This is a genomic window from Ruminococcus sp., from assembly GCF_019417665.1.
Taxonomy (GTDB): domain Bacteria; phylum Bacillota; class Clostridia; order Oscillospirales; family Ruminococcaceae; genus Ruminococcus_C.
In genome coordinates this window covers 1-57,671 of the sequence record NZ_DXUU01000013.1, presented here as the reverse complement: position 1 = coordinate 57,671, position 57,671 = coordinate 1, and the positions used below count along the sequence as shown (strand labels likewise).

Here is a 57,671-nt window from a genome sequence, read left to right as displayed (position 1 = left end):
TAGAACCAGAACCGGAACTGCACGCACAGATCGCCGCTCACACGGGGCTTTCCCTGGAGGAAGAACCCCTTTCCGCCGCATTACAACATGCCCACGAAACAATTTCCGCCGAAGCCTTTGCTGACAAAGTCATTGCCGCCATTGTCACCCGAAGCGAAGCCATTGCTGCCGCTGTTGTCACTGCACCGGAAAACTCCAGCCAACGTGACCGCCGCATAGACCGCATTCTCACTGGACGGCTGGGATTTCCCATTATGCTGGTGCTTCTCGGACTGATCCTGTGGATCACCATCGTGGGAGCAAACTATCCCTCCGCTTGGCTTTCCGCCGGATTTGCCCAGCTGAAAGAGGGATTCTCCTGGCTGCTGGAAACCATACATACGCCGGGCTGGCTGTACAGTCTGCTCATCGACGGCATATATACCGTGCTGACCTGGGTCATCTCCGTCATGCTGCCGCCCATGGCGATTTTCTTTCCCCTGTTTACGCTGCTGGAGGATTTCGGCTATCTGCCCCGTGTGGCGTTCAATCTCGACAAACGATTTCAGCGTGCCTGCGCCTGTGGAAAGCAGAGTCTTACGATGTGCATGGGCTTCGGCTGCAATGCCGCCGGCGTCACTGGCTGCCGCATCATTGATTCCCCCAGGGAACGGCTCATTGCCATTCTGACCAACAATTTTGTGCCCTGCAACGGACGTTTCCCCACTATGATCACCTGTATCACGCTCTTTTTCGCTGTGGGCAGCGGCTTCGGAAAAACGCTTACTTCTGCCGCAATGCTGCTGGGCATGATCGTACTGGGCATTCTTGTCACCCTGGGCGTTTCCTGGATTCTCTCCCACACCATACTCCGGGGCGTGCCGTCCTCCTTTACTCTGGAATTGCCGCCCTATCGAAAGCCCCAGATCGGACGTGTGCTGGTACGCTCCATCCTGGATCGCACTCTGTTTGTTCTGGGCAGAGCCTGTATGGTAGCCGCGCCTGCCGGCGCCCTGCTGTGGATACTGGCAAACTGCCGTATCGGCGGCGATAATCTCCTGACCATTCTCTCCGGTTTTCTGGATACACCGGGAAAATGGCTGGGTATGGATGGGGTCATCCTTCTCGCCTTCCTGCTGGGATTTCCGGCAAATGAGATCGTCCTGCCCATTGCCCTCATGTGCTATACCTCCGGCACGACGCTCACCGAAACCAGCGATATGACCCAGCTGTACACCATTCTGACAGATCACGGCTGGACATGGCTCACAGCACTGTGCGTACTGCTGTTCATTCTGTTCCATTTTCCCTGTTCCACCACCTGCCTGACGATTTTAAAAGAAACCAAAAGTTGGAAATGGGCAGCGGCGGCGTTCTGTATTCCCACACTGGTGGGCATTCTGTTTTGTTTTCTGATCACACTGATCTCCCGTGTGCTGACCTGTATATTCTGACGGAATCCGGGCAAACTATGTGCAAGCGGCAAAATAACACCATGCCGCTCCGGTACCGGCATGAAACAAGCAGTCTCCGACCGCACACAGAGGCTGTTTCATGAGGTACTGCCATGTGCGGAGAAACGGAGACTATGATGTCTAACCAGAACAACCAGAACCAGAACAATCAGCAGAATCAGAACCGGAACAACCAGCAGAACCAGAACCGTCAGCAGCAGCAGAATCAGCAGAAGCAGAACCGCAACGATCAGAACTGCCGCAACAACGAAAACAGATAACATTTGCTGAATCAAGGCAATATCATGCAAAGCCGTTAGGCGTTCTTTGTGCGGTGTTGTCTTATGTAAAAACGCCCCTGCCGCTTCGTGCCTTAACACGAAATGACAGAGGCGTTTTTCATGCAAACGAACAACGCTTTCGAACCTGCTCCCCTGCACACCAGCAGCTGCATTCTGAGGGATTACAGGCCGCATCGCTGCATCCGGCGAGGTGCGGCGAAAAGAGCGTTTCCGCAACCCGATGTATGCAGCTGTGCCGTATATGCGCCCATAAGAATCGCTTTACCGGTGTTCAGTTGATCCAAACAAGTTCATAACCCGGCAGCCTGGCAAACGGCACATTCCAGACTGCCTTTTACCGCTGCATCGCTCGCAGTTAGTACTTATTTGTACTATAAAATACATTATATACCCAAATTGTGATAAAGTCAATAGTACCGAATAGTACTATTTTTATTTTTATGATTTATTACAAAAAAGGAGTTGGGAATTTGTGTATTTTCGACGGTTGCGTGATCTCCGGGAAGACCGGGATATGAATCAAACCAAAGTGGCAGCGCTTCTGCACACCAGCCAGACGGTATATTCCCGGTACGAACGAGGCTATCAGACGATCCCGGTGGAGCATTTGATCATCCTGGCAGATTTTTACGGCGTCTCAGTGGACTATATTCTGGATCGGACAAATGACAGAGAACTGCATAAATAATGCGAATCCGCAAAAACTTACGCATTCGTCTGCACAGCATCATACAATTCGCTTTTCCGGTATCCTGTTTCAGCGGCAACGATTTTACATGCCTGGGTCAGTTTCTGTCCGTCCTGCACCAATTGCTGTACCCGTGTCACTGCTTCTTCCAGAGAGACCGTCTCCGGTTTTGCCGGAGACGCACCAGCTACCACCAGAACGAATTCACCCCGGGGCGGTATCTGAGCATAATACGCCATGGCTTCTGCCAGGGTAGTACGCCGCACCTCCTCGTGAAGCTTTGTCAGTTCCCGACAGAGGGAGATTTCCCGGTCTTCTCCGAAATATTTCGCCATATCCGCCAATGTGCGGCACAGCTTATGGGGGGCTTCATAGAAAATCATCGTTCTGGTCTCCTGCCGCAGCTGCTCCAAATGTGCCCCACGCTGGTTCTGATTCACCGAGAGAAATCCCTCAAAAGTAAATCGTGCTGTATGCTGTCCAGAGATCGCCAGAGCGGCGATGGCTGCCGAAGGACCTGGGACGACTTCCATAGGAATGCCCTGCTCATGACAGAGCTTTACCAGCGGTTCCCCGGGGTCGGAAATACACGGCATTCCAGCATCTGTCACCACACCACAGGATTCTCCGGCGAGGATACGGTCTGCAATGCTCTGCGCCACTGACTGACCGCTGTGCTCGTGATAGCTGACTGCCGGCGTGTGAATGTCATAGTGAGACAGCAGTTTTCGGGTCACACGGGTGTCCTCTGCGGCAATGAAATCCACCTCTTTCAGCAGCCGGAGCTGGCGCATAGTAATATCTTCCAGATTCCCGATAGGCGTGCCAATAATATATAATGTACCGCTCATTTGCGAAATCTCCTTTCTTTTCATAAGAAAATGGTGTCGCCGTTCCTAGGGCTTGTTTGAAAAATAGCTATGTTCGAAAAAATGCACAGAAATTACTGTATGTTAGGAGAGAATACGCAGGCAGGCTGCCGCCTGACAAGGATTTTCGACGACACAGACAGTGATTTATGGGCGTTTTGACGAATGTACGGATTTTTCAAACAAGACCTAGAGAAACACTGATTCATTTCGTTTCCTCTGCCAGATTACTGATCCATACACCCTTGCGGATAAGCACATAGCCCACCAGTACCTTCACCAGATCTGCCGCCTGCACAATGGCATACACAGCAAAAATGGGTAAAGGTGTCAGATAGCAAAGCGCCAGCGCCGCCGGCACAGGCAAAAGCCAGGTGTACACGCTGTCAAAGAGGAACGTGATCAGGGTCTTTCCGCCAGAACGCAGCGTGAAATACAAGGCATTCAAAAATCCCTGCACGGGGAAAAACAGAGCGGTGATAATAATGAACCACTGCCCGTACCACCGGACCTGATCTGTGGTCTCATACAGCTTTGGAAATACGCCAGAAACGGCAATGAGAATCACAGTCAGCCCCAGAGAGACCGCACCGGTAAACCACATGAGACTGAACGAATCCTTTTTCGCCTTTTCATACTGGGATGCGCCCAAAGTCTGCCCGATGAGAATGCCCACGGCGGAGCCCAATGCCACAAATACCACGTTCAGCAGATTGCAGATGGCATTGGAAATATTCAGCCCTGCCACGATCTCCAGTCCCCGGATGGAATAGCATTGGGTCAATGCCGCAATGCCCCCAGCCCACAGAAACTCATTGAAGAAGATGGGCAAACTTTTCCGGATCATTTTCCCGGCAAGCGCCTTCGGAATCAAAAGGGTACGGTAAGCGCCCTGCAAAAAGACGTGTTTTTTTCGGGAAAGCTGCGCCCAGATGATCACAATGCACATTTCCACGACACGTGCCAGCACTGTTGCAATCGCCGCACCACGAACGCCAAGCTTCGGCATACCACAGTTGCCGTAAATCAACAAATAGTTGAACACCACGTCCACTACGACGGACACAATGCCCGCTGTCATGGGCTTTACGCTGTTACCAGTTTCCCGAAGGCTGCTGGCATAGATCTGAGTGAACACAAAAGGCAACAGCCCCAGAAGCATGATGTGCAAATATTCCTTAGCATACTTCATGGTCAGCACCGGGTCGATGGATGCGCTCTCTCCATGGAGATACAGCCCGACGAGACTTTCTCCGCCCAGGAGAAATATCCCCAGTCCGACAGCAAGGCAAAAACCACAGATCCAGTGTTTGATACGGAAGGTGTTCTGAAACCCCTCCAGGTTTTTCTGTCCGTAAAACTGTGCGCCATAAATGCCCGGTCCGGACAAGCCGCCGAAAATGGCGAGATTAAATACAAAAATCAACTGTCCCACAATAGAAACAGCTGTCATGGCTTCTGTGCCCAGACTTCCCACCATGACATTGTCCACAAGGCTCACCATATTTGTGATGCCATTCTGGATCATCATGGGAACTGCCAACGCCAGCGCACGTTTATAGATAGGATTTTTCATTACGTTATCCTCCTCTTGTTGTCACTGTATTGCCGTCTCCTATAATGCGCAGAGGCAGCACATTCAAAAAAGGTTTTCCACCACTTCTGCCCTCCAAAAGAAAGAGCCACGGCGCAGATTCCGGAGATTTCGCCACAAATTGCAGACGTTTCGGTTCAATGCCGCTGCGCCGCATGGCATCTATGACATCTGCAAGGCGTTCCGGACGGTTGCAAATGCAGAGCTTTCCGCCAAATCTCAGAAGTTTTTTTGCCGCTGCACACACATCATAGATATTGCACAGGATCTCATGGCGTGCGATCTTCTGCGCTGTCAACTGACTTTCCAGCCCTGCCTGATACGCCTTATAGGGCGGATTGCAGGTCACCAGATCCAACTGCCCCAGAGGTGCGTCCTCCCAGAGTTGTTTCAGATCGGCACAGATGGGATGTATTTGCGACTGCACAGCCGTGCTTGCGGCAATGCCCTGACGCATTTGCGCAATGGCTTCCGGCTGGATATCCACGGCGAAGATCTCCTGGGGCGGTTCTTTTCGCTGCATGAGCATGGGAATAATGCCACAGCCTGTCCCCAGGTCGCAGACACGATCTTTCCGACGATAGCCGGAGAATTCTGCCAGCAATACAGCATCTGTGCCGAAACGATGCAGCTGGCTGGTGCAGACAGTCAGCCCGTCAGAAATTTGTTCGAGGGATTGGGGTGGCATGGGATTCACTGACATAACGTATCCTTTCCATCCAGCCACAACGCCGGATTGCTGTCAATATATGTCCAGATCTGCTGATATTCGTGTTCATTACAGATGATGTGATCGTAGAAAGATTTTTGCCAGACCGGATATCCGATTTGTTTGGACACCCATCGTTTCATTTGACCGACCACCGTTGAAATTGTAGGGGCGGATATTATCCGCCCGAACTCATCTGGCATCATTAAAATGATCATATGTACATGATTGGGCATAACGCAATATTTATCAATTTCAACATTCGAATAATAATGTGGGATATTCCTGATTGCATCATTGACAAAATTACCATATACCGATAATTGCACCGTATTTTGCGGGCGGATAATATCCGCCCCTACATTATCTGCCCAAAACATACATGTATGTCCTGCGGTACATATAGTAATAAAATACGCCCCACATGTGGCATAATCATATCCCACCAGACGGTTTGGCTTTCGTTTCGCCAATTCCATTGCGTTTCCCCCATCTTACCGGAAAATATCCTGCATTTCCAGCAGATCTGTCACTGTTACCGTTGCCGTGGCACGCATTGCCTGCCAGTCGCTGTCACTCACCGGGTCATATACGCCCACAGTGAAAAACCCGGCGGCTTTGGCAGTTTCCACACAGTGGAGAGAATCCTCTGCCACGGCGATCTGCCGCCTGCCCAGGTGCAGCCGCCCGGCGGCTTCCCGGAAGATCTGGGGCTGTGTCTTTGGTGCGCCCACTTCCTGCTCAGTCAGCAAAAATTGGATACGTTCCCATAATCCCAGCCGTTTCAGCGCCGCCTGTGCCAGTTCCCCATAGGTTGCCGTTGCTACGCCGTAAACGATACCCTTTTTATCCAGCCAGTCCAGCAGTTCCGGCACATGAGGCTTCAGCTGCAAGCGCTGGTAATATTCCTCTTCCACCATATCCGAAACCTGCTGTGCCAGCTGCTCTGGTGTACAAGACAAGGAAAAGCGTTCCACAAAATAGTGAGAAGATTCTTCAATGGACATCCTTCGCACCACCTGGGTAATATCCGGCGGCACTTCCCGGTCATAATGCTCCAGGATCTGACGGTCCACCTGTGACCACACGCCAGTGGAATCCAACAGCGTGCCGTCCAGATCAAAGATCACGCCTTGAATGGTGTTATGTTCCATAAGGGAGTCCTTTCTTTTGAAATTAGGTCTGAATAAGCAACAGCGGTCGGCGAATCACGCCCACCGCTGCTTTGTATCCAAGGCAACACCGCACAAAGACCGCCTGACGGCTTTGCACGGTATTGCCCTATGAAAACGTTCACTTATACCATAGTAAATCTCGGCTGATTGTCACGTGCTGTGCCGGTGAAGATAGACTTCGGCATTGCCCAAACGCTGCCGTCTGCTTCCTTGCGGTAAACGACCAGTTCTTCCTGTGTCTCCGCATGGCAAACAGAGGTCTGGAGCAGTACGCAAATAGAACCATCCAGCAAATCACGATAGCGTGCACCCTCTTCCAGACGGGTCGGCTCCGGAATAGAGATCGCCTCTTCCACTGTCTCAATGTTGTTGACAATGTCATCCTCTACCAGGATCATCTGGGAGAACGGTGCCAGACGAATATAAGCGCCGCCATTCTGTACTTCCACCGGTTGACCGCTGATAACATCCACCAGAGACGGCACATTGGTGCCAAAACGGAACTCGCTGGGGTTCTCATCCAGGTTCAATGCCACGTAGACAGTTCTGCCGTCCTGTTCCTTGGCAAAGAGCAGCTGCTGGTTGCGTACTTCCACTGTCCGGTATGCACCGGTTCGCAGTGCCGGATATGCCCGGTAAATTCTACCCAGCTTCACCAGATGGCGGTACAGATCCAGATTACCGCTGCGGTTCAGCTCGTCCAGTTCCAGACATGGACGCAGACCATCATCGGAATTGTTCTCGTGACGGCCCATAACACCGTATTCGCTGCCGTAGTAAATGGATGGAATGCCCGGCATACCATACAACAGCGTATAGCACAAAGGCAAATAACGCTGATCCACCAGGGTGCTGGCAAGACGGTTCACATCGTGGTTGTCCACAAAGTTATACAGTGCTGTACCCTGATAGATGCCGCCGTTGCCGAACTGACGATTGATGCTATAGTTGATCTCAAAATAGTTTTTATCGTTATGAGAAGAATAGATTCCCTTGTAGCACTCATAGTTGGTCACGCTGTCCAGCATTTCCGGGTTTGCCCAACGCTTGTAGTCGCCATGAATGATCTCACCCATGAGCCAGAATTCCGGATTGCGCTCCTTACAGAATTTATGTATCCGGCGGAAGAAATCGAAGTCCACACAGTCTGCCGCATCAAAGCGAATGCCGTCAATGTGAAACTCGTCCATCCACATACCCACAGCATCGATGAGATAATCGCACACGTGCCAATTTTTCAGGTTCAGCTTTACCAGATTGTAATAGCCGTTCCAGCCCTCATACCAGAAGGGATCGCCGCAAGGACTCTGACCGCCGAAGTTCAGACCTGCGAACCAATCGCAGTACTCCGAAGCCTGTCCCTTTTCCTGAACATCCTTGAATGCCCAGAAATCCCGTCCCACGTGGTTGAACACCCCGTCCAGGATGATGCGGATGCCATTCTTGTGCAGCTCGTCACAAATATGTGCAAACATCTCATTGGTGCCCAGTCTGCGGTCAATGATACGATAGTCTGTGGTGTCATAGCCATGCTCTACAGATTCGAACACCGGACCGAAATAGAGCGCATCTACGCCCAGTTCTTTCAGATGCGAGATCCAGTCCAGCACCTTTTCCAGCCGGTTCACCGGCTCGCCGCCCTCGTTGTGCTTCGGCGCACCACAGAAGCCCAGGGGATAGATGTGATACATCACAGCATTTTCATACCAACTCATTGTTTTTTCCTCCAACCGTTCTTAATTTGATCCTTCTAAATAATACGATGCCTCCATATCAGCGACGCTCACGGCCAATGCCAGGGGGAACATTTCCAGCGCTCTTCCCACACTGTTCTTGTCCTCATTTCCGGAAAAGCCCATGTGATAGCGGATAGCAAACGCCTCCTCCCGGGTCAGCCGCATAAAGCCCTGGATCATGTACACGGATTTTTCTCCGTGCCCATAGGGCAGTGTATCCCGGATGGTATAATAGGGCACACGTTCCCAGACACCCTGTTCGTTTTTGGCGTTGCGATAATCCACCGCATAAAAATTCACCTTGCAGATGTCATGCAGCAGTGCCGTCACCGCAATGGTCTCCGACGTATAATCCATACCATACAATTCCCGTGTTCGGGGACGTGCCAGATAATCTTTCAGGCACTCGTACACATTCAGGCTATGTTCCACCAGGCCGCCCTCATAGGCGCCGTGAAAGCGTGTACTGGATGGTGCTGTGAAAAAGTCACTGGCATCAGAATCCAGCCACTCCAGCAGCCGGCCTGCGCCCCGACGTGTAATGTTTTCCTGATAAACGGCAATGAATTCTTCCCGTTTGGTCATACTGCGCACCTCCTCTGCCGTATCATTATATCATATTTTCACAGAATTGGCAAGTATGCTTCGATAAAAGTTTGTAAACAAAGGGGATCGGGGGTTATTTCCGGAGCATTTGCCCGTAACGCCTCTGTGAACATTCAGCAGGTGAACAAAGTTCGCCCCTACTACATTGTGACGCTTAAAACTTTACTTTTTATTTGGAAATCAGAAGCGTAGGGCGGAGGCTTGCTCCCTCCGGATTTATCTGAAACCTTCAATTATGAAAAACGCAGCGAAAATTTCCACATCAAAAAATCATCCCAGAATTATTTCCACACTTCTCCCAAACTTTCCACCGTGTTTTCCACAACTTGTGGAAAACAAAAAGTGCCCTTTTCTCGTATATTCCACCAATAAAGTAACAATCATTGCACATTTTGCAATTTTTTAATGACAAAATAATTGCTGACAGTGCTTTTTGTGTAACCGTTTTGTCACTACTTATCCCGGAATTGTGGAAAACTCTGTTGAAATGTTGGGGAAATACTGCGGAAGAATTTGACGATATTTGTAAAACGCCCGAAAATCCGCATATTATAGCACCGTGGAAATGTGGAAAGGGAATAATTTTAGAAATGTTGGAAAGACTAAGGAAGCAGAACTTCTGCAAACCAGCATGCGAGGTGAATACAATGAAAAGAACCTATCGATATCTGGCACTGCCCGCAGCATTGCTGCTGACGGCTGCCATGCTGACCGGCTGCGGCGGCACAAACAATGATTCCAACGGAAACAATACCACAAGTACTGTCACTGAGGAAAACAAAAACAACACGCATACCGAAACCAACATCGTCGACAATAATACTGACAACAACGGCAACGGTGTTGTCGGCGATGTTGTCACCGATGTAGAAAACGGCGCACGTGACATCGTGACAGGCGCTGGCAATGTGGTCAAAGATGCCGGTGACGCTGCCGGTGACGTAGTCAAGGATGCCGGCGATGCCGTAGGCGATGTTCTCGGCGGCGAAGAACACTCCAAAACTGAGACTACCACACACACCGAGAAAAAAAATCAGAACAACAGATAACAACACGATGCTTTGGCAGGTTCCCTCCTGCCCTACGTGAAAAAACCTACCGGATACCATATGGTATGAGGTAGGTTTTTTGTTTATGCAGTTTGTGTGAATTATTGCTGGTCAAACTTACGCTTGAGCTTTTCGAAGAAATTCTGGCGCTTCACCTGGTTTTTTTCCTCCAGGGAATCATCAAATTCCTTCAGCAATTCTTTCTGGTGCTTTGTCAGTTTTTTGGGCACTTCTACCACAACAGTCACATATTGATCGCCGTAGGATTCTCTGCCCAGATACTTCACGCCCTCGCCACGGAGACGGAACTTCGTACCGCTCTGAGTGCCCTCAGGAATGTCGTATTCCACTTTGCCCTTGATAGTAGGTACTGTGACCTTGTCACCCAGAACTGCCTGAGCGTAGGTAATAGGGATCTCGCAGTAAATATCATTGCCGTTCCGGGTGAACAACTCGTGTGCACGCACGGTAACAGAAACGTTCAGATCACCGCAGCTGCCGCCATTGACACCTGCATCGCCCTGTCCGCTGACACGGAGCACCTGCCCGTTGTCAATGCCTGCAGGGACTTTCAACTCAATATCTGTCGTGGTACGGAATCGTCCGCTGCCCCGGCATTTGCTGCACGGATTGGTAACGATCTTGCCCTTACCGCCGCAGCGAGAGCAGACCTTTGTGGTGGAGATCACGCCAAAGGGTGTCCGTTGGTTCACACGGACAGAACCCTGACCGTTACATTCCGAACATGTGGTGGTCGTCGTATTGGCATCCGAACCGGAACCGCCGCACTGGTCGCATTTCACCATATGGGTGACACGCATTTTTTTCTTGACACCCTTACATGCCTCCATGAAGTCAATGGTAACGCTGCTATTCACATCGCCGCCACGTCTGGGTGCATTGGCATTGGACGCAGCACTTCTGCTGCTGCCGCCAAAACCGCCAAAGCCGCCAAAAATACTGTCGAAAATATCGCCTACATCGCCGAAACCGCCGAAGCCGCCGCCACCGTAGCCGGCACTGCCGCCGTAGTTGGGGTCTACGCCGGCATGACCGAACTGATCATACCGTGCACGCTTTTCTGAATCAGAAAGCACCTCATATGCTTCGTTGATCTCCTTGAATTTATCTGCGGCCTCCTGATCGTCCGGATGCAAATCGGGATGATACTTTCTCGCCATTGTCTTGAACGCCTTTTTGATCTCATCCTCGGACGCACCTTTTTTCAGCCCCAGCACCTCGTAATAATCCCGTTTTTCTGCCATGATATGCCGGCTCCTTTCGTATATACAACGATGCCGGGACAAGCCGAAACCTGCCCCGTCACCGCATCCTTATTTCACGGCGTTTCAGCCGGTTACATTAAACTTCCTTAAAATCAGCGTCAACAACACCATCATCATTTGCGCCGCCGTTATTGCCGCCAGCTGCACCGCCGAAGTCAGCGCCGCCCATATTCGGGTCTGCACCCGGCTGGCCGCCCGTCTGCTGATACATCTTTGAGGACAGTGCATAGAATGCCTGCTGGAGCGCATCGGATTTTTCCTTGATCGCTGCGTTATCGCTGCCGCCCAGTGCGGTTTTCAGATCTGCGATCTTAGCTTCGATATCGGACTTATCTGCCGCATCCACCTTGTCACCAAATTCCTTCAATGCGTTCTCGCACTGGAAGCAAAGGCTCTCTGCGTTGTTCTTGGTGTCCACTTCCTCACGGCGCTTCTTATCCTCTTCGGCATACTGCTCAGCTTCCTTCACAGCCTTGTCGATATCGTCCTTGGACATGTTAGTAGAAGCAGTGATCTTGATATCCTGTTCCTTGCCAGTGCCCAGATCCTTTGCAGTTACGTGTACGATACCGTTCTGGTCGATATCGAAGGTAACTTCGATCTGAGGTACGCCTCTCGGAGCCGGAGCGATGCCGTCCAGACGGAAGGTGCCCAGCTGCTTGTTATCCCGTGCGAACTCACGTTCACCCTGGAGTACATTGATATCTACAGCAGACTGATTATCCGCAGCAGTGGAGAAGATCTGGCTCTTCTTGGTCGGGATCGTGGTATTTCTCTCAATGATCTTGGTGCAGACACCGCCCATGGTCTCCAGACCCAGGGACAGCGGCGTAACATCCAGCAGCAGCAGACCATCCTTGACGTCGCCGCCGAGAACGCCGCCCTGATATGCAGCACCCAGTGCAACACACTCATCCGGGTTGATGCCCTTGAACGGTTCCTTGCCCAGCTTAGAGCGTACCGCTTCCTGTACAGCCGGAATTCTGGAAGAACCGCCGACCATGAGTACCTTGTTCAGATCCGACGGGGACAGACCGCTGTCGGACAGTGCCTGCTGTACCGGACCCATCGTAGCATCCACCAGGTCACGGGTCAGCTCGTTAAACTTCGCCACAGTCAGGTTCATATCCAGATGCTTTGCACCGCTTGCATCTGCTGTAATAAACGGAATATTAATGTTGGTAGTGGTAGTAGAGGACAGCTCGATCTTTGCCTTTTCTGCGGCATCCTTCAAACGCTGTACTGCCATCTTATCATTGGACAAGTCAATGCCCTCAGTCTTCTTGAATTCCTCAACCATCCAGTTGATGATTCTCTGGTCGAAGTCGTCGCCGCCCAAGCGGTTGTTACCAGCTGTTGCCAGTACCTGCTGTACGCCGTCGCCCATTTCAATAATGGAAACATCGAACGTACCGCCGCCCAGGTCATAAACCATAACACGCTGATCATCTTCCTTATCAATGCCATAGGAAAGTGCAGCGGCAGTCGGCTCATTGATGATACGCTTTACTGTCAGACCTGCGATCTGTCCTGCATCCTTGGTTGCCTGACGCTGTGCATCAGTGAAGTATGCCGGAACGGTAATAACTGCTTCTGTCACCGTCTGACCCAGATAAGCTTCTGCATCGGTTTTCAGCTTTTGCAGGATCATAGCGGAAATTTCCTGCGGTGTATACTTCTTGCCGTCAATGTCTACCTTGTAGTCGCTGCCCATGTGACGCTTAATCGAGGAGATGGTGCGATCCGGATTTGCGATTGCCTGGCGCTTTGCCGTCTGACCTACCAGACGCTCACCGGTCTTGGAGAAACCCACAACAGACGGCGTCGTTCTTGCACCCTCTGCGTTAGGGATAACAACGGCATTGCCGCCCTCCATAACTGCGACGCAGGAGTTTGTCGTTCCCAAGTCAATACCAATAATTTTTCCCATAGTAATCTCTTCCTTTCTGTATTTCCCGTTTCAGACGGGGTCATATCAAAAATAGATTGAAATAATTTATATGAACTGTCCTTTCGGGCAGGAGTTTTTGTGCTTGCTATAAGCGGAGTTCTTCACGGAGAGACAGCAGTTCCTCTTCTGTATACGGTGTGATATTCCAGTCTGTATCCGAATGGGATGCTTCCAACGTATAAAGCGTATTGAAATCTCCGGTAATGCCTGCCAGAATACTTTGCATCTGACTAGTTCCATCTGGAAAGGTCATTTCTTCTTCATAAAAGCAGTAGCCAGGACTGGGAGCTGATGTCACGGTTTCGCCCAATTGTTCTATCATAGATGCTGCGCTTTCACAATTCTGATAAGCATACATCACCGTAATGGTAACAAGATCTGTCACTGAATACTCTTCGGCTTTGCAGAACTGATAGACATAGGAATTGTCATAAAGTATGATATACGAAGTTTCCCAGTCTTGTGCCCATGTCTTTGGCGGTGCATACATCGTCAATTCCGGATGATGCTCTGCCATATACGCAGCAAATTCATCGTAAGTGGAAAATTCAACCGATTCATCCGCTTCTACCGCTGATACTTCTGTGTCTGCCGTGGTTTCTGCAACGGTCTCCGCCGTGGTTTCCACTGCCGATTCCGCCGAAGAAGTATCCACCGCAGTCTGTTCCACCTTTCCAAAATCACACCCCGTCATCCATGCCACAGTCAGGAGCATTGCCGCTGTCATGAGCGACGCTGTATGTTTTTTCAAGAACACCCTCCTGACTAAACAGAAACGGCAACCATTGCCGGACGGATGAGCCGGTCGCCCAGCATGTAGCCCTTCTGGAACACCTCGCAGACCTTGTCGCTTTCATACTCGCTGTCGTCCACCTGCTTGATGGCATTGTGCACATTGGGATCAAATGTCTCGCCCAATGCGGCGATTTCCGTAACGCCCAGTTTTTCGAACGCTTTCTGGATCTGGGTGAAGGTCAGCTCCACACCTTTCTTATAATTCTCATCGGTGCAGGGTGCCTCCAGTGCACGCTCAAACGTGTCCATAACACCCAGCAGTTCCTTCACACAGTCCACCTTGGCATCGCCATAGATCTTTTTCTTTTCTTCCGTAGTGCGGTTCCGGTAGTTCTGATATTCTGCCATGAGCCGCAGGTACTGATCTTTCTGATCTGCCAGCTCTGCTTCTTTCTTTTCCAGGGCATCTTTCAGATCTTTTTTCTTCTTCTTTTTGTCATCCTTAGCCGGTTCTTCCTGACATTCCGCTGTTTTTTCAGCAGCCTCTGTTTCCGGTGCCGCTTCTGTTTCCGGTACAGTCTCCTCAGCAGTTTTTTCCTGTTTCAGATCGTCCTTTTCGTTTTCCATCAAAAGCACATCCTTTCCTATTGTTGCTCCGGCTGATCCGGCTTCTGTACGAGTCTGATCTCTTCTGGTTCTTCTTCCGAAATCAGATGCGAGATCTTCTCGGTGAAATATTCAATATATGGAATGATCTTGGCATAATTCAGCCGCATCGGACCAATGACGCCAAGCGAACCGGCAGTGTGATCGCCTTTCTGGTACTTGGATACGATCATGCTGGAATTCCCGATGACAAAATCGTTGCCCTCCTCGCCGAACATGACCTTGATCCCCTGGAAGGAATCATCCAGCAACCCGGACAAATTCTGCTTGTGCATCATAAACTGTGCCACTTCGGCTTTGTCCAACTCTTCACAGGAGAACAGATTCTGCTCACCTGTGACATACAACTCGTTCTTTTGCAGATCCCTGGACATTTCGCAGATACCCTGCACCAAGGGACTCAGGGTCATCATATAAGTGCCCATTGCAGTGACCATCTGCTCCATTTTTTCATCCGACAACTCAGAAACAGAAACACCCTCCAGGTTTTCCTCCATAAAGTGCTTGAAGAAATCCATGTGCTCATGGGTCAGATCAAACTGAAGCCGACAGGCACGATTCTTGATCTTGCCGTCAGATGTAATGAGAAGCACCACATACATCCGTTTTCCAGTCGGAATCACATCCACCTTTGTAATCACAGAATATTTTGGTGCAAAATTAGAAACCACTGTAGCGCATTGGGTGATCTGAGCGAGCGCCGTAGTCGCACTCTGTAAGATCAGATCTTCCGTGAGCTGGGATTCATCCCCCAGCATTTCGTCCAGCCGTTCCCGCTCTTCCTCAGGAAGCGTGCTGCTGACACCGATCTCTTCAATATACATGCGATAACCGCTGAATGTGGGCACACGCCCTGCCGACGTATGGGGCTGTTCCAAATAGCCCAATTCTTCCAGAACTGCCATATCATTGCGGACTGTCGCAGCCGACACGTAAATGTCCGGCAGCTGTGAAATGGTCTTAGAACCCACCGGCTCACCAGTACGAATATATAAATCAACTACCGCCGATAAAATCCGACGTTTCCGAGCATCCACACTGACCATCCTTTCTGGCAGATCCACTTTTCAAGTGTTAGCACTCATTCTATCTGAGTGCTAACACTAATTTACCACGATTTCAGCCAATTGTCAAGGGCGTTTTTTTATTTTCGTGATTTTTCACAATATACCAACAATACAAGAAGTTGCTTTTATCTATTTTTATCTATTTTCTGTCCCACGGGGAAATGTCAGTCAACCAAACAACCTGAAAAATATGGTTGACAAATAACTTGCACTGTGGTATAATCATATTTGTCAACCATTATCATCCTTTGCCGGGTGACAAAAACAAATGAGAAAAGGAGTTGTATCTTATGAAACAACAAACACAAGCCACAGTTCCAACGGAAACAGGCACGCCTGCCTCCCGGAATCAGCATCAAAAGATCGTTGCTATGGTGCAGATCGCACTTTTTGCCGCTATTATGGCAGTCTGCTCCTGGATCCAGATCCCCATGACCGTACCCTTTACATTGCAGACCTTTGCAGTTTTCTGTGCACTGGGTACACTGGGCGGAAAATCCGGCACTATTTCCGTACTGGTATATATTGTCCTGGGTGCAGTAGGCGTCCCCGTTTTTGCCGGTTTTTCCGGCGGTGTGGGCGTACTACTGGGCACTACAGGCGGTTACATTATAGGATTCCTGTTCACAGCGCTGTTATACTGGGCAATCACCCACTTTTTCGGCGAAAAGCTCCCAGTGATGATCATTGCCATGGTACTGGGGCTGCTTGTGTGCTATGCTTTCGGCACTGCATGGTTTATGATCGTCTATACCAATGCCAACGGTGCTGTAGGACTGATTGCCGCTTTGAGCTGGTGCGTATTTCCCTTTATTATTCCCGACCTGGTGAAGATCGCCCTTGCCATCCTCATTGCAAAGCGCATTCCGAAGCGCTTCATCCATCGTGTATAAGCTGCGTCCCCGCCACGGGCTATGCACAGCATTTTTCTGCGGGCACGGCTACAGCGAAGCATTCACAGCAAATATGGCGGAGAAAATCGACAGATTTATGCAGGAAGACCCCTTGATTTCCCTGACAGTGGGTGCTGACTGTATTTGCGAAGCCTGTCCCCATAATTTATCCCAGGAATGCGATGCTGCTGAAAAAGTCGCTGGATATGACCACGCTGTGCTGCGGCTGTGCGGACTGGCGGAGGGGGATGTGCTGCGTTGGAGTGACTTCCAGCAGCTGGTGGAAACATGTATACTCTCCCAGGGCAGACTGGCACAGATCTGCGGCGATTGCAGTTGGTTCTCCATTTGTGATACGAATCTCGAATGAAAATGATGCAATGATTTTATACAGAAAAATAACTAAAATAATAGCCGGGGGCTTTTTGCAAAAAGCGACCGGCTTTTTGCACATCTTATATATATATTTATGTAAAGTGCATAAAATTTGAAATTTAAATTGTTAAGAATAACGAATTTCAATGAAATATATTGACAAATGCTTTTAAATCAATTATAATGTAATTGGCAGGAACCAGTTGAAACATTATTTTTTATACAATCTAATTAAAAAAAGGTGCTTATTTTGAAATTCAAATTTATTGCAAAAGCCATTGTTTCTTGTTGTACGGGTGCAGCCATTTTTTTATCACCGCACATTCCGCTCCAAAGCCATAGTGCCGGGGGATTAAATATAACTGCTTATATGGATTCTACAGACACTGCAGTTTATGGTGTCTCAACCGCATTTCTTTACAGATTTCCTACAATTATATCCCGTACCGAAAATTATTATGCCAGCCAAAACATCAATGTAAATATTGCATTTACATCACAAAATATCTGTGCAACGCCTGCTAGGAACTGCGCAGATAATTCCTCAGATTTCTATAATATTGTACGTAACGGATGCAAATGTGTCACAAACACACAATGTGAAAATGGCAATCGTCATCACAGTAATGCAGAAACTTTTAAAAACTCTTTTGTTTCTCCGACCTCTAGCAATTCTGCCACATGGTTAATCACTGCTTCTTATATCTGTGGGCATAACGGCACCAGCGGCTCGCATCATGGATTAAATGGAGTTACTTGGAGTAGTCAACGAAAAATGGTTACATGTGATTATGATTTCAAAATGCAGGAACAACATCCTGATTATGACCCCTATGTTTTTGCGACAAAAACCGCAGTTCATGAAATTGGTCATTTATACGGAGTTACAGATCACTACACAGTTCTGCCTGATCAATATCCCAACTGCATTTGGGGACTTAACCATAACGTATACGATATTTCAAAAAAATTAACTACATGCACTCGGTGCAAAACAACTTTAAGCAATAACAAAAACAAATATTGAATTGTCAAAAGGAGATGACATTATGAAAAAAGTAACCGTTTGTTTTTTACTCGCTTTTTTATCCATCTGCGCAGGCTGTGGTAACACAGATAGCCCCACATCCAGCACAGCAAAAACAGAACCTACCACCACAGAAATAATATATGAAGAACCTATCACTTATGTGGAATATAATAACTATGACGAATTTGCAGATGCCATGACAGCTGAGCATCCGGGTGTCTCTATATATTTGCCACCGCAGGACAGCATTGCCGGCTGGACATGGGACAATATTATTATGGATGCAGGTTATTATCAATACAATTTCCATGATTCAGAAAATAACCGCACTGTCATGATTCAGATCTGCTTCAACGAACAATATGACACCATTCAGGAACGAATTGACCAGCTAGCGCCTTATTCCTCAGTAGATTCTGAGGTTGTTATTCTGGAAAATGACTATGCCGTGGAGCATTATCCTGAAGATGGTGATTATGCACTGTATGGCTTAACCGGAACAAACAATGTGTTCTATACGCTTGTTGTCTGGAACGATGACGGCAATCTGGACACCAAAGACGATCTCCTTGCGCTCCGAGAGGCATTGGAATTGTAAAAGCAATAACAAAAACGGGTTTTAAAAGGAGATGAGCACATGAAAAAAACATGGGCATTACTATTTGTGTTCACCTGTATTCCAGCAGCTTTTTCCGGCTGTGGTGACACTGTACCGTCAGAATCTGATACAGCAGACAAAACTACCGCTACAGCAACCACAGAAGCTTACTTCGAAGACCCTGTCACCTATTCCACATTTGACAATTACGCCGATTTTTCTGCTGCTATGGCAGAACAGTACCCACACGTACCACTTTACACGCCCCCAGAAAATGCTGCGGCCTCCTGGACATGGGAGAATATGGTCATTGATACCACTTATTACAGTTACAGCTTCTATGACACAGAACGCCAGCGCAGTGTTTTTCTGGAGATCGGCACAACAACACAATACAATGACGTGCAGGAGCAGCTTGATGAACTCAGTCAATATACCATGGGAAACCCCTTCGATGTCATTGAACAGGAATCAGATTATTATATTGCCTGTTACCCCCAGGACGAACAGTACACATTATATGGTATCATGCCGGAATCCAAAACCGATTATACCCTTATGATCTGGAACGATGACGGCAGTCTGGACACCAAAGGCGATCTCCTTGCGCTCCGAGAGGCATTGGGATTATAAAATGAACGAAACCGTCGCTGTACAGTGCACACAGCGGCGGTTTTTATAATACTCCCTTGACATTGATACACAAATAAGCTACAATAAATGACAGAAATTACGATTGAAAAGGAGAGATATCCATGCGCCACCGGACCATTATCCTCTGGAGCATCCTCTATGCCGTTGTCATCATCATCCTCATTCTTGCCATTGTCCTGCCGGACACCCCGGATCGGCGACTGATTTCCAAAGGGATTGTCACACTGGTGAGCCTGACCGCTGCACTGCTGTTCCAAAGACACCGCATCAAACGCCGCAGCGGTAACGGATTTCTGATTCTACAAACCTACCGAAAGGATTACCCAGAATTCCTGAACACGGCATATCAGAACAACCGCCGCAAAAAGGTTTTGGAACAAGCCGTTCTGGATATGCACTGCGACAAATACGAAAAGGCGATCCGCCGGCTGGATCAACTCGCTGCATACGGTGAAAATGCTGCGGATGACCTGATCACCGTGCTGTATTTCCGTGGACTCAGCCACCAGCTATCGGGAAACTATACAGCATGTGCAGCCGACTGGGAAGAGTTACTACGCCTTCGTGCTGCATCCCCCAGAGTATGGGATGAACTGGGAACGACCTACTTCCGGCTGGATCAGACAGATGATGCCATTCGCTGCTATGAATCCTGCCTCCTCTATGATGCAGAATATGTCTCCGCATACGGCAATCTCGCCACGGTATATTACCTGAAAAAACAGGATCCCCAGAAAGCGATCACATATGCAGAACGGGCAATGGAACTGAAACCAGATCTGTACGCCGTTGCCAGCACACTGGCACTTGCCTGGCGTTCTGTAGGCAATGCAGAGAAAAGCGCCTATTATCGTAACCTTTATGCAGCACACAAAACCGCCGAAGATACTGCCGGACTGGATGCCATGCTGGCAAAAATTCCGATGACAAACAATATTGTGTGAACCTACTGCTAGGGAAAACTGGTATTTCCGTGCTCGCCGCACAGAAAATACTTGACAATTCCCCCATTTTCCGGTACAATATAAAGGATATCATTTTTATATAAGGGAGAATGCAAAATGCTGACCAATGAACAGAAAAGCATGGATAAAATCGTAGACCTCTGCAAGTCCCGTGGTTTCGTATACCCCGGCTCGGAAATTTACGGCGGTCTGGCAAACTCGTGGGACTATGGTCCTCTGGGTGTGGAACTGAAAAACAACATCAAAAAGGCATGGTGGAAAAAATTCGTTCAGGAATCCCCCTACAACGTAGGTCTGGACGCTTCTATTCTCATGAATCCGGAAACATGGGTTGCCTCCGGTCACCTGGGCGGCTTCTCCGATCCCCTCATGGACTGTAAGTCCTGCAAGACCAGACACCGTGCGGATAACCTTATTGAAAACTTCGACGGCACCAATCCTGCCGGCTGGACAAACCAGCAGATGATGGATTATATCCGGGAAAAGGGTATCACCTGCCCCAACTGCGGCAAGGCTGATTTCACCGATATCCGTCAGTTTAACCTGATGTTCAAGACCTTCCAAGGCGTTACTGAGGATTCTAAGTCTGAGCTGTATCTCCGTCCGGAAACCGCACAGGGTATTTTCGTCAACTTCGCTAATATCCAGAGAACTACCCGGAAAAAGCTGCCCTTCGGCGTTGCACAGATCGGTAAGTCTTTCCGAAACGAGATCACACCGGGCAACTTTATTTTCCGTGTCCGTGAATTCGAGCAGATGGAACTGGAATTTTTCTGCAAGCCGGATACTGACCTGGAATGGTTCCAGTACTGGAGAGGCTACTGCAAGAACTTCCTGCTGTCCCTGGGCATCAAGGAAGAAAACCTGCGGCTCCGTGACCACGATCCGGAAGAACTGTGCTTCTACTCCAAGGCAACTACTGACTTTGAATACAAGTTCAGCTTCGGCTGGGGCGAACTGTGGGGCGTAGCAGACAGAACCAACTACGACCTGACACAGCACCAGGAACACAGCGGCAAGTCCCTGGAATACTTCGACCCGGAGACCAACACCAAGTACATCCCCTATGTTATCGAGCCGTCCCTGGGCGTAGAGCGTCTGTTCCTGTCCATTGTCACCGAGGCCTATGACGAGGAAGTGGTCGATGCTGAGAAGAACGATACCCGTGTGGTAATGCACTTCCATCCGGCACTGGCACCTTTCAAGGCTGCTGTTCTGCCTTTGTCCAAAAAGCTCAGCGAAAAGGCACAGGAAGTCTATGCACAGCTGGTAAAGCACTTCCCTGTAGATTACGATGAGACTGGTTCCATCGGCAAGCGCTACCGCCGTCAGGATGAGATCGGCACACCGTTCTGCATCACTGTAGACTTTGAGACTGTTGAAAATGACAACTGCGTTACTGTCCGTGATCGTGATACCATGGAACAGGTACGTATGCCCATTGATGAACTGGTAGACTACCTCAACGGCAAGATGGAATTCTAAGACAATTTTTGATATGACACTTTACAGACGTCCTTTGTGAAAGGGCGTCTGTTTTTTATTCCGACAAGAAAAAAGCACCGGGATTCCGGTGCAGAATACTGTCACAGCATTGACAAGCTTGTCACAATTTGCTATAATAAAAACGCAAAGAGAGCATATCCAAGCGGATACATAATACAAATTATGTATGTGTATAGGCGGTCAAATCCAGCTCCCAGCCGTTGTCACGGTTTTGGGAGGTGATGCTATATGACATTTCTGGAAGTATTAGAGCTTCTGAATTTCATTTGCAGAATCATTCAGATCATGCAGCATAGCGACAAACGGAAATAACCGCCCTCAGCGACCAACTTAGGAGCGGTTATTTCAAATCATCCTATTACTTGGAAGCGACCGCCGAAACGATACTGCTCTCTTTGTCTTTATTATATCAGATTTCCGATGTGTTGTCAAGCACGGAGAATTTCTCTTCACAACTTTAGCCTAAATTTTACAAATGCTTTAAGTTCACTCGATATGCTCTAAGCTTTGTTTCTTCAAATTGCATCAAAATCTGATCAATCTCATTTAACAAGTTTGCCTTGTCATGAGGCAGATCTCCATGCAATTTGAACATATTGGAATCACCCAACGCTGCAAAATGCGTCCGTATCTCAAGTGCTTCGATCAACATACGCATTTCTTTCAGTTTCTCTGTTTCACTCTCTTCATGCCAATTTCCTGACTGTATTTCCTGATATAATTCCGATGATGGGTAAATAGTCAACATAGATGCGCCGACAATTTTTGGATGCAGCTGATTGAAAATCTCAGCTGTTCTGGCCACCCCATCCATACTTTTTCCAGCACCATAAATACCGGTCAAATAAAAAAAGTTATATTCCATATTTGCCAGATCTAGCTTATGACATTGTTCTAAAATATCCCTTGACCTATATCCCTTTTGCATAAAATCAAGTGCTTCATCATCGCCTGTTTCAACACCAATAGTAATCCGATCATAGCCGAGCGTTCGTAAAGCTTTCAGTTCTTCCACACTCTTTCCTGTAATGTCGGTAATTCTTGCAAAACAACCAATGCTCCGAAGCCGCTGTAAATATTGTTTTGCAAGATTAGCTATAGTTTTGAGTTTATCTGTGTGTAGAACAAACGGATTTGCCCCCGTTAGAAAGAGTCGTGTGACATCCGGCATATACCGATATATTTCCTGCAAATCTGCTTCAATCTCTTCCATCGGCGACATGCGAAATTGAAAGGGCACATCCTCATAAAGTGTACAGAACTTACATTTATGATGTGTACAGCCCGCTGTGACCTGAATAAGTGCAGACCACGCCTCATATGGTGGCCGCCAGATTGTTCCTGTAAAGTGCATCATTAATTCCTCCTCACAAAAACAGTAAGCTTACCTGTTGTTTTGATTATAGCATTCTAAGTATAAAAATACAAGTACGATTATTTTATATATATACTTTTCTTTTTGATACATAGTATATTTTTCACTGTACATTGACAAAAATACAAATTCTATGTTATAATGTGCCCAGAATGGAGGGAATGTAAATGTCCGAAAATAAGCACTCCGACAAAAAACAAATTGCCCGATGCGAATCTATGAGCCGTTTACAAGCAGTGATCAGCGGCAAATGGAAAATTCTGATTATTTGGTACATAGCCGTATATCAAGTACAGCGTTTCAATGAACTGCAAAAACGGTTGGATGGCATTACGCAATCCACACTAACAAAACAGTTACGTGAATTGGAAGCAGATGGATTTATCCACCGCTGTGTTTATCCACAGGTACCGCCAAAAGTAGAGTATACTCTGACAGAAATGGGAAACAGATTTGTTCCAATTTTAATGCAGATGAAAGAGTGGAGCGATAACAACCTGCTTGAAACAGAGAACCCTATACAAAAAACAATTGCAAACACGTAATTTTTATAATTCATGTTGCAATTCCCGACAAAATACGCTATAATAAAACTAACCTATCAAAAGGAGCGATCTTATGGCACAATACGTCACTGTTACCAGCGATAAAAGCAAAATTGCTGCATTCATCCTCTGTCTCCTGGGCTTCTGCGGTATCGGCGGGCTGCACCGGTTCTATGTGGGAAAAATCGGCACAGGACTGCTCTGGCTGTTGACCGGCGGCTTCTTCGGTATCGGCACCATCGTGGATCTCATCTGCATTCTGCTGGGTTCCTTCCGAGACAACACGGGCACACCTCTGCGGAAATGAAGCGCCCCACTGCGATCGGCATCAGTCTGGCAGCGCCCCTTTGTATTCTCACCATCATACTCTGCCGGAATGGGATCACTGCACTGGCGGAATCCGCAAGCTTTCCCGACTGTACTTTTCACCGGCTGACAGGATATCTCTGTCCAGCATGCGGCAACACCCGTGCAGTCCTGGAGCTGCTTCACGGACACATTTTCCGTTCCCTTGGGTATAATCCCATGATCCTGACTCTGACGACAGTGCTGGCAGTACTTTATGCAGAGACCGTCTGTCTGGCACTAGAAAAACCAGTACGGCTTCTGCCGAGAAGCAACGCACTGTTATTCACCGTAGTGGGAACTGTTCTGGGATACGATATCATCCGGAATTTTTTCCCGTGGATGACCCTTTGTCTCTGATGCAAACACCTGATAGCTATCCCCATGAGATAAACCATACTATTTTTCAATGTTATTTTCAACTTTCTGCACTATACTGGTATCATGGATTATTTTGACCGATTTCTTTCAGAAAGGATGAATCTAATGTACAACCGAAAACTTTTTGCAATTGCTTGTGCTGCAATTCTGCTTGTCTGCAGCGGCTGCGGCAGCAATGACAGCGGTGAAACTGTCACAATGGATGCCGCCAACAGTTACAGTGATGACGCATCGTCTGCTTCCACAGACAAAGACGATTCCAGCACTGATAGCAAGGAAACCACCAAGACCACAACTACCAGTGATACAGATGACAGTTCTGCTACGACAAAATCCACCCAAACGACTGCCGGTACCACTACAAAAAATGCCATCACCACGATTGCGCCCATCTATCAGAACAACAGCCAGCAGAACAACGGCAATGCAGCGAAAGACAATTCCGGCAGCGGCGGCAATTCCTCATCCGGCGGAGCAGCTGCACCTAAAACAACAACTGCCCCGGTGGAAAATCAGACACCGGCTGCCACAACTGCTGCACCTGTGGAAACAGAACCACCGGAAGAAGTGGATGCTACCATTTACATTACCCTGAACGGTTCCGGTGCACAAGTCAGCGACTCGGCTGCGGTTTCCGTCAGCGGCAGTGTGATCACCATTCTCCAGGGCGGCAGATACGAAGTATCCGGCACGCTGAACGATGGACAGATCGTGGTCAATGCGCCCAAAACGGATAAAATTAATCTCCACTTCAACGGTGTAGGCATCACTTGCTCCACTTCTGCGCCCCTTTATATAATAAGTGCCGACACTTGCACTCTCCATCTGGACAGCGGTTCCACCAACTATGTGGAGGATACTGCCGCAAATGCCCTGTCCGCCTGCATTTCCAGCAAGGATGACCTGACCATTAAGGGCGACGGTCAGCTGACGGTTATCGGCAATAAAAAGCATGGCATCAAATCCAGCAATGACGTGAAGATCAAAAATGGCACACTGAATATTTCCGCAGCAGCCACTGGCATTTACGGCGAGGATAGTGTGCAGATCTCCGGCGGCAATACGGTGATCTCTGCCTGCAAGGACGGCATCAAAGCAAGCAATACCACCGAAGCTGAGAAGGGATTTGTGACTATTGAAGCCGGTTATGTGGATGTACAAAACGCCGCCGGGAACGGTATTGAAGCCATTAGCGGCGTCACCATCAGCGGCGGTGCAGTGAATATCCATTCGGTAAAACGATCTGTAAACTGTGATTATCAGTCCATTGCGGATGGATGTTTGTTTGAATATTGATGATTTCAGGGGCGAACGATGTTCGCTCCTTATTTTTTGAAAACATCCGACAGCGATTTTCCGCTATGAAATTCGTCACATTTCAACAGTGCCGCAGGCGGCAATGAAGTTTTTTGATCCAGCAATTTTTCAAAAATGCTGGCGAGGTCCAGGGCGAGAAGCCCTGGTCGCCGCCGCAGCGGCGAAACATCCTGCGCCGTTATTTTCGGCGTGCGGAGAAAAGGGGTGAGAAAAGCGACAGCTTTTCGAGGGGGGAAGCGAACAAGACCGCTTCCCCCTCTTTGTAAACCTTTTTCAGCATGCAAAATTTCAAAAACGTTCCGGTGGAACGTTTTTGACGCATTCAACTTTCGCCGTAGTAAAATACTTATAAAATACCTAAAAACTTGAAAAATATCCGTTGTAAACGTCCCACCGGGACGTTTACAAAATTATACTTGTTGAAATGTCTTTACAAGGAGGGGCGGTCTTGTTCGCCCCTCCTCGAAAAAGCTGCCGCTTTTTCTCACCACTCTCTCCGTAGCGCAAAAGAATGCGCCGGGGTGTTTCGCCGCCTGCGGGCGGCGACCAGGGCTTTCGCAGCCCTGGATCTGCGCCAGCTGGGCTCAGCTGAACCAGCTTGATGAGCAACTTTTTTCCGAACAGAAACAAAACTGCTCCTTTTTTCCTGTTAATACAACAAAAAACCGCCTTCCCACACCGGAAAAGCGGATTTTTTTATATTTCATGATTATGCCGTTTGGAGATCTTCAACCGGTTCATGGCACGGTTCAGTGCCGCTTGGGTATGATAATACTGCATAATACTCTGCCGGTGGAGCAGCCGTTCCTTGGCACGCTCCGCTGCCTCTGCGGCACGCTTGGCATCGATCTCTTCGGGCAGCTCAATCGCATCCCCCAAAATCAGCACATAATCCCGGCGGATCTCCACAAAGCCCTCACTAATGGCGGCATAATGCCACACACCGTCCACCTGATATTTCAGTTCTCCAGGACTGACCACCGTTACCATAGACACATGCCCCGGTAAAATGCCCACCAAGCCGTCCATGGTCGGGAATACCAGATGTTCAGACGGTCCTACATAGAACGGACGATCTGCCGCCAGGATCTCCAACATAAATGTATTTTCCATGATACATCCCTCACGATTCCTTCATGGTCTGTGCCTTCGCAATTGCCTCATCAATGGTTCCCACATTAAAGAACGCATTTTCCGGCAGTTCATCCATTGCACCTTCCACAATCATCTTGAATCCGCGGATGGTCTCCTTCAGCGGCACATATTTACCCGGCGTACCGGTAAATACCTCTGCCACATGGAAGGGCTGAGACAGGAACTTCTGAAGCTTACGGGCACGATAAACTGCAATCTTATCATCCTCATCCAGTTCTTCCATACCCAAAATGGCAATGATATCCTGCAATTCCTTGTACCGCTGCAATAGTTCCTGTACCTCTCGTGCCACACGGTAGTGCTCTTCGCCTACCACATCCGGCTCCAGAATACGGGAAGTGGACTCCAGCGGATCCACCGCGGGATAAATACCCTGCTCCACGATCTTACGGGACAGTACCGTAGTGGCATCCAGATGGGCAAATGTCGTTGCCGGTGCCGGGTCTGTCAGGTCATCTGCCGGCACGTAAACTGCCTGTACAGAAGTAATGGAACCGTTTCTGGTGGAAGTGATACGCTCCTGCAATTCGCCCACTTCGTTTGCCAAAGTCGGCTGATAACCAACGGCAGAGGGCATACGTCCCAGCAGCGCTGAAACCTCCGAACCTGCCTGTACATAACGGAAAATATTGTCAATGAACAGCAGCACATCCTGATGCTTTTCGTCACGGAAATATTCCGCCATGGTCAGACCAGTCTGCGCCACACGCATACGGGATCCGGGGGGCTCATTCATCTGACCGAATACCAGGGCAGTCTTTTCAATAACGCCGGATTCCTTCATTTCGTTCCACAGGTCGTTACCCTCACGGGAACGCTCACCTACACCGGTGAAAATCGAATAACCGCCATGCTCTGTGGCAACGTTGTGGATCAGTTCCTGGATCAGGACTGTTTTTCCCACACCTGCGCCGCCGAACAGACCGACCTTACCACCCTTTGCATACGGTGCCAGCAGGTCAATGACCTTGATGCCGGTTTCCAGAATTTCCACTACCGGGCTCTGATCCCGGAAGGAAGGTGCGGCACGGTGGATGGGCCAGTGATCCTGTGCATCTACCTCACCTGCCTCATCAATGGCTTCGCCCAGTACGTTGAACATTCTGCCCAGGGTCGCTGTGCCCACGGGAACGGTAATGCACGAACCGGTGGCGGTAACTTCCATATCCTTGGCAAAGCCCTCCGTAGACGAAAGGCTGATACAGCGGACAATCCCGTTGCCCATATGCTGCGCCACTTCCATGACACAGGTTTTTCCGCCGTTATCTACAGTGAGCGCATCCTTGATCATGGGAAGCTTTCCCGGAAAAGCCACATCAATAACCGGCCCTAAAACCTGTACGATCTTTCCTTTTTCCATACAATTGTCCTTTCTAGCGGCGGCTTCGCCCTCTAAAAATTTTTGCTTTCTTGTATGCTGATAAATGAATATTTGCCTAATCAATCGGGACATTTGTAGGGGCGGATATCATCCACTCGCAGATTTGACATTTGCAAACGGAATCACAGACGAACAATGTTCGCCCCTACAGTCTGCCTTACAGTTCCGCAGAACCTGCGCCGCTGACAACTTCGGTGATCTCCTGTGTGATCTCCGCCTGACGTGCCCGATTATACTGAAGCGACAGCGCCTGAAGCATATCCTTTGCACTGGTGGTAGCGGAATCCATAGCGGACATTCTCGCCTGCTGTTCGCTGCAGAAGGATTCTACCATAGCACCATAGATCAGACCCTTCATAAAGTTGGGGGTCAGATGTTCCATTACAATATTGGGGGTGGGAAGAAATTCTGCCTCGTGGTGCCGTACTACCTCGCCCTCTGTCTGCACAAAATGTTCGGCATCCAGGGGCAGCAATTGTAAGATCTTTGGCTCATAGGCAATGGAGGAAACCATATCTGTAAAGATAATATACAGATCATCCAACTTTTCCTCGTCAAAGGCTTTCAGCATCTGCTCCGCAATACGGCGGGCACGGTACAGAGTCGGATTCTGGGGCGTATACACAAATTCCGGATCTACATCCAACTCTCCGGCACGTGCTTTCCGCTGGAAGTACATGCGTCCCACATTGCCCATAATATACAGGCTGCTGTGCTTGCTGGACGCCATCCGTTCCTCAGTCATCTTAATGATATTGTGATTATAGGAACCGCACATGCCCTTATCTGCGGTAATGACAATATAACCCACCTTGCGGTCTTCTGGTGCGATATGCTCACGCCGATCGAAATAACGCATGTCAATATCTTCCGGTGCACGGGACAAAATACTTCGCATGGCATAAACCAGTTTGTTGAAATAGGGCTGGGTCGCTGCCAGGTCTTTCTTTGCCTTCTTGAGCTTTGAAGAAGAGATCAGATACATGGCGTTGGTGATCTTCATGATATCATTGATGCTCTTGATCCGATCCCGGATTTCACGCATGTTGCCCATATCAGTTCACCTGCTTCTTATAGGTGCGAACCAGATCCAGCAGCTGTTCCAGATGTGCATCGGACAGCTGTCCTGTCTTTTTGAGTGCGGATACCACATCTGCGCCGTTTGCCTCCACATAGTTGGTGAGACCCTCACGGAATCCGCGGAGATCGCTCAGTGCCACATCATCCAGCAGCTTGTGGGAAGCGGCTGCCAGGATAACAACTTCCCTCCACATGGCAAGGGGATGATAGAGAGGCTGCTTCAGCAGTGCCATCAGCACGTGACCATGATCCAGCATTGCCTGTGTAGCAGGATCCAGATCGGAACTGAACTGGGTAAATACTTCCATTTCCCGGAACTGTGCCAATTCCACACGCATCTGACCGGCAACCTTTTTCATTGCCTTTGTCTGTGCAGCGCCGCCGACACGAGATACCGACAGACCCACGTTTACTGCCGGACGCATACCAGCGTTGAACAATTCGCTCTCCAGGAAGATCTGTCCATCTGTGATAGAAATGACATTTGTCGGAATATAGGCAGAGATATCGCCTGCCTGGGTCTCAATAATGGGCAGGGCTGTGATAGAGCCGCCGCCGTGGGCATCGTCCAATCGGCAGGAACGCTCCAACAGACGGGAATGCAAATAGAATACATCTCCCGGATATGCCTCACGCCCCGGCGGACGGTGGAGCAGCAAGGACATGGCACGATATGCCACAGCATGCTTGGACAAATCATCATAGACAATGAGCACGTCCTTGCCCTGGCTCATGAAATACTCTGCAATTGCCGTGCCTGCATAGGGTGCGATATACTGCACCGGTGCAGGGTCGCTGGCAGAAGCGGACATCACAATGGTATATTCCATTGCGCCGTTCTTTTTCAGGGTAGAAACGATCTTTGCAACTGTCGAAGACTTCTGTCCGATGGCAACATAAATGCAAATCACGTCCTGTCCTTTTTGGTTTATGATCGTGTCTACAGCAATAGAAGTTTTACCCGTCTGGCGGTCGCCGATGATCAGCTCACGCTGTCCCCGTCCGATAGGGAACATGGCATCAATAGAGAGAATACCAGTCTGAAGGGGCACGGTAACAGATTTCCGCTGTGCCACACCTGGGGCTTCATGCTCAATGGGGAAATAGTCCTCTGCTGTCAGCGGTGCACCGCCATCAATAGGCGCTCCTAATGCATCCACGACTCTCCCAACCATCTGCTGACAAACGCCAATGCCGGCACGCTTTCCGGTACGAACTACAGAAGTACCCTCTGTGATGCCATAATCGCTGCCGAGCAAAACAACACCAATGGTCTTGGTTTCCAGATTCTGTACGATACCTCGTATGCCAGTCTCAAACTCTACCAGCTCTCCGTACATGGCATGCTGCATACCGAATACCGTGGCAATGCCGTCGCCCACACGGACAACTGTACCAGTCTCCTGTACGCCGGACTTCCGATCAAAGTCCTCGATCTCGCTTTTTAAAACAGATATAATCTCACTTGCATTTATGGTACTCATGTCTTACCCTCACCTCCGTATCAGGCTCTTCCGCATGGACTTCATGGAAGAACACACGCTTCTGTCATACGTTTCATCTCCCACATGCAAGACAAAGCCTCCCAGCAGTGCCGGATTCTGCCGCAGCTCCAGCTGCACCTCCGGCTTGCTGGTTTTTGCGCAGATCATCTGCTTCATCGCCGACAGCTGCGCATCCGTCAGCGGCGTCACATATTCCAGCACGGCATGGGCACACTGCCTCTGCCGGCGTTCCAGTGCTTCAAATTCCGAAAAAATATCCAACACGCTGTCGATCTGACCGTTGCGGCAGACCACCTTCAGAAATGTCCGCAGTGCTTCGGGAAACACCCGGTCGATGACCCCGAATTTTTCCGTCTCAAGGATCGTGGGGTTAGACAGAGCGTCCATCAGCTGAGGGCATCTTTCAAAAGCATTTCTGGCATCCGGCACCGTCTCCGATGCCGCCGGCAGAGTCAGCAGCACTGTGGCATAGGATGTCACTGCCTGTTTCATTCGCCTGCCCCTTCCTCAGAAAGAAACGCATTTACAAGCTCCCGGTTTGTCTCGTCGTCCAGCTGCTTTTCCATAAGCTTCGACGCCGCTGCCAGTGCCAGATCGGCGATCTCGCCCTGTACACCTTCCAGCGTGCGCTGGCGTTCCCGCTCGATCTCCTTCTGCGCCTCTTTCAGCATCGTATCTGCCTGCTGCTGTGCCTGGGCAGTGATCTCACCGCTCTGCACATGGGCATTCTGTTGTGCCGTCATAATGATCTCTTTTGCTTCCTGCTTGGCATTGCGCAGGGTCTCTTCATAATCGCCCTTGAGCTGTTCTGCCTCTGCGGCATTCTGCTTCGCCTGATCCAAATCTGCCTGCACCATTTGAGCACGTTTTTCCAGAATAGCGTTCACTCTGCCGAACAAGAACTTTTTCAGAAAGAAAAACAGCACCAGGATATTGATCACGGAAAACAATATGGTCCAAATATCAAAATCTAACATATCCACATTCACAGCCTTCTTGCAAGAAAGCCGTGCTCCTTTCTCCTGGATTTTCAGAAAATGCCGTTTCTTACTTCATAATGATCATCATCAGTGCAATGACAAAGCCATAAATTGCAGTAGCCTCTGCCAATGCACAACCCAGCAGCAGCGCCTTATTGATTGCACCTGCCGCCTCCGGCTGTCTGGCGATGGCTTCCGTAGCCTTTGCGGTTGCATGTCCAATCCCAAATCCAGCACCAATTCCGGTTAATACTGCAATAGCAGCTCCAATTGCGACACCCATTTTCTGTTCCTCCTCATACTTACTTCATGATAATCATCATGAGTGCAATAACAAAACCATAAATTGCGGTGGCTTCTGCCAGCGCACAGCCCAGCAGCAATGCCTTATTGATTGCACCTGCCGCCTCCGGCTGTCTGGCGATGGCCTCTGTTGCTTTTGCCGTTGCGTTGCCGATTCCAAATCCTGCACCGATACCAGTCAATACTGCGATAGCAGCTCCGATTGCTGTTCCCATGGTAATTTCCTCCTCATACCATCCAAAATAACTGTTTGAAACGCCGCTATACCTTTTGCGGCAAGGGAGTTTCTTCTTCTGTTTCTATGCCCTCTGCCATAAATAGCGAGGTCAGGAAAACAAAGACATACGCCTGGATCAAACCGTCAAAGACATCAAAATACATACTGAACACCATTGGGGCTATCAATCCACAGACATGTTCGATCAGCTTCATGACAACAAATGCACCCAACACATTGCCAAACAGTCGCATGCAGAGTGAAAGCGGACGAATGGCAAGTTCCATGATATTGATTGGCAGCATGATCGGCATTGGCTTAAGAAATGATTTGAAGAAACCACCCAACCCGCCTCTGGCACGAAATGTTGCCGCTTCGATCAATATGATGCTCATCACTGCAAGGGCTGCCGTCACATTGATGTCCTTTGTGGGCGGTTTGATACCAAACCCGAACATGCCGATCATGTTCGCAATGGCCAAATACAGGAACACCGTGCTCAGATATGGTACATACCGTCTGCCGGCTTTCCCCATATTGCCTTCAAAGAAATCGGTGACCCAGGTAACAGCAAATTCTACCAGTGCTTGTCCCTTTTTCGGGACGATCTCCATCTTTCGGGTCAGAACCAGTACCAGCACCATTACGACTGCCATGATGAACCAGGTGATCACCACAGATTCACTGATGTGAATGGGTCCCAGTAACGGCACGTCAAAGGGACTCGTCCACACAATATTGGTTTGCAGCTGTTCCTGCAGCTCTTCGCCCATTGTCATTTACAACCACCACCTTTTCTTCACGCCCGAAGGAAAATCCGCTGCAAAAAGCAGTTTTTCTCTCTGCTCCGGGACAGCGGCGTTCACGCCGTTGTTTCTATTATTATAAGCCCAGCAGGCAAAAAAGTCAATCCATTTTCCATATGATTTCTATTAGATTATTCTGTCGATTTTTTGTGCTTTTCACAAATTGTCATCACTCTTTTGAAAAATGTTAAGTATCCGACGGATAAATTTAATTTTCAAAAACGCATCTATGGTTGAAGCTTGAAAAGCAACGTTTTTTCGGATTACCTATCAATTTTCACAAGTTTCAAAGTGGGAAACACAGATTTTTTTACAACATAAAAATGCCGAACCTGTATCAACAAGTTCGACATTTTTATGCTTATCACAAAAGCAAAAATTTCAATTCAAAATTATTCAGCCGACGGAAGTGCATTTACCAGATGTACCAAGAACTTCAACAGAATGATCGCATCACTGTTATCCAGGTCACCGCTTGCATTTGTATCTGCATTCAGTCTCTGCTGATCATTCGGCTTCACCTGACCAGCTGCAATCTTATTCAGCAGTACAGCATCTGTGATATCTACTCTGCTATCCAGATTTACATCGCCGTAGAATGCATTGGGATCGCCGCTTACGGTTGTGCCAGTGGTGGTAGTAGTGGTTGTTTCAGAAGATGTTTCTGTTGTTGTCGTAGTAGTTGTTGTGGTCGTTGTTTCAGAAGTGGTTGTGGTTTCCGAGCTGGTAGTCGTTTCGATGTTTCCTCCAGGCAGACCAGAAACTGTAAACTGGATCTCCAGGATCTTTGTCAGTGAAACCTCAGAACCATCGATATCCTTTACAGACGGGTTAGTCCATGTGTTCAGGACATTCCGTCTCAGGCTGACACCGTCATTGCCATAGGTCAGAGAACCATCTGTCGGACCAGTATAAGGAATCTCTACGCCATCCAAAGAAACCTTGTCGATTTTAAATTCAACACCGCAATCCTTGACACGATCACTGCCGTCATAATCTTCCGGCAGGAACTGATATACGTTAATGTCAGAATCCAGGATCAAGCACTCAATAGAACCTGTACCATCGCCCTCCGGAAGCACATAAGATGCAGTATAGCTGCCATTACCAGTAATGGCTACTGGAATAACGCCATCAGAATCTTTATCCCAGAACTGATACGTACCAGCCTGACCAGCAGCCCATACCCAGCCGTAAGGTTCGATATCAATATGGGTAGTTGCAGTAGTTTCCGTTGTGGTTTTAGAAGAATCCGTGGTAGCAGTTGTACCAGAGGTAGTGGTATCTGTAGTGTCGCCGTCTACATAGAAGAAGTTATCAAAGATCAGTGTAACATCTACATAAGACCAATCTACAGTACCGCCGGACGGATCTGTCCAGTCATACCAATGACCGATCTTCAGATAGTCCATATCCATAGGACCTTCATACTTGTTGCCGTCCTCATCTTCTGCAACAGTGGTTGCCGGGATATCTACTGTCGTAACAGATTCGCCGACCACGAAGCTATACGGCTGATATGCCCAGTGATATTCGTCGTTTTCATCCACAATATTGTACTGTACTGCACCGCCGGTACCATAAGAGGACTTATTGCCGGAGATGGTGTAGTTGATTACAACGGAAGAAAGGTTAATGCCCAGATCCTTGTACGGTTTCAGGTCGATAAGCAGGTCACCGCTGGTGGATTCCGGATCTAGAATTTCAGACGCCTGGAAAGTCAAACGATCTGTCTTTTCCTTACCCGGATTGACAGGACCATCATTTGCGATCTTCGTAAAAATCGCCTGAATGTTGCTGTCGAACCAGCTGAGTGACTCACGGTTAAACAGCGTGATCGTTCCGGAATTCGAGTCATCCCATACAATCGGGCAGACACCATCCATATTATATGCTGTAGAAGCAACTGCTTCCAGGAACTTTTCAATGGATTCCTGATCCTTATTATACGGCGTCTTATTGATGCCGTATTTATCCGCATTGCAGACACCGTATTCGCCGATCACAACGCCTACGCCCTTGTCTGTAAACTTTGTTTTCAGCTTGTTGAAATCGTTTTCAAGAACCGTATAATCAGAAGATGTGCCCCATGTCTCACGATGCCCCCAGGAAGATGTGGTATCTGCTACACAGAACGTAGACGGTTCATAATAGTGTACCGATACTGCCAGCATATTGGAGGAATCTGTCGGCATAGAAAAGCTGTCGGACAATGCCTTTGCGGTATTGTTGCTGTCTGCGGTACAGATGAGCAAACGATCGGCATTATTACCGCCGGAAGCACGAACTGTATCCACGAACGCCTGGTTATAAGTCATGGCATCACTTGTGGAGAATCCGACTTCATTCATGCCTTCAAATACCAGATGTTCGTCATAATCCTTAAAATAATCTGCGATCTGAGCCCAGAGCTTCTTAAATTTGTTCAGCTGAGAGGTGTCCTTCTCCCACTCCTCATCATGATGTGTATTGATGATCGCATACATATCGTTATCAATACAATAATTCACAACCTCTTTTACTCTGGCAAGATATTCATCACCAACAGTTCCATCAAAGGCACTCATATTCGCAGTACCGGACTTGCCAGTCATGTCCCACCAGGTGACAGGAATGCGGACAGTGTTGAAACCGGCCTTCTTGATCTCCTTGATCATGGATTCCGTGGTGACCGGGTTGCCCCAGGCGGTCTCGATTTTTGATGGTGTCAGAGAGGAATCCCAGGTGTTGGTGCTGTCCAGAGCATTTCCCAGATTCCAGCCCAGTCCCATATCCTCTACCAGCTCAATGGCGTTCATATCTGCTGCTGTTGCAACAGATACACCAGCAGACAGTGCAGTGGTCATAGACACACCGATGGCTGCCGCAGTTACCGCGCTGAGCAGTTTCTTCATAAACTTCATGGGTATCGAACTCCTTACTTAAAATATTATCTTTATTGTACCACTTTTTGTGCACGCTGTCAATAGATTTTGCCTTCATTGGTTTATATTTTTTGGGGAAAATAGCAAACTGCACAAAATGCGATTTCCACATTTGTACACAATGTTGATAAAAGAGCTGTTACAGGAACAGCAGATTCCCGGTCTACACCGTTTCATCTGACACGAATCCTGCAACAGCTCTTTGCATATGTATCTCCGAATCAATCCTGCGCATTGCCCAGGAATGCCGCACCGATGATACCAGCATCATTGCCCAGTTCTGCAATGACGATCTCCGTATTCTTCTCGGAATTCCGGGTATAAACTTCACGCTTTACGATTTCCTTCATAGGAACCAACAGCGGATCGCCCTCATTGCACACACCGCCGCCGATGCAGAGTACATCCGGCTGGAAGATGTTGATGGTATTGGTGATGCCGGCTGCCAGATACTTGATGTAATCGTCCACAACCTGCTTTGCTGTCGCATCGCCGGCACGCATGTAGTTGAAAGCAGTTCGTGCGGAAATGTGCTCCTCGTTCTTCATAGCACTGTCAGGATTGGCTTCCAATGCCTCCTTGGTCATGCGCACCAGACCAGTTGCGGAAGAGAACACCTCAAAGCAGCCTTTTCTGCCGCAGGTACACTGAGGACCATCTACAGCGATCACAGTATGACCGATCTCTGCACCGCCGAAGTTGGAACCGCTGTAAATTTTGCCGTCGATGACGATACCGCCGCCTACGCCAGTGCCCAGTGTGATGCAGACTGCATTCTTTGCGCCCTTTGCTGCACCGGCAACATATTCGCCGTAAGCTGCTGCATTGGCATCATTTTCAATGAAAGTCGGCTTGCCCAACGCTGTTTCCAGATACTTCACCATAGGTGTATTGTGGAAGCCCAGGTTGTTGGAATACTCAATAATGCCCGTAGCGCTGTTTGCTACACCAGGTGTGCCAACGCCGATCCACTCGATCTGATCCATGGTCAGACCTGCCTTTTCCACAGCCTCCTGAGAGACCTTTGCCATATCTGCGGCGATCTCCTCCGCCGGACGGGGCAGATTGGTCTTGACGCTTGCCTTTGTGAGAATCTCATAGTTCTCGTTTACCACACCAGCAACAATATTCGTTCCGCCCAGATCAATTCCAATGTAATACTTCATAAGTCATATTCCTCCTATTTATTTCAAACGGACAGGCTTGTCCATTCTCGTCACAATAAACTGACAATTCCCGGTAACTTCATACTTCCCCAGTCCTGCCGGGAGCAGTACGCTGTCACCCTTGCTGATTTTCGCTGTACCAGCGGCAGTTTTCAGAACGCCTTCACCAGTCAGCACCAGCAGATGGTGGAATGTCTCTTCGCCTACGGAAAATGCCGTTGTTCCCGACACATTTACCACATCCGAGGCAAAATAATCGCATGCCTCCAGTTTCCGCACTGTACCGCCAGGGATATTCTGTGTCGGATACTGCACAGTCGGTGCCGTGGTGCGAAGATTCGTGACATCCAGCGCCTTTTCCACATGCAGCGGTCTCAGCTTGCCGTCTGCACCTCGTCTGCCGTAGTCATATACTCGATAGGTGGTATTAGAATTTTGCTGGATCTCCGCCAGAAGAATTCCTGCACCGATGGCATGAAGCGTGCCGGAGGGAATAAAATACAACTCCCCAGGCTTCACCTCCACCCGGTTGAGAATTTCCGTCAGGGACTGATTCTCAATACGCCGGGCAAATTCCTCTTTGGAAACCTCCCGGTTTACGCCATAATACAGCGCCGCACCTGGTGTACAGTCCACAATATACCACATTTCCGTCTTGCCCGGTTCACCCTCTGCCGCCATGGCATAGGCATCGTCCGGGTGCACCTGGATGGACAGATCCTGTTTGGCATCAATAAGCTTAATAAGTACCGGAACAGTCTCGCATCCGGCACAATTCGTACCCAAAAAAGCTGTGCCGTATCTGTCCACATATTCCTGTAGATCCAGTCCGGCGTCTGCACCGGAACGCAAAATGCTGCTGCCATCCTTGTGGCACGCCAGTTCCCAGCTTTCTGCAATTTTATCGGCATCACTCACCTTGCCAAACTCTTCCCGCAGACGGTTTCCGCCCCAGAGATAGTCCTTGCAAATGCCCTGTAAAAAAATCGGTTCGATCATATTTGTTGTCCTTTCTGTTGGAATCGTCACCCATCTATTGTCTCAGTCAAGTAATATTTGAGAACACAACTTTCCCATCTCCCAAAAGGCTGCCTGGCAAGCTGGTCCAGCTGAGCACAGCTGGCGCAGGTCCAGGGCTGCGGAAGCCCTGGCGGCGAAACACCCCGGCGCATCCTCTTGCGCCACGGAGAGGGTGGTGAGAAAAAGCGACAGCTTTTTCGAGGCGGGGCGAACAAGACCGCCCCGCCTTGTGAAACCCTTCCAGCAAGTAAAATTTTGAAAACGTCCCAGTGGGACATTTTCAACGAAATCCACTTCCATCTTCACATGCACTAACAAATACCACACACCATATCCAGACATTCCAAGTGTCAAAACGCCCTCAACCCGAACATTTCCCGGAATTCTTCCAGGCTGCCCCGATACACATTCAAATCAATATGCGTTTGATAGCCGTCATATCCCTCCAGCATCCCGGAATCCGTGTACTGCCAGAATGTCCAGTCAGAATACGGCTCATAATAATAGTTGCTGAGCCAGATGGGGTACTCATCAGCGAAATACTTCACATAATTACGGTATGTGTTTGGCGCTGCATAGAGAATGGGCTTCACGCCATAGTGCTCCTCCAGCAAGTCCAGCATTTCCTGCAAATTTTCCTGTGTGGTCTCTCTGTCCGGTTCTGTTTCCAGGGACGGATACAGCTCCACATCAATAACAGGTGGCAGGGTGTTTTCTGTCACCGGCACTGTGCGGATAAAATTTTCCGCCTGCGCCGCACCGCTGTCCTCAAACCGAAAAAAATGGTATGCGCCTACATAAATCGGTGCATCCTTTGCACTTTCCCAGTTCTGCAAAAACTGGGTATCACAGTGATCAACGCCCTCTGTTGCCTTCATAAACGCAAAGGTGATTCCTTGTGACACAAGGGCATCCCAATCCACATTGCCCTGATAATAGGATACATCCACACCACGCACCGGATAGGTCTCTTCATCCGGCACATCCGATGCCTGCCGCCCGGTGCTGGTAAGAAAAATGTGCAGCAGCCTGCCGCCGCCAATTACTGCCCCGGCAATGATGCACACCGCCAGGGTCAGTGTCACAATCCAGCGCAGAATATATTTTCCATAGCGTCTCGTTCTCACTGGACAATATCACCCATTACAATTCCACGTCCATCTGTGGCAAAATATACTCTGCCATAGACATTGCTGTCGCCAGTGATATACTTGGGATTCAGATTACCGAACAGATGCTGGTCATCATTGATGCGTACCCAGTTCTCCCCCTTGTCCTCGGATTTGTAAATACCATAGCCGTTTGTACCGTCATCGCCCTCTGCATAGATCACAGGATAGTTCTTCTCATTCTTCGCCTTGCCGAAGCCGATGCTGTCCACAGTGGACAGAGTCTTTACCGTCTGGAAACTCTCCCCGGCATCCTCAGTATACATAATCAAGGTGGTGCTGGTCAGCCATACATGACCTTCCTTGCCAAAAACAGTGACCGGCTCTGCGGAATCTGCCACCATCTGTCCTGTGGATTCAAAGGTCAGACCGCCGTCCTTGGATACATAAAATAGTCCGTCGCAGGCGGCATAATAAATCTTCGGATTCACACGATCCGCCGTGATCTTTGCGTTATAGCCCAAACCTTCTACGTAGTACCAGGTCTCGCCGAAATCTGTTGTAACATAAGGCGTTCCGGAAACACTGCTGGGCACCCAGATAAAGGAGCTGCCGTCTGCTGCCATTGCCACCTGACCGCCGGCTGCCGGGTCGGGCTTATGCTTCACCGACTCCCAGGTCTTTCCGCCGTCCTTGGTATAGGTTAGCGCAGTGGTCTTTTCCTCGCTGGCATATACTGCAATGTTCGGCTCTAGGAATGCACAGTCGAGGCCTGTGGGCTTACCGTTTTTCATAAAGTGGGCATCGTCCGGACACTTTGTCACATCCATATGGGCAAAACCTGTCAGGTCGCCCATAATGGAGTACAGCTGAGGTGAATCACCGCTTTCGTTTGCCGGCGGTGCGATCATCTTGAACACTGCCGTTTCCTCCAGCCCGTACGCATCAAAGGCGATGTTCACTGATTCTGTGCCGATCTTCGTCATATTGGTAGTGGAATAAATGGTCGCACCAGTACCATACATGACCTCATCAGAATTGAACGGGTTGATATTCACATCTGCAACCCACCAACCGGTCTTTGCCTGATTTTCACCCCGTCCCCAGTCCAGCCAGGATGCCTCAGAGGTGTCCATCTGATAGCCTGTTTCGCCGGTATTATTATGAAACAGACCGCTCCAGGTCTTACCGCCGTCGGTAGTGTAGTACAGGTTATCCCCGTTGTCCGACCACCAGCCCAGAGTGGAAACCACAACGGTATCAGGATTCTGCGCATCTACTGAAATACCGCCAAATCCACCCTGTCTCCCATCGTTCAGATCGGGAGTGATATCCGTAAAGCTGTCCGATGCCGGGTCATAGCAGTACACTGCCCCTGCTGTCGGGGACAGATTAGGGCCACAGTTGTCGGAATATGCCAGATAGAGCTTTCCGTTAGAGGAAAAGCCCGCATGGAGCGGATACATGCCCTTGGCATTTTCCGCCAGAGGTGTCCAGGTGCTGCCGCCGTCAGCGGTTTTATAGATGCACACACCGTCTGTCATGGCAACGCCCACATACATATCCTCAGAAGTGGGGTCGAATTCCACCCACATGATACCAATGCTGTTGCTCTCCTGCTTATAGTTGCCCTTCACCGGGAAAGAAGTCACTTCCTCCCAGTTCTTGCCGTAATCCTCAGTTTTCCAGAGACCGCTGTCCCGAGAACCGAACCATACTTCTTTATTGTTTTTGGGATTGACGCCCATACGCTCGCCGCAGCCTCGACCGGACTGATTGCCGCCGCAGCTGAAGGGTGCGTCAAACCGTGTCCATGTCTCGCCGTAGTCCTCCGATGCAAACAGTGCGCCCGGATCGTTCATATAAGTACCGCCAGCAAAATATACCCGATTGGGTTCCACCGGGTCGGTTGCCATGCTCTCAATGCCGATATAGCTCCACTCGTCAGAGCCGAGGAAATCCGTCAGAGGCACCCAGTTTCCATCCTTCTGACGGCGGTACAAACCGCCGATATCTGTTCTGGCATAGACCAGTCCCTCTTCCGTGGGATTATATTCCATGCCGGTGACATAACCGCCGCCGCCGATGGCGACATTGCCCCAGGTGTAGTCTGCGGATGTACTGTCTTTTCCACCGGTACTGCTGCACCCTGTGCCGCATAGCATGGCTGCGCTGAGCAGCAGCGCCCAGATCTGTGCGCCGAGATGTCCTCGTTTCTTCATATGGATTCCTCCTGTATTGGAATTGCAGGTCTTTTCCTGCAAAAATTCTCTTAATATAATCATACCCGAAAATCGGGAAATAGTCAATATGTGTTTGACAATTCTTTTGAAAAATATTGTGGTTTTGGACAGATCCTTTTTTGGATTCCAGTATACTCTGTATCTGGATATGATTTCTTAGAAATGATCCAGCCGGCGAACGCAGTTGCCCTTAGAGCCTGTTCAGCATCTTCTCGCACGCATCTTGCTTGCATCTTTTCTGGGAGATTTTGCGAAAATACTCGGAAATCCACAAAGGATTTCCTCCGTTTTTCACTTCATCTCCCAAAAAATCTGACTGCGCAATCTGCGCACGCCCAGATACTGAACAGACTCTTACAGTAGTACATATTCACAAATAAAATGTTCTATATTTATGATATTGCACAATTTATTTTTCTTTATATTGACAAATTATCATGTTTATTGTATTCTATAAATAGAAAAAATGTTCCGTTTTCCAGAAAGGAGGAGCTTCATGAAACGTAACAATCATATTCTCATTACTTCAACACTATGCCTATCTATTCTGTCCGGCTGTGCCGGTCAGGCATCATCCACTGAACAGCCTGCGAACGGAGTCATCATGACAATTCCCTCGCCGGAAGTAGAATTTGTAGATTCCGCAGATTCGCTGGATGAATTGATCGCTGCATCAGATCTGATCGCCGAGATCACCGTGGCAGAAACTGATTTCCGCATTTCTTCCACTTCAAAACAGATATACACCAAAATTACACCGGAAATAAAAAAGGTGTATAAAGGCAGCTTTGAAGACGCCGTACTGGAACTGACCGGCGGATATGCCGATTATACGACATATACAGATGCCGTTTCCTATGAACTGGATCCCGAACACACCGAAGATGAACGAAAATCCGCATTGGTTTATGCGGACTGGTGCAACACCTATATCCCCACAGTCGGCGACACCTTGCTCTTTTTCGGGAAATATACCAATGATGACACCTATACACTTACAAACGAATATCAGGGGATGTTCCGCCTGGAGGGAGACCGCTGGACAAATCAGGCATTGATTATCGATGACAAGGGCTGGCAGGAACCGCTGGCAACCGACTTGCTCTCGCTTCCCGGCGCAGAGGCAGCTGTACCAGACGACGCAGACACATTTACCTCTGATGGGATTACCTACAGCAAACCGCAGAGCACCTATGAAACCGTGGTTTCTGTGCCAAAAGAAACGCTGGCGGCATTGATTGATGAAACCTGCGCATAAGTCAACCACACGAAAAAATGAACCCCACAGGGCTGCCACTCTGTGGGGTTCTGCCGTAAATGAAGGCACTTGTATCTTTTCAATAAACTGTGATACTGTAGGGGCGAACTTTGTTCGCCCACTAATTTCCGGAATTACCCACCGGGCGAACGCAGTTCGCCCCTACATTGACACGATTCCATCGGATATCACAAAAAAAATTCACGTACCTGTACAAAAGCTCAGTTCTTCATCTCAAAATGCTCGCCCAACAATTCCTTATTGGCATCCAGAATGGGTTGAATGCACTCTGCTACGAATTCCTCTGTCTGCTGAGAACTGCGTCCGGTGAAGTTTTCCGGCTGCAAAATTGCGTCCAGTTCTTCCTTAGTAATCATAAAGTCGGGATCGTCGAGGATCATATCGCACAGATCGTTCTCCAGACCCTCTTCCTTTACGTGCTTTCCGGCGATCATGGAATATTCCCGGATCTTCTCATGGAGAGCCTGACGGTCGCCGCCCTTCTTAACTGCATCCATCATGATATTTTCCGTTGCCATAAAGGGCAATTCCCGCATAACACGCTGGCGGATCATCTTGGGATAAACCACCAGACCATCGGTGACATTCAGCATGATATTCAGGATCGCATCCACTGCAAGAAATGCTTCCGGCACGGAGACACGCTTGTTTGCGGAGTCATCCAGAGTACGCTCAAACCACTGCGTACCTGCGGTGAATGCCGGGTTCAGGCTGTCGATCATGACATAGCGTGACAGAGATGTGATACGCTCACAGCGCATGGGGTTACGCTTGTATGCCATGGCCGAAGAACCGATCTGGGTCTTTTCGAAGGGCTCTTCCATTTCCTTGAAGCTTTGGAGCAGACGCATATCGTTAGAGAACTTGCTGCAGGACTGAGCAATGCCGCTGAGGGTTGCCAGGATCTGGGAGTCGATCTTTCTGGAATAGGTCTGACCGGAAACCGGCACAACGCCGTCGAAGCCCATTTCCGCTGCGATCTTCTGTTCCAGCGTCTTGACCTTATGGGTATCTCCTTCGAACAGCTCCATAAAGGATGCCTGCGTACCAGTAGTACCCTTAGATCCCAGCAGCTTCAGGTTAGCGATCCGATATTCCAATTCCTGAAAGTCCATGAGCAGCTCGTTCATCCACAGGGTAGCACGCTTGCCCACTGTAGTCAGCTGTGCCGGCTGGAGATGGGTATATGCCAGCGCCGGCATGTCCTTGTATTCCAGGGCAAACTTCGACAGATTTGCCAGAACATTGATGAGTTTCCGGCGAACGATCTGCATGGCATCACGCATAATGATAATATCCGTATTATCACCCACATAGCAGGAGGTTGCCCCCAGGTGAATGATACCCTTTGCATTAGGGCAGACCTGACCATAGGCATATACATGAGACATTACGTCATGGCGGCGGCGTTTTTCCTCTGCTTCAGCAACGTCATAGTCGATGTTGTCAATATTGGCTTCCAGCTCATCCACCTGTGCCTGTGTCACCGGCAGACCCAGTTCCATTTCGGCACGTGCCAATGCCACCCAGAGACGGCGCCAGGTGGTAAATTTCTTATCTGCGGAGAAAACATGCTGCATTTCCTCACTGGCATAGCGAGTGCAGAACGGACTTTCATAGCTTGTGGTATTGCGCATAAACTTGTACCTCTTTCCGATTTTTTCGATTTGGTAAACCAGTGTATATTGGTATTATAACACATTTCGGCAGAGATGGCAAGGGTTTGTGCGTGAATTGGGACGGGTGCAGGGACATTGATCCATTCGTTCCTGCTTAAACCAGAAACGAATGGATCACTACAAGAATAGGTAATTATTTTTTGCTGGATATCAGGAAAGAATTGTATGCAGCAAAAGTGCAAAACCTACAAGGAATTCTCCAAACTGCAATAGTTCTGACCATGTAACATAGTTTTTCATGTCATCGTCTCCTTTCATTAAAATGTAACTGTAATTATATCATGCCATTATCATGAAATCAACGCCCCAGATTGTAAAATATTTTTTAATGTACATGAGAATAACAGGATGTACTATAATATAAATGTTTTCATGTTGCTTTTTCTCTGAAAAAATGCTATAATTGATTTGTCAGAGTGGCTTTACTCTGCGGATTGAAATATTAACATGTATCTGTGCGAAAGCAAAGTAGAGATACAAGCGTAAGCGGCAGTAAAGGATACCTTTACTGCCGCTTACGCTTGTATCTGAAATAAAATAGCTGTCTAAAAATCACATACAGATTTATTTTTCTTATTTTATCTGTCCCTGCATTCTACCGGAAATCAGCTTTTCACATTGGAAATGTTCCCTTCTGTCAGTTTCAAGAACGACAGTTCCAGCAGTTCTGCACCATTTGTATAAGAATCATGCCAATCATTCAATTTGCGTAAAATTCAACGCATCCCCTTGACAACTGCAAAACAATCCTATATAATATAAGTAACGAGAGCACACCGAAAGGCGGTCAGCTCCCATTTTAGAAATGCTATGAAAATAGCCGCCTAAGTTGGACGCTGGGGCGGCTATTTCCGTTTATTGCTATTTTGCAGAATTATGATAATCTGGCAAACGACACGATTCCTGTAGGGGCGAACATCGTTCGCCCGCAATCGTTGTATTTTCAACCGGGAACACGGGCGACCAATGGTCGCCCCTACATAACACAAAAGCAGTCAAAGCGCACCTGAAAATGCGCCATGACTGCTTTTTTATTTTGCATTACTGCATGGTATAACTCTCCAGATTATACTGTTCCTCCGTCGCCGCAAACAGACTGCCGTCCTCGTAAGCGATCCAGTTATCCCACACGGTAGCGGTATTATACCAGCCATCCAGCAGATACATGGGTCTGCCGCCGGGATTTTCCGCAATGTCCATGTACATCCGGTTGCCGTAGACCTGGGCGTCAAAGCCCCAGCCGTCCACCAGGACATGCATCTGTATCGCAGCCGTAATATTCCCGCAGCCGTTCCGATAACCCACGTTATCCCGGATCACGCAGTCATTGCCCTGAATATCCACAAAGCTGTCTGCATAATTTTCCCCGGACATACCCGTGCCGTCAAAGATGCACTCCGCCACAACAGTACCGGTGGTATATTCCTTGATATCCACATGCTCCGCACCCACATTGGGACCCAGCCGACAGCCCATAATGGTGTTGTAATCGCAGGAATATCCATAGCCCGAGGTGCTTTTGGCACTGCCCACATAGACCGCCTCGCCGTATGCTGGCGTGACAGTTCCCGTGTCGTGGACATAGCAGTCCTCTGCAGTGCAGTAGGAGCTGTCGTCCCGGAAGTGAATGCCCTCAGAGCCGATGTCATACACCTCGCATCGTGTGATGCGGCTGTAATTGGAATTGTCCAGCATAATCCCCTTCTGCCCGGTGCTGATCTTCAAGTCCTGCACCCGCCACCAGTCCCCGGTGAGATAGAGCACATAATGGGATGCCGCATCCGTGCCGCAGAGCAATGCCGGATGTTCCGGGTCAGCACTGCGAATGGTAATGGGCTGTTCCGCCGTACCCTCCGCCCTGGTATAGAACAGGGAGCCTTTGGGACCGGCAGATTCGCTCAGCTGATAGATGCCCTCCGCCAGGACAATATCATCGCCCGGCTGTGCATCCGCCAGTGCCTGAAGCAGCTGGTCGATATCCGACACTTCCACAAGCCGAACTGCCCCATCGGGTGCAGCCGTCGTTGTCACCGTTGTTTCTTCGGTAGTTCCGGTGGTTTCCGCTGTAGTTTCCGTAGTAATCTCTGTCGTGATTCCCATTGTGGTTTCTGTAGTATTCGTTTGCGTGGTCACAGCCGCCTGCCGTGCCAGTGCCAGATCAAATCCATTGAGGATGCTGTCGCCATTCTGGTCATAAGAACGATCTGCACTGCCTTTTCCCAGCAGATGAGCAGACAAAACTGCCACTGGTTCTGTCGGTGTATCTGCAAAAGCAGCCCATATAGGAAGTGCTGCGCCAAATAGCACTGCTGTACAGCAAAATCCCAGGAATTTCTTGTTCATACTGTCTCCTCTTCCAGGATCGGGTTCTCTCCCTCTGATAATTTCTTTGCATAAGCAGAAACATTCTGGCAGGTCGTGTCCACATAAGCCAGAAATGCCGCTGCTGCAAGCACCAGCACACCGCCGTGAATATACAGTGCCGCCGCCATAAAGCTATCCGACAGCAGATTTCCCAGCTGCGTCAATGCCGTCATCACTGCCATGAGTGCAAATGCGCCGGCATAAACTGCGCAGAACACTCCGGCGGCACGCTGCCATTGTTCCATGGCATAGAGCCGGTTTCCGTCCGGCGTCACTGCGTTTCCTGCCAGCAGAAAGCGCCACGGCTTTTTTCCAAAAAGCTTCACAGCAAACACCGTATCTGCTGCGGCAAACAGGCTAAACAGCAAAAATGCGATCCAAGAACCCATGTGGTTTTCCTCCTGTTCTTACTTGTTTTGCTTCTCACTGCAAACATTCCACCGGCAATTTTTATTTTCAGACCTCGACTGCCTGGATATCCCAGATATTTTCTGCATAATCCGCAATGGTTCTGTCGGAGCTGAACTTTCCGGCATTGCATACATTGAGCCACTGCTTCTTGGTAAATGCCATGCGGTCACAGTAATCCTGATTGCAGCGAAGCTTTGCCTCCACATAGGATTCCAGATCGCCCAGCAGATAGTAGTGATCCGGTGCGTGCCAACTTGCGCCGTCCAGCAGTGCATAATACAGTTCCCGGAAATCACCGCTGCCGCCATCGGAGAATGTACCGTCAATGAGCGTCTCTACGACCCGGCGGATCTTTTCATTTTCGGCAAAGATCTTCCGGCTGTCGTAGGTAGGCACGATCTTTTCCAGATCCTCCACTCTTGCGCCGAAGATATAGTTGTTCTCCTCGCCTGCCTCCTGGACGATCTCAATATTTGCGCCGTCATAGGTGCCCAGTGTCACAGCACCATTGAGCATCAGCTTCATGTTGCCTGTACCGGATGCTTCTGTGCCGGCAGTGGAGATCTGCTCGGAAACATCTGCCGCAGCCACCAACTTTTCTGCATAGGAAACATTATAGTTGGACACAAAGACCACTTTCAGCTTGTCGGAAACCTCCGGGTCAGAGGAAACCAGCTTGCCCACCTCGTGGATAAACTTGATGATTGCCTTCGCCCGGCGATAGCCCGGCGCAGACTTTGCCCCAAACAGGAATGTGGTAGGCGTAAAGTCCTTGATGCTGCCGTCTTTCAGCCCGAAGTAAATATACAGGATGGAGAATGCATTGAGCAGCTGCCGCTTGTATTCATGAAGCCGCTTGATCTGGATATCAAAAATGGATGCCGGGTTGATCTCCACGCACTCTGCCTTGGCAATATAGGCTGCCAGCTGTTCCTTTTTGGTCTGCTTGATAGAAACAAAGCGCTCCAGCACCGCCTTGTCGTCTGCATACTTTGCCAGCGGCTTCAGCGCATCCAGATTGACTTTCCATTCGTCAGAACCGCAAAGCTCTGTCAGCAGGGCAGACAGTTCCGGGTTGCACAGTGCCAGCCACCGGCGCTGGGTGATACCGTTTGTTTTATTCTGGAATCGTTCCGGATAAATGCTGTACCAATCTTTCAGCACGGAATCCTTCAAAATTTCCGTATGAATTGCCGCAACGCCATTGGTATGTGCGCCCACATAGACCGCCATGTGTGCCATGTGTACCATACCGTTCTGCACCAGCTTCATGGCATCCCGTTTCTCCTTTGCCACGCCCAGGCGGTACATGTCGTTCATGAACTGTTCCTGAATACGCAGAATGATGGCATAGACCTCCGGCAGCAGTTCCTCCACCAGATGGCAGTCCCACTTTTCCAATGCCTCCGGCATAACGGTATGGTTGGTATAGTGGAAGATCTTCTGTGCCATGGCAAATGCCTGCTCAAAGGTATAGCCGTTCTCTGGCATCGTCAGCAAACGGATCAGCTCCGGAATAGAAATCACCGGGTGGGTATCGTTCAGCTGCACCGCCAGCTTGTCTGCCAGATTGTCCAGGGTATCATAGGTTGCCTTATGCTTTTTCAAAATATCCTGCAAGGATGCAGAACAGAAGAAATACTGCTGTTTCAGGCGGAGCTTCTTTCCCTCCCAGGTGTCGTCATTGGGATACAGCACACGGGAGATATCCTCAGCATAAACCGTTTCTGCTGCTGCCTCCAGATACTTCTGGCGGTTGAACAGATCGAAGTCAAAGGTCTGTACCGGTTCTGCCTGCCACAGACGCAGAGTGCCGATATGGTTTGTTTTGCAGCCGATAATGGGCATGTCATAGGGCACGGCACGGACGGTCTGCCCGTTGTATTTTACCAGAACTGCGTCCTCTTCCCGGCGTACCGACCAGGCATCGCCGTATTTCATCCAGTCGTCGGGAACTTCTTTCTGGAAACCGTCCTCGAAGTACTGCTTGAACAGACCGTATTTATAGCGGATGCCATAGCCGTCCAGAGGCAGATTCCGTGTAGCTGCGCTGTCCAGGAAACAAGCCGCAAGCCGTCCCAGACCGCCGTTGCCCAGAGCAGCATCCTCAATGACCTCCAGATCTGCCAGAGAAACGCCCAGTTCTGCAAACGCCTCTTCGGCTTCTTTCATCACATCCAGCACCAGCAGATTGTTATACACAGCACGTCCCACCAGAAATTCCATGGAGAAATAGCAGGCACGGCGTGTTTCTTCGTGTGCCTTAGTGCTCTTTGCCCAGTCCTCTGCAATGGCAGCCATAACGGTCTCTCCCAATGCCTGGTGCAGCTGCTGAGGTGTTGCCGTTTTCGGATCCACGCCATGGAGTGCACTGCAAATGCCATTCTTCATCTGTTCTTTTGTCATCATGATTTCTTCTCCTTTTTTCCCGTTTTCGCAGTCTTTCGTGCTGCCTTTTTGGTTTTCTTCAGCTTCGGTTCTTCTGAGAGCCGATTGTATAATTCATTGAGCTGATAGATTCGCTTTGCCAGCCTTGGGGTAAAATCACTGGTCAGCGTGCGGTACTGCCAGTTGCCGCCGGTGGTAGATGGTGTATTCATGCGTCCCTCCGGACCTGCATCCAGAAAATCCTGCATCTGTGCCACAGCAAGCTTTGCTGTACTGCTCCAGGTGATCCGGAGCATTTCCGCCGGCAGATCTACGGTATTCCGACAATGGAGATAGCGCTTTGCAAAGGCAATGGTTTTTGCCGGCGAACTATGAATCCATCCCCGCAGGGTCATATTATCATGTGTGCCCGTATAGGCAACACAATTTGTGGTAGCATAATTCTGGGGCAGATAGTCACTCTTAGGATCACCGTCAAAGGCAAACTGGGTGACTTTCATGCCCGGATAGCCGCAATCCTCCAGGAGCTTGCGCACCTCCGGCGTCACAAATCCCAGATCCTCGGCAATGATGGAGATATCCCCCAGTTCCTTTTTCACTGCATCAAACAGCACCGTCCCCGGACCGGGAAGCCACTCGCCCACTTCGGCAGTCGTTTTGCCATAGGGCACAGCGTAATAACTTTCAAAGCCCCGGAAGTGGTCAATACGCACAGTATCATACAGTGCCGCCGCACTTCTGAGCCGCTGCGTCCACCAGGCAAAATCGGTTTTCTTGTGATATTCCCAGTCATACAGGGGATTGCCCCAAAGCTGTCCTGTGGGAGAAAAGACATCCGGCGGACATCCTGCCACTGCGGTAGGCACATGATCCGCATCCAACTGGAACAATTCCGGCTGAGACCAGACCTCTACGCTATCATATGCCACATAAATGGGAATATCCCCCACGATGGAAATGCCCTTCTGGTTACAGTACGCTTTCAGCGCATCCCATTGTTGATAAAACCAGTATTGCAGTACGCTGTAAAAAGCGATGTCCTCGGCATATTCTTCTCTTGCCTGCTCCAGCGCCTCTTCTTCACGCATGGCAAGGGGCTGTTCCCACTGATCCCAGGGCTTTCCGTGATGGGCATCTTTTAATGCCATGAACAGAGCATATTCCGGCAGCCATGAAGCCTGAGTCTTGCAAAATGCCTGATAGCCCTCGTCTGTCTGCTTGAACCGGGAAAACGCCGTGCGGAGGACATGGAAGCAATAGGTATAAATCCGGGCATAATCCACCCGGCGTGGGTCATCACCCCAAACAATGCCACTATAGTCGGACGGTGCCAGATAGCCAGCTCGTTCCAACCGTTCGAAGTCAATGAAATAGGGATTTCCAGCGTGTACCGAAAAAGACTGGTACGGAGAATCCCCATAGCTTGTGGGCGACAGAGGCAGGATCTGCCACACCTGGATGCCGCAGTCCGCCAGAAAATCGGCAAAGACATACGCCGCATCCCCCAGCTTGCCGATACCAAAATCAGAGGGCAAACTAGAGATATGCATTAAAATTCCGCTTTTTCTCATAAATCATATTCCTCCTTCTAGGATAGACAGCATTTTTTACCGCCTGTATATTTTTCATTCATCTGCATAGGATAAAAGTATTCCTCATTTCAAAAGAGAGGTGACACCAATGCACGTCAAGTCTTATGAACTGTGCTGGTTTTTTTTGTTAGGCTGTTTTGTCTACAGTATGTTGGAAATTCTCTTCCGTGGCTTTACCCACTGGACCATGGCACTCACCGGCGGCATAGCAGCCGTGGCGCTGTATCTGCTCCATGCCGCCGCACCGCCCCGAACGCTTCTGCTGCAATGTCTCTGCGGTGCGCTCCTGATCACAGCCATCGAATTCACCGTAGGTGTATTCGACAACATGGTCATGGGTTGGAACGTCTGGGATTACAGCAATATGCCCCTGAATCTGTACGGTCAGATCTGCCTGCCCTTTACGGGACTGTGGTTTTTCCTGTGCATCCCCGCATTCGGCATCTGTCATATCGTTTCCAAGCGGTTTCAGAGACAAAGAGAATGACCGATCGATCCCACACAACTATTTTTATTATAGCATACCCCTATTTTTTTCGCAAGAGATTTTACAGAATAATAATCGCATTTTGCATGAAATAATACGTTTTGGCAATCATTTCGACATTTTTGATTTCCATGTTATTTCTCATATTCCAGAATATCTCCCACATTGCAATCCAGGGCAGCGCAGATCCGGGATAAGATTTCCCCGTCATATCGTACTACACGGTTTTTGTAATAATTATCAATGACCTGATACTTGGTTTCTGTCAGCTGTGCCAGCCGATACCGACTCATGCCGCGTTCTTCCAGCAATTTGTCCAGCTTGATACGGATCATGGTGCATTCCTCCAACGTTTCAAACATTTGCAGAACGTGTCATTCTGCCTTTATACCCACTATAACGGATATCCTTATGCTTGACAATTTCCCTATATAGATATATACTTATATAAGGAAATAATTTGGAGGAATTTCTATGACAGATTATGAAGCGTTATACTATGCGTCCCAGCGAAAGCTGACGCACACCATACAAGTACTGGAACAGGAACTGTCACGTCTGAAGGAATTCCAATGCCGCTGCGAAGAACAGGTGCTCCTGTCCGACCTGGAACTAACACGGAATCCGGCACAGTCCCCGGAACAGCCGGAAACCTAGGGTGAATTGCGTTACGAAAAAATAAATTTTAAAAATTCCATCTTGACAAATGCCCGGAATTAGCGTATAATAAAACCAATGATATGATCGAATCTCCAAACAGGTTCACAAAGACGAATCCCCGCAGAGTTGCCACTCTGCGGGGATTCTTTTGTGCTGCCGTTTTTGGTTTTTTACTTTCCCTTACTGTCCAGCCACTTGCAAATATAATATGCTGCTATACTTGCTGCGACAGAAATGAGAAAAGACATGATCCACTCCAATACAGGCTCACCTCCTCCCTGTTATAACAAGGAGACCGGCAGCGTATAGATTATAATTTCTGGAACTTCATAATAGCTCTTGACAATCCCTTCGAATTAGGGTATAATAAAAATGAAATGTAAGTATCTCTAAACAGGTTTACAAAGACGAATCCCCACAGAGTTGCAGCTCTGTGGGGATTCTTTTGTACTGTACTGCCGTTTTTGGATTTTACTTCCCCTTACTGTCCAGCCACTTGCAAATATAATATGCTACTATACTTGCTGCGACAGAAATGAGAAAAGATGTAAGTATCTCCAATTACAGGCTCACCTCCTCCCTGTTATAACAAGGAGATCGGCAGTATAATTATTATACCAGTTTTGTCGAATTACGTCAACAAAAAACCACCGCCGCAAAAGTCTCCCTCTGCGGCGGTGATCTATGATCTATCTTCTCTTTTTCAATGAATCAGCATTACATCAGATCGCAGATCCGGTTGGAGAATGCCACCGGATCCTCAATGGGCATACCTGCAATGAGCAGTGCCTGATCATACAGCAGCTTTGCATAGTCGTCCATCTTGTCAGAATCGGATGCTTGCAGATCCATCAGAGTCTGATAAATGGCGTGCTCCGGGTTGATCTCCAGTACCGTATTGGCTTTCAGCTTTTCGCCCTCGCTGCCCGGCATTGCATTCAAAGTCTTTGCCATTTCCATGGACAGATCACCCTGGCTGGACAAGCAGACAGGATGAGATTTCAGCCGACCAGACAGCTTAACGCTGCCGACCTTGCCGTCCAGTGCCTTCTGAACTGCCTCCAGCATATCCTTACTGGATTCCTGCTTTTCTTCCAGTTCCTTTTTCTCCTCGTCTGTTTCCAGATCCAGGCTGCTGTCCAATACCGACTGGAATTCCTTTTCCTGATAGTTCCGCATCATACGAATTGCAAACTCGTCCACATTTTCCGTAAAGTACAGGATCTCATAGCCTTTTTCCTTGACCTGTTCTGTCTGAGGAAGCAACTCGATCCGGGCAATGCTCTCGCCGGTCGCATAATAGATCTTATCCTGACCCTCCGGCATCCGGTCGATATATTCCTGGAGCGAAGTCAGCTTGCCGTCCTTGGACGACGGGAACAGCAGCAGATCCTGGAGCAGATCCTTGTGCATACCATAATCGGAATAAATGCCGTACTTCAGCTGGAGACCGAAGGACTGGTAGAACTGCTCATACTTCTCCCGATCGTTCTTCATCATGCGCTTCAGTTCGTTCTTAATGGTACGCTCAATGCTCCGTGCGATCTGGCGCAGCTGAGCATCATGCTGCAACATTTCTCGGGAAATATTCAAGGACAGATCTTCGGAATCCACCAGACCCTTGACAAAGCTGAAATAATCCGGCAGCAGATCCTCACAGCGATCCATGATCAGCACGCCGTTTGCATACAGCTGCAAGCCTTTTTCATAGTCCTTGCTGTAATAATTGAACGGTGCATGGGACGGAATGTACAGCAGCGCATCATAGGTAATCGTGCCCTCGTTGCGCACGTGCATATGGCACAGGGGATCAGTATAATCGCCGCACTTGTCCTTATAGAAGCTGTTATACTCTTCCTCGCTGATCTCATTCTTGTTCTTGTGCCACAGAGGAACCATGCTGTTGAGGGTAACGTTTTCGATGTAATCCTCATATTCGTCGGAATCCTCTTTCTTGCGGCTCTTTGTCATATCCATGGTAATGGGAAAGCGGATATAATCGCTATACCGCTTTACCAGGCTCTGGATACGGTACTGGTCGAGGAATTCGCTGTAGTTCTCACCACCGTTGCCGTCCTCGTCAGCGTCCACATCGTCCAGCAGCTCCAGGATAATTTCCGTACCCACGGTATCCTTGTCGCAGGTATCCATGGTATAGCCCTCAACGCCCTCGGACTGCCATTCATAGCCCTGTGTCTCGCCGAATGCCAGTGACTTCACGGTCACACGCTTTGCCACCATAAATGCAGAGTAGAAGCCTACGCCGAACTGACCAATGATCTGGTTATCCTCTGCCAGGTTATTTTCCTTCTTGAACTGGAGCGAACCGCTGTTTGCAATGGTACCCAGATGCTCTTCCATTTCCGCCTTGGTCATACCGATGCCGTTATCCGTAATGGTCAGCGTCCGGGCATCCTTGTCAATGGCAAGGCGAATGCCGAAGTCGGACTTGTTCATGCCCACGCTGTCATCCGTCAGGGAGCGGAAATACAGCTTGTCAATGGCATCGCTGGCGTTGGAGATCAGCTCCCGGAGGAAAATCTCCTTATGGGTATAGATCGAATGAATCATCATGTCCAGCAGACGCTTGGACTCTGCCTGAAATTGTTTCTGTTCCATCTCTCTCTTTCGTGCCCTCGCAGGCACGACTCCTTTCTGCATTGCGTTAGATTAGCACTCTTGTTGTTGAAGTGCTAACACTATTATAGCACGTGTGCTAAGTTCGTCAAGCGAAAATCCGGATTGTTTACATTTTATTTACAAAATAGTTGATGCATACAGGTGTGATAACGGCGCTTTCAACGAAATTTATGGCAATACCGTAAAAAGCCGTCAGGCGCTCTTTGTACGGTGTTGCCTTATGTTTTTTGTAACCACCATCCACAACAAAGCCTATATCCATTATGCTCCATAAACGGAGCGACAATCTTTTCATAGGGCAAATCATCAAGGATACTATTTGGATTTTCAACTTGTTCCAATATTTTGATTTTTTGAACCAAATATGCTTGTACCTTCCACCATTCGTGAAATCTTTGTTCCATATCAGCAATACAACAATCTTCACTAATTTCATGCATAAGCCAACCTGACTGATTCCATGCGCCTGCAAGTGCATTAGCCAGATCACTTTCACTTTCGCAATGATTATGAAATTGCAGCCATTCACTTGGAGTCATATCTGGAATAGGTTCTGAGGTTAAAATTATTGCATTATCAGATATATCCATAAAAGCCCTCCGAATTCCAATTTATGCAAGTAAGATAAGAATAAAAAAAGGGCTGTTGCAAGGACAGCGAAATCCTGATTCACGGGTCGATGTGGGCATCGACCCCTACAAAATGTTACGGAATTTGCGGTGATTTGTAGGGTGCGATGCCCACATCGCACCGTTTTCCTGTTGAATTTTGACACTTGCAACATCCTCTTTTATACTTCTTCGCCCCTGCACTATGATGCCGTTACACTTCACCAGACATTGCAAAGGGAAGTGTGCCGCCGTATGTCACTCCCCGAACTTCTCCAAAAACTCCCGCACATCCAGCAACGTTTTCTGCACCGTCACGATCATCTGCCGCAGTTCCAGATTGGGCGCAATCTGATCCGGCACCATAATGACACGCATTTTCGCCCCGGAAGCGCTGCGGATCCCGTTGGGCGAATCCTCCACCGCATAGGTAAGCGCCGGCTCGGTGCCCAGTTCCCGGCACGCAATCTCATAAATTTCCGGGGCAGGCTTGCCGTGCTCCACCTGTTCCCCCGTGATGATCGCCTCAAAATATTCTGTCATTTTTGCTGATTCCAGATGATGCATGGTGCTCTCCCGCCCAGTAGAGGTTTCCAGTGCGATTTTCCACTCCTGTTCTTTCAGCCAATCCAGCAGCTCATAGGCACCCGGCTTCACCGGCATACCATCCGCCAACATCTCCGCCATAATGGCATGGTTCCGCTGGTGAAACGCCGGATAGTCGAAGTCCGGGAAATGCGCCGCAAAGAATGCCGCCGTATCCCTGCGGTTCAGTCCCCGACAGCCATCCACCGCCTCGTCGATTCCGGCAAAACCCATCTCCTCAGCCGCACGCCGCCACGCCTGATCCCCCACACGCTCCGTGTCAAAGAGTACACCATCCATGTCAAATACAATTGCTTTCATTGGTTCCCTCCTGGAATTTTTGTTAGTTTCATTGTAGCATGTATTATAAATAGTGTCAAGATTTCATTGCATAAAAAAGGGCGATATTCAACCGCCCCTCTTTAAATCTGCAATTTTTAATATTGTTCAGACATTCCAACGGTTTCCACACTGTTGACAAACCGCAACTGTCTGATTCTTGAATTTAGTTTTCCCTGTTCCTTTTCTTTTCCCTATCAAAAGCCAAAGACCACATGTGCAAATTATCATCGTCCACCTTCCAAGTGTCCAAAGACAACCTGTTCCACGCTGCTTTGTTTTTCCACTTGTTTGAATCACCTGTACACTCACATTTTCACTTCCACATTTCGGACATGTCATTTTCGTACAGCCTCCTTGTATAAAATTGATATCTTTATTATATACTATAAAATAGAACTTGTCAATACATAAATACTATTTTCTCGTATTTTGATAAATAAAAAGCAATCATCTCTTATAATCATCTTAGAGGTGATAATAGATGAATCATTTTGGAGATATTCTTTTAAATCTTCTGGAAAAGAACAATATATCACAGCGAGAGCTTGCCGCTGCATTACAAATTGCACCGACTACACTCAACGGATATATCAAAAATAAACATGAACCAGATTACAAAACATTAATCCGAATTGCTGACACATTTCAAGTCAGTGTGGATGAATTATTAGGGCATGAAGTGAAACGATCACAACAGGAAATGTCCATTTCTGCATCGTTCTCATTATTGACCAATAATCAAAAAGAACTGGTTACGGAAATGATACAGCTAATGCTGCGCCAAAATGCGATGAAATAATAAAAAACCGCTGTTCGATAAAAACAGCGGTTTTTTTAGATATTGGTGGGCCATCGGGGACTCGAACCCAGGACCGACCGGTTATGAGCCGGTAGCTC

The 57,671-nt window shown here is 48.8% G+C and carries 56 protein-coding genes (1 of these 56 running past the window's edge); 19 read left to right on the top strand and 37 right to left on the bottom strand.

Annotated elements, in window-relative coordinates; all coding sequences use genetic code 11:
• The 3 genes from feoB to QZ375_RS05300 all read left to right on the top strand — a co-directional run.
• Positions 1-1,433, top strand: the 3' portion of a protein-coding gene (feoB, locus tag QZ375_RS05310) for a ferrous iron transport protein B (RefSeq protein WP_295216338.1). 664 nt of this gene lie to the left of the window's left edge; only the last 1,433 of its 2,097 coding nucleotides appear in the window; its start codon lies off the left edge, out of view; it ends in the stop codon at positions 1,431-1,433.
• Between the two features lie 113 nt (positions 1,434-1,546).
• A complete protein-coding gene (locus QZ375_RS05305; RefSeq protein WP_295216335.1) occupies positions 1,547-1,714 on the top strand; it encodes a hypothetical protein in 168 nt (55 codons plus the stop codon).
• Between the two features lie 493 nt (positions 1,715-2,207).
• Complete coding sequence (locus QZ375_RS05300; protein WP_295216332.1) at positions 2,208-2,423, top strand: helix-turn-helix transcriptional regulator; 216 nt, start codon at positions 2,208-2,210, stop codon at positions 2,421-2,423.
• A 17-nt stretch (positions 2,424-2,440) separates the two neighbouring features.
• Here QZ375_RS05300 and rsmI read toward each other — a convergent pair whose 3' ends face one another.
• The 7 genes from rsmI to QZ375_RS05265 form a co-directional block, all read right to left on the bottom strand.
• Positions 2,441-3,274 (bottom strand): 16S rRNA (cytidine(1402)-2'-O)-methyltransferase, encoded by an 834-nt coding sequence (gene rsmI / locus QZ375_RS05295; protein ID WP_295216331.1) that lies wholly within the window; start codon positions 3,272-3,274, stop codon positions 2,441-2,443.
• A 223-nt stretch (positions 3,275-3,497) separates the two neighbouring features.
• On the bottom strand, positions 3,498-4,868 hold the full coding sequence (locus tag QZ375_RS05290; protein ID WP_295216330.1) for an MATE family efflux transporter: 1,371 nt from the start codon (positions 4,866-4,868) through the stop codon (positions 3,498-3,500).
• A 4-nt stretch (positions 4,869-4,872) separates the two neighbouring features.
• Complete coding sequence (locus tag QZ375_RS05285; RefSeq protein WP_295216328.1) at positions 4,873-5,589, bottom strand: methyltransferase; 717 nt, start codon at positions 5,587-5,589, stop codon at positions 4,873-4,875.
• Positions 5,580-6,074: a transposase gene (locus QZ375_RS05280; protein ID WP_295216327.1), complete on the bottom strand. Its 495-nt coding sequence runs from the start codon at positions 6,072-6,074 to the stop codon at positions 5,580-5,582. The genes QZ375_RS05285 and QZ375_RS05280 overlap by 10 nt, the downstream gene beginning before the upstream one ends.
• Before the next feature lie 15 nt (positions 6,075-6,089).
• A complete protein-coding gene (locus tag QZ375_RS05275; protein WP_295216325.1) occupies positions 6,090-6,749 on the bottom strand; it encodes an HAD family phosphatase in 660 nt (219 codons plus the stop codon).
• A gap of 143 nt (positions 6,750-6,892) precedes the next feature.
• Complete coding sequence (locus QZ375_RS05270) at positions 6,893-8,485, bottom strand: DUF1653 domain-containing protein (RefSeq protein WP_295216323.1); 1,593 nt, start codon at positions 8,483-8,485, stop codon at positions 6,893-6,895.
• A 21-nt stretch (positions 8,486-8,506) separates the two neighbouring features.
• The gene (locus tag QZ375_RS05265) at positions 8,507-9,091 is read right to left on the bottom strand and encodes an HD domain-containing protein (RefSeq protein WP_295216321.1); all 585 of its coding nucleotides are present in this window, start codon (positions 9,089-9,091) and stop codon (positions 8,507-8,509) included.
• A gap of 668 nt (positions 9,092-9,759) precedes the next feature.
• Here QZ375_RS05265 and QZ375_RS05260 point away from each other — a divergent pair.
• Positions 9,760-10,161, top strand: coding sequence for a hypothetical protein (locus QZ375_RS05260; protein ID WP_295216319.1), 402 nt, complete (start codon positions 9,760-9,762; stop codon positions 10,159-10,161).
• A gap of 101 nt (positions 10,162-10,262) precedes the next feature.
• On the opposite strand, the gene dnaJ is transcribed toward QZ375_RS05260, so the two are convergent.
• The 5 genes from dnaJ to hrcA form a co-directional block, all read right to left on the bottom strand.
• Complete coding sequence (gene dnaJ, locus QZ375_RS05255; protein ID WP_295216317.1) at positions 10,263-11,426, bottom strand: molecular chaperone DnaJ; 1,164 nt, start codon at positions 11,424-11,426, stop codon at positions 10,263-10,265.
• Positions 11,427-11,523: 97 nt separating this feature from the next.
• A complete protein-coding gene (dnaK, locus tag QZ375_RS05250; RefSeq protein WP_295216315.1) occupies positions 11,524-13,377 on the bottom strand; it encodes a molecular chaperone DnaK in 1,854 nt (617 codons plus the stop codon).
• 106 nt (positions 13,378-13,483) lie between these two features.
• Complete coding sequence (locus tag QZ375_RS05245) at positions 13,484-14,149, bottom strand: hypothetical protein (protein ID WP_295216312.1); 666 nt, start codon at positions 14,147-14,149, stop codon at positions 13,484-13,486.
• A gap of 14 nt (positions 14,150-14,163) precedes the next feature.
• A complete protein-coding gene (gene grpE / locus QZ375_RS05240; protein ID WP_295216309.1) occupies positions 14,164-14,760 on the bottom strand; it encodes a nucleotide exchange factor GrpE in 597 nt (198 codons plus the stop codon).
• Positions 14,761-14,777: 17 nt separating this feature from the next.
• Positions 14,778-15,836, bottom strand: a complete 1,059-nt coding sequence (gene hrcA, locus QZ375_RS05235; protein WP_295216306.1) for a heat-inducible transcriptional repressor HrcA — start codon at positions 15,834-15,836, stop codon at positions 14,778-14,780.
• A 401-nt stretch (positions 15,837-16,237) separates the two neighbouring features.
• Here hrcA and QZ375_RS05230 point away from each other — a divergent pair, with 401 nt between their 5' ends.
• The 7 genes from QZ375_RS05230 (at position 16,238) to QZ375_RS05200 (ending at position 21,866) form a co-directional block, all read left to right on the top strand.
• Positions 16,238-16,759, top strand: a complete 522-nt coding sequence (locus QZ375_RS05230; RefSeq protein WP_295216350.1) for a biotin transporter BioY — start codon at positions 16,238-16,240, stop codon at positions 16,757-16,759.
• Positions 16,752-17,129, top strand: coding sequence for a DUF1284 domain-containing protein (locus tag QZ375_RS05225; RefSeq protein ID WP_295216302.1), 378 nt, complete (start codon positions 16,752-16,754; stop codon positions 17,127-17,129). Before QZ375_RS05230 ends, QZ375_RS05225 begins: the two co-directional genes overlap by 8 nt.
• A 255-nt stretch (positions 17,130-17,384) precedes the next feature.
• Positions 17,385-18,161, top strand: a complete 777-nt coding sequence (locus QZ375_RS05220) for a hypothetical protein (protein WP_295216299.1) — start codon at positions 17,385-17,387, stop codon at positions 18,159-18,161.
• A gap of 22 nt (positions 18,162-18,183) precedes the next feature.
• A complete protein-coding gene (locus QZ375_RS05215; protein ID WP_295216297.1) occupies positions 18,184-18,762 on the top strand; it encodes a hypothetical protein in 579 nt (192 codons plus the stop codon).
• A gap of 39 nt (positions 18,763-18,801) precedes the next feature.
• Entirely contained in the window at positions 18,802-19,395 is a 594-nt protein-coding gene (locus QZ375_RS05210) for a hypothetical protein (protein ID WP_295216294.1), read from the top strand.
• A 122-nt stretch (positions 19,396-19,517) separates the two neighbouring features.
• On the top strand, positions 19,518-20,360 hold the full coding sequence (locus QZ375_RS05205; protein ID WP_295216291.1) for a tetratricopeptide repeat protein: 843 nt from the start codon (positions 19,518-19,520) through the stop codon (positions 20,358-20,360).
• Positions 20,361-20,477: 117 nt separating this feature from the next.
• On the top strand, positions 20,478-21,866 hold the full coding sequence (locus QZ375_RS05200; RefSeq protein ID WP_295216288.1) for a glycine--tRNA ligase: 1,389 nt from the start codon (positions 20,478-20,480) through the stop codon (positions 21,864-21,866).
• 490 nt (positions 21,867-22,356) lie between these two features.
• Here the strand turns inward: QZ375_RS05200 and QZ375_RS05195 are convergent, their stop codons facing one another.
• Positions 22,357-23,244: a radical SAM protein gene (locus QZ375_RS05195; RefSeq protein ID WP_365728378.1), complete on the bottom strand. Its 888-nt coding sequence runs from the start codon at positions 23,242-23,244 to the stop codon at positions 22,357-22,359.
• Positions 23,245-23,429: 185 nt separating this feature from the next.
• On the opposite strand from QZ375_RS05195, the gene QZ375_RS05190 reads away from it, so the two are divergent.
• The 4 genes from QZ375_RS05190 to QZ375_RS05175 all read left to right on the top strand — a co-directional run bounded on the left by QZ375_RS05190 (position 23,430) and on the right by QZ375_RS05175 (position 25,829).
• On the top strand, positions 23,430-23,807 hold the full coding sequence (locus tag QZ375_RS05190; RefSeq protein ID WP_295216287.1) for a helix-turn-helix domain-containing protein: 378 nt from the start codon (positions 23,430-23,432) through the stop codon (positions 23,805-23,807).
• A 73-nt stretch (positions 23,808-23,880) separates the two neighbouring features.
• Complete coding sequence (locus QZ375_RS05185) at positions 23,881-24,114, top strand: TM2 domain-containing protein (protein WP_295216285.1); 234 nt, start codon at positions 23,881-23,883, stop codon at positions 24,112-24,114.
• The gene (locus QZ375_RS05180) at positions 24,111-24,512 is read left to right on the top strand and encodes a DUF2752 domain-containing protein (RefSeq protein WP_295216282.1); all 402 of its coding nucleotides are present in this window, start codon (positions 24,111-24,113) and stop codon (positions 24,510-24,512) included. Before QZ375_RS05185 ends, QZ375_RS05180 begins: the two co-directional genes overlap by 4 nt.
• Before the next feature lie 126 nt (positions 24,513-24,638).
• Positions 24,639-25,829: a carbohydrate-binding domain-containing protein gene (locus QZ375_RS05175; protein ID WP_295216278.1), complete on the top strand. Its 1,191-nt coding sequence runs from the start codon at positions 24,639-24,641 to the stop codon at positions 25,827-25,829.
• Between the two features lie 29 nt (positions 25,830-25,858).
• Here QZ375_RS05175 and QZ375_RS05170 read toward each other — a convergent pair whose 3' ends face one another.
• From QZ375_RS05170 to QZ375_RS05100, 15 genes are all read right to left on the bottom strand, one after another.
• Entirely contained in the window at positions 25,859-26,134 is a 276-nt protein-coding gene (locus QZ375_RS05170; RefSeq protein WP_295216275.1) for a hypothetical protein, read from the bottom strand.
• Positions 26,135-26,546: 412 nt separating this feature from the next.
• Positions 26,547-26,963: an ATP synthase F1 subunit epsilon gene (gene atpC / locus QZ375_RS05165; protein ID WP_295216272.1), complete on the bottom strand. Its 417-nt coding sequence runs from the start codon at positions 26,961-26,963 to the stop codon at positions 26,547-26,549.
• A 10-nt stretch (positions 26,964-26,973) separates the two neighbouring features.
• Positions 26,974-28,365 (bottom strand): F0F1 ATP synthase subunit beta, encoded by a 1,392-nt coding sequence (gene atpD, locus QZ375_RS05160; protein WP_295216269.1) that lies wholly within the window; start codon positions 28,363-28,365, stop codon positions 26,974-26,976.
• Between the two features lie 178 nt (positions 28,366-28,543).
• Positions 28,544-29,440, bottom strand: a complete 897-nt coding sequence (atpG, locus tag QZ375_RS05155; RefSeq protein ID WP_295216265.1) for an ATP synthase F1 subunit gamma — start codon at positions 29,438-29,440, stop codon at positions 28,544-28,546.
• A 1-nt stretch (position 29,441) separates the two neighbouring features.
• Complete coding sequence (gene atpA, locus QZ375_RS05150) at positions 29,442-30,950, bottom strand: F0F1 ATP synthase subunit alpha (RefSeq protein WP_295216262.1); 1,509 nt, start codon at positions 30,948-30,950, stop codon at positions 29,442-29,444.
• Positions 30,951-30,959: 9 nt separating this feature from the next.
• Positions 30,960-31,463 (bottom strand): ATP synthase F1 subunit delta, encoded by a 504-nt coding sequence (gene atpH, locus QZ375_RS05145; RefSeq protein WP_295216258.1) that lies wholly within the window; start codon positions 31,461-31,463, stop codon positions 30,960-30,962.
• A complete protein-coding gene (atpF, locus tag QZ375_RS05140) occupies positions 31,460-31,948 on the bottom strand; it encodes a F0F1 ATP synthase subunit B (RefSeq protein ID WP_295216345.1) in 489 nt (162 codons plus the stop codon). The genes atpH and atpF overlap by 4 nt, the downstream gene beginning before the upstream one ends.
• Positions 31,949-32,018: 70 nt before the next feature.
• Positions 32,019-32,234 carry an ATP synthase F0 subunit C gene (atpE, locus tag QZ375_RS05135; RefSeq protein WP_295216255.1) on the bottom strand — a complete coding sequence of 72 codons (216 nt, stop codon included), beginning with the start codon at positions 32,232-32,234 and terminating at the stop codon, positions 32,019-32,021.
• A gap of 19 nt (positions 32,235-32,253) precedes the next feature.
• A complete protein-coding gene (gene atpE, locus QZ375_RS05130) occupies positions 32,254-32,469 on the bottom strand; it encodes an ATP synthase F0 subunit C (protein ID WP_295216251.1) in 216 nt (71 codons plus the stop codon).
• Between the two features lie 46 nt (positions 32,470-32,515).
• Entirely contained in the window at positions 32,516-33,250 is a 735-nt protein-coding gene (locus tag QZ375_RS05125; RefSeq protein ID WP_295216249.1) for a F0F1 ATP synthase subunit A, read from the bottom strand.
• 419 nt (positions 33,251-33,669) lie between these two features.
• Entirely contained in the window at positions 33,670-36,180 is a 2,511-nt protein-coding gene (locus QZ375_RS05120) for a cellulase family glycosylhydrolase (protein ID WP_295216246.1), read from the bottom strand.
• Between the two features lie 242 nt (positions 36,181-36,422).
• Entirely contained in the window at positions 36,423-37,367 is a 945-nt protein-coding gene (locus QZ375_RS05115; RefSeq protein WP_295216242.1) for an ROK family glucokinase, read from the bottom strand.
• Between the two features lie 18 nt (positions 37,368-37,385).
• Entirely contained in the window at positions 37,386-38,366 is a 981-nt protein-coding gene (locus QZ375_RS05110; RefSeq protein ID WP_295216240.1) for a type I phosphomannose isomerase catalytic subunit, read from the bottom strand.
• A 371-nt stretch (positions 38,367-38,737) separates the two neighbouring features.
• Positions 38,738-39,514 (bottom strand): GH25 family lysozyme, encoded by a 777-nt coding sequence (locus QZ375_RS05105; RefSeq protein ID WP_295216237.1) that lies wholly within the window; start codon positions 39,512-39,514, stop codon positions 38,738-38,740.
• Entirely contained in the window at positions 39,511-41,718 is a 2,208-nt protein-coding gene (locus QZ375_RS05100; protein WP_295216233.1) for a cellulose-binding protein, read from the bottom strand. Before QZ375_RS05100 ends, QZ375_RS05105 begins: the two co-directional genes overlap by 4 nt.
• 517 nt (positions 41,719-42,235) lie before the next feature.
• On the opposite strand from QZ375_RS05100, the gene QZ375_RS05095 reads away from it, so the two are divergent.
• A complete protein-coding gene (locus QZ375_RS05095; RefSeq protein ID WP_295216230.1) occupies positions 42,236-42,997 on the top strand; it encodes a hypothetical protein in 762 nt (253 codons plus the stop codon).
• A gap of 221 nt (positions 42,998-43,218) precedes the next feature.
• Here QZ375_RS05095 and purB read toward each other — a convergent pair whose 3' ends face one another.
• The 5 genes from purB to malQ all read right to left on the bottom strand — a co-directional run bounded on the left by purB (position 43,219) and on the right by malQ (position 51,431).
• Positions 43,219-44,655, bottom strand: a complete 1,437-nt coding sequence (gene purB, locus QZ375_RS05090) for an adenylosuccinate lyase (protein WP_295216227.1) — start codon at positions 44,653-44,655, stop codon at positions 43,219-43,221.
• A gap of 1,083 nt (positions 44,656-45,738) precedes the next feature.
• Positions 45,739-47,040 (bottom strand): right-handed parallel beta-helix repeat-containing protein, encoded by a 1,302-nt coding sequence (locus QZ375_RS05085; protein WP_295216225.1) that lies wholly within the window; start codon positions 47,038-47,040, stop codon positions 45,739-45,741.
• A complete protein-coding gene (locus QZ375_RS05080; RefSeq protein ID WP_295216222.1) occupies positions 47,037-47,450 on the bottom strand; it encodes a hypothetical protein in 414 nt (137 codons plus the stop codon). Before QZ375_RS05080 ends, QZ375_RS05085 begins: the two co-directional genes overlap by 4 nt.
• A gap of 67 nt (positions 47,451-47,517) precedes the next feature.
• Positions 47,518-49,863: a glycogen/starch/alpha-glucan phosphorylase gene (locus QZ375_RS05075; RefSeq protein ID WP_295216343.1), complete on the bottom strand. Its 2,346-nt coding sequence runs from the start codon at positions 49,861-49,863 to the stop codon at positions 47,518-47,520.
• A 14-nt stretch (positions 49,864-49,877) separates the two neighbouring features.
• On the bottom strand, positions 49,878-51,431 hold the full coding sequence (gene malQ, locus QZ375_RS05070) for a 4-alpha-glucanotransferase (RefSeq protein WP_295216219.1): 1,554 nt from the start codon (positions 51,429-51,431) through the stop codon (positions 49,878-49,880).
• 109 nt (positions 51,432-51,540) lie between these two features.
• Between malQ and QZ375_RS05065 the strand changes: the two genes are divergently transcribed.
• Positions 51,541-51,939, top strand: coding sequence for a hypothetical protein (locus QZ375_RS05065; protein WP_295216217.1), 399 nt, complete (start codon positions 51,541-51,543; stop codon positions 51,937-51,939).
• Positions 51,940-52,073: 134 nt separating this feature from the next.
• Here the strand turns inward: QZ375_RS05065 and QZ375_RS05060 are convergent, their stop codons facing one another.
• The gene (locus tag QZ375_RS05060) at positions 52,074-52,274 is read right to left on the bottom strand and encodes a helix-turn-helix transcriptional regulator (protein ID WP_295216214.1); all 201 of its coding nucleotides are present in this window, start codon (positions 52,272-52,274) and stop codon (positions 52,074-52,076) included.
• Between the two features lie 139 nt (positions 52,275-52,413).
• Between QZ375_RS05060 and QZ375_RS05055 the strand changes: the two genes are divergently transcribed.
• Positions 52,414-52,596, top strand: a complete 183-nt coding sequence (locus tag QZ375_RS05055; protein WP_295216211.1) for a hypothetical protein — start codon at positions 52,414-52,416, stop codon at positions 52,594-52,596.
• 720 nt (positions 52,597-53,316) lie between these two features.
• On the opposite strand, the gene htpG is transcribed toward QZ375_RS05055, so the two are convergent.
• The 3 genes from htpG to QZ375_RS05040 all read right to left on the bottom strand — a co-directional run bounded on the left by htpG (position 53,317) and on the right by QZ375_RS05040 (position 56,753).
• Positions 53,317-55,218, bottom strand: a complete 1,902-nt coding sequence (gene htpG, locus QZ375_RS05050) for a molecular chaperone HtpG (protein ID WP_295216208.1) — start codon at positions 55,216-55,218, stop codon at positions 53,317-53,319.
• Between the two features lie 239 nt (positions 55,219-55,457).
• Positions 55,458-55,829, bottom strand: a complete 372-nt coding sequence (locus QZ375_RS05045; protein WP_295216205.1) for a hypothetical protein — start codon at positions 55,827-55,829, stop codon at positions 55,458-55,460.
• A gap of 276 nt (positions 55,830-56,105) precedes the next feature.
• Entirely contained in the window at positions 56,106-56,753 is a 648-nt protein-coding gene (locus QZ375_RS05040; RefSeq protein ID WP_295216202.1) for an HAD family phosphatase, read from the bottom strand.
• 502 nt (positions 56,754-57,255) lie between these two features.
• On the opposite strand from QZ375_RS05040, the gene QZ375_RS05035 reads away from it, so the two are divergent.
• Positions 57,256-57,573, top strand: coding sequence for a helix-turn-helix transcriptional regulator (locus tag QZ375_RS05035; RefSeq protein ID WP_295216199.1), 318 nt, complete (start codon positions 57,256-57,258; stop codon positions 57,571-57,573).
• Positions 57,574-57,671 lie beyond the last annotated feature (98 nt).

What these genes read in the sequence shown, in the direction of transcription:
- QZ375_RS05095 (WP_295216230.1), top strand. Translation starts at nt 42,236, where the DNA reads ATGAAACGTAACAATCATATTCTCATTACTTCAACACTATGCCTATCT.
- QZ375_RS05110 (WP_295216240.1), bottom strand. Translation starts at nt 38,366, where the DNA reads ATGATCGAACCGATTTTTTTACAGGGCATTTGCAAGGACTATCTCTGG.
- QZ375_RS05075 (WP_295216343.1), bottom strand. Translation starts at nt 49,863, where the DNA reads ATGAAGAATGGCATTTGCAGTGCACTCCATGGCGTGGATCCGAAAACG.
- atpE (WP_295216255.1), bottom strand. Translation starts at nt 32,234, where the DNA reads ATGGGTGTCGCAATTGGAGCTGCTATTGCAGTATTAACCGGAATTGGT.
- purB (WP_295216227.1), bottom strand. Translation starts at nt 44,655, where the DNA reads ATGCGCAATACCACAAGCTATGAAAGTCCGTTCTGCACTCGCTATGCC.
- htpG (WP_295216208.1), bottom strand. Translation starts at nt 55,218, where the DNA reads ATGGAACAGAAACAATTTCAGGCAGAGTCCAAGCGTCTGCTGGACATG.
- QZ375_RS05280 (WP_295216327.1), bottom strand. Translation starts at nt 6,074, where the DNA reads ATGGAATTGGCGAAACGAAAGCCAAACCGTCTGGTGGGATATGATTAT.
- QZ375_RS05265 (WP_295216321.1), bottom strand. Translation starts at nt 9,091, where the DNA reads ATGACCAAACGGGAAGAATTCATTGCCGTTTATCAGGAAAACATTACA.
- QZ375_RS05195 (WP_365728378.1), bottom strand. Translation starts at nt 23,244, where the DNA reads ATGATGCACTTTACAGGAACAATCTGGCGGCCACCATATGAGGCGTGG.
- QZ375_RS05045 (WP_295216205.1), bottom strand. Translation starts at nt 55,829, where the DNA reads ATGGATATATCTGATAATGCAATAATTTTAACCTCAGAACCTATTCCA.
- QZ375_RS05120 (WP_295216246.1), bottom strand. Translation starts at nt 36,180, where the DNA reads ATGAAGTTTATGAAGAAACTGCTCAGCGCGGTAACTGCGGCAGCCATC.
- QZ375_RS05060 (WP_295216214.1), bottom strand. Translation starts at nt 52,274, where the DNA reads ATGATCCGTATCAAGCTGGACAAATTGCTGGAAGAACGCGGCATGAGT.
- dnaK (WP_295216315.1), bottom strand. Translation starts at nt 13,377, where the DNA reads ATGGGAAAAATTATTGGTATTGACTTGGGAACGACAAACTCCTGCGTC.
- QZ375_RS05080 (WP_295216222.1), bottom strand. Translation starts at nt 47,450, where the DNA reads ATGGGTTCTTGGATCGCATTTTTGCTGTTTAGCCTGTTTGCCGCAGCA.
- atpA (WP_295216262.1), bottom strand. Translation starts at nt 30,950, where the DNA reads ATGAGTACCATAAATGCAAGTGAGATTATATCTGTTTTAAAAAGCGAG.
- QZ375_RS05100 (WP_295216233.1), bottom strand. Translation starts at nt 41,718, where the DNA reads ATGAAGAAACGAGGACATCTCGGCGCACAGATCTGGGCGCTGCTGCTC.
- QZ375_RS05125 (WP_295216249.1), bottom strand. Translation starts at nt 33,250, where the DNA reads ATGACAATGGGCGAAGAGCTGCAGGAACAGCTGCAAACCAATATTGTG.
- QZ375_RS05190 (WP_295216287.1), top strand. Translation starts at nt 23,430, where the DNA reads ATGTCCGAAAATAAGCACTCCGACAAAAAACAAATTGCCCGATGCGAA.
- QZ375_RS05085 (WP_295216225.1), bottom strand. Translation starts at nt 47,040, where the DNA reads ATGAACAAGAAATTCCTGGGATTTTGCTGTACAGCAGTGCTATTTGGC.
- atpC (WP_295216272.1), bottom strand. Translation starts at nt 26,963, where the DNA reads ATGGAAAATACATTTATGTTGGAGATCCTGGCGGCAGATCGTCCGTTC.
- QZ375_RS05180 (WP_295216282.1), top strand. Translation starts at nt 24,111, where the DNA reads ATGAAGCGCCCCACTGCGATCGGCATCAGTCTGGCAGCGCCCCTTTGT.
- QZ375_RS05285 (WP_295216328.1), bottom strand. Translation starts at nt 5,589, where the DNA reads ATGTCAGTGAATCCCATGCCACCCCAATCCCTCGAACAAATTTCTGAC.
- QZ375_RS05035 (WP_295216199.1), top strand. Translation starts at nt 57,256, where the DNA reads ATGAATCATTTTGGAGATATTCTTTTAAATCTTCTGGAAAAGAACAAT.
- dnaJ (WP_295216317.1), bottom strand. Translation starts at nt 11,426, where the DNA reads ATGGCAGAAAAACGGGATTATTACGAGGTGCTGGGGCTGAAAAAAGGT.
- rsmI (WP_295216331.1), bottom strand. Translation starts at nt 3,274, where the DNA reads ATGAGCGGTACATTATATATTATTGGCACGCCTATCGGGAATCTGGAA.
- QZ375_RS05210 (WP_295216294.1), top strand. Translation starts at nt 18,802, where the DNA reads ATGAAAAAAACATGGGCATTACTATTTGTGTTCACCTGTATTCCAGCA.
- QZ375_RS05175 (WP_295216278.1), top strand. Translation starts at nt 24,639, where the DNA reads ATGTACAACCGAAAACTTTTTGCAATTGCTTGTGCTGCAATTCTGCTT.
- QZ375_RS05215 (WP_295216297.1), top strand. Translation starts at nt 18,184, where the DNA reads ATGAAAAAAGTAACCGTTTGTTTTTTACTCGCTTTTTTATCCATCTGC.
- atpF (WP_295216345.1), bottom strand. Translation starts at nt 31,948, where the DNA reads ATGTTAGATTTTGATATTTGGACCATATTGTTTTCCGTGATCAATATC.
- QZ375_RS05275 (WP_295216325.1), bottom strand. Translation starts at nt 6,749, where the DNA reads ATGGAACATAACACCATTCAAGGCGTGATCTTTGATCTGGACGGCACG.
- QZ375_RS05290 (WP_295216330.1), bottom strand. Translation starts at nt 4,868, where the DNA reads ATGAAAAATCCTATCTATAAACGTGCGCTGGCGTTGGCAGTTCCCATG.
- atpG (WP_295216265.1), bottom strand. Translation starts at nt 29,440, where the DNA reads ATGGGCAACATGCGTGAAATCCGGGATCGGATCAAGAGCATCAATGAT.
- QZ375_RS05270 (WP_295216323.1), bottom strand. Translation starts at nt 8,485, where the DNA reads ATGAGTTGGTATGAAAATGCTGTGATGTATCACATCTATCCCCTGGGC.
- atpH (WP_295216258.1), bottom strand. Translation starts at nt 31,463, where the DNA reads ATGAAACAGGCAGTGACATCCTATGCCACAGTGCTGCTGACTCTGCCG.
- QZ375_RS05065 (WP_295216217.1), top strand. Translation starts at nt 51,541, where the DNA reads ATGCACGTCAAGTCTTATGAACTGTGCTGGTTTTTTTTGTTAGGCTGT.
- QZ375_RS05040 (WP_295216202.1), bottom strand. Translation starts at nt 56,753, where the DNA reads ATGAAAGCAATTGTATTTGACATGGATGGTGTACTCTTTGACACGGAG.
- QZ375_RS05230 (WP_295216350.1), top strand. Translation starts at nt 16,238, where the DNA reads ATGGTGCAGATCGCACTTTTTGCCGCTATTATGGCAGTCTGCTCCTGG.
- QZ375_RS05205 (WP_295216291.1), top strand. Translation starts at nt 19,518, where the DNA reads ATGCGCCACCGGACCATTATCCTCTGGAGCATCCTCTATGCCGTTGTC.
- QZ375_RS05115 (WP_295216242.1), bottom strand. Translation starts at nt 37,367, where the DNA reads ATGAAGTATTACATTGGAATTGATCTGGGCGGAACGAATATTGTTGCT.
- atpE (WP_295216251.1), bottom strand. Translation starts at nt 32,469, where the DNA reads ATGGGAACAGCAATCGGAGCTGCTATCGCAGTATTGACTGGTATCGGT.
- atpD (WP_295216269.1), bottom strand. Translation starts at nt 28,365, where the DNA reads ATGGAAAAAGGAAAGATCGTACAGGTTTTAGGGCCGGTTATTGATGTG.
- grpE (WP_295216309.1), bottom strand. Translation starts at nt 14,760, where the DNA reads ATGGAAAACGAAAAGGACGATCTGAAACAGGAAAAAACTGCTGAGGAG.
- QZ375_RS05260 (WP_295216319.1), top strand. Translation starts at nt 9,760, where the DNA reads ATGAAAAGAACCTATCGATATCTGGCACTGCCCGCAGCATTGCTGCTG.
- QZ375_RS05200 (WP_295216288.1), top strand. Translation starts at nt 20,478, where the DNA reads ATGCTGACCAATGAACAGAAAAGCATGGATAAAATCGTAGACCTCTGC.
- QZ375_RS05185 (WP_295216285.1), top strand. Translation starts at nt 23,881, where the DNA reads ATGGCACAATACGTCACTGTTACCAGCGATAAAAGCAAAATTGCTGCA.
- QZ375_RS05055 (WP_295216211.1), top strand. Translation starts at nt 52,414, where the DNA reads ATGACAGATTATGAAGCGTTATACTATGCGTCCCAGCGAAAGCTGACG.
- QZ375_RS05305 (WP_295216335.1), top strand. Translation starts at nt 1,547, where the DNA reads ATGTGCGGAGAAACGGAGACTATGATGTCTAACCAGAACAACCAGAAC.
- malQ (WP_295216219.1), bottom strand. Translation starts at nt 51,431, where the DNA reads ATGAGAAAAAGCGGAATTTTAATGCATATCTCTAGTTTGCCCTCTGAT.